Here is a 57671-nt window from a genome sequence, read left to right on the forward strand (position 1 = left end):
ATGCCTGCGCAGCCCTGATGGCATAGCACAGGACTTCAAATCCATGTAATCTGTGGCCCCGTGACTGCTCCTCCTGGAGTGGCCACGGGGTTTTTTCGTTCGACACAGGAGATCAGTCGCGTCATGCCCATCCTCTGGATCGCCGTCGGTATCATCTCCGGCATTGGCCTGTTGACCCTGTATTTCCACTTCTTGCCGCGTTCGCAGTCGGTAGCCTCCCAGGCCCCCTCGATTCTGACCACCCTGGGTATCTTCGGTACCTTTGTCGGTGTCGCCCTGGGCCTGTACGAATTCGACAGTACCGATATCGAAGACAGTGTGCCGGTGCTGCTGGATGGCCTGAAGTTCGCCTTCTGGACCTCCATTGCCGGGCTGAGTGGTGCCCTGAGCATCAAGATGCGCTACGCCTGGATCGATATGCGAACCAGTCGTGGCCGCGAAGGCGACAGCACCGTGGGTGCACTGATCGCTGCTGTCGAGCGCCTGGACGACAATGCCGAAAAGAATCTCGGCGAGCTGGTCAGACAGACGCAGCACAACAGCGAACAGCTGTCCCGCCACCAGGAAGAAATGGTAGAGGCCAATACCCGCGCCCTGTCGGCGGCGATCAAGGAAATCATCTCCGATTTCAATGACCGTATCGAGGTTCAGTACGGCGATAACTTCCGCCAGTTGAACGAGTCGGTCGGGCACATGCTGACCTGGCAGAAACAGCACGAAGAAAATGTGCGTCAGGTGGTGGCTGAACTCGAGAAGGCCTCCCGGCAGATGGTGGAGGCCACAGGCGCCTATGAAAAACTGATGCATCAGACCCAGTCCTTTTCCAGCGTGGCCGAGGGCATGGAATCATTGCTGACCGGCCTGAACCAGCAGAGCGAGCAACTGGCCCAGTATCTGGGCACCATGGCCAGTATGGTGCAGGAAGCACAGAAGGGCCTGCCTGATCTGGAGCAGCGCATCGGGGTGCTGACCACCGGGCTGGCCGATGCCATCGAACAGCAGAACAATCGCATGCAGCAGGTGGTGGACCAGACCGGTCGCCAGTGGCTGGACAGTTCCAACAAGCTGGCCACCGAACTGTCCGAAGGCGTGATTCAGGTGCAGCGGCAATTGGTGGAGCAGGCCGGGCGCGCCCTGACCCAGTCCGAACACCAGTTGCAGCAACTGGACGAGACCCTGCAGACGCAGCTGACCCAGTCCCTGCAGACGTTCGGTTTCCAGTTGACGGCCCTGTCGGAGAAATTCGTCAATGACTATACGCCGCTGACCGAGCGTCTGCAGACGCTGGTGAAGGCTGCCGAGCAGTCGAAACCGGTACCTGAAGGCGGTAGTGGGCAGCGGGGGAGCAGGCGCGGATGACGCCGCTTGAGCAGGAAAACGAAGAACACTGGCTCTCGGTCAGTGACCTGATGGCGGGGCTGATGATGGTGTTCCTGCTGATCGCCATCATCTTCATGATTCACGCCGAACGTGAACGACGGACTGTAACCGACGTCGCCGTGCTCTATGAGCGCCTGCGGCTCGATCTCTACAACGACCTGCTGACCGAATTCGAGCAGGACCTGGAAGCCTGGGGCGCCGAGCTGGATGAAGATCTGACCTTCCGCTTCAACCGGGAAGATCTGCTGTTCGACCGCGGGGAAACCGACCTGCAGCCGGGTTTTCAGACCATACTGGCTGACTTCTTCCCGCGCTATGTCGACATCATTCATCGGCCGCAGTATCGCGATGACATCAGCGAGGTCCGCATCGAGGGTCACACTTCCTCGGCCTGGGGTGACCGCTCCGAAGACGAAGCCTACATCCTGAACATGGAACTGTCGCAGGCGCGAACCCGAGAAGCGGCCTCCTTCCTGCTGGAGCTGGATGCCATCGACGAGGTCAAACCCTGGGTCAAGGCCAACCTGACAGCCAACGGGCTATCGTCCTCCCGGCTGGTGCTGGACGAGGACGGCCAGGAAGACGAGGCCCGCTCGCGGCGTGTCGAATTCCGCGTGGTGACGGATGCAGACCAGCGCATCGAAGATATACTGCAGACTGCGCGCTAACGGGGACACCTTGCATGGAACTGCCCGACTTTCTCGAGTTCGAACCCTTCAATACCCTGCGTGAGCGCATGGGTACGGACAAACTGGGCTATTTCGAGGTGTTTGATCCGGGCCGTCATCTGACTGGCGAGGAACGGGCCGCATTGCGTACCGACGGCGTACGGGTGACGCGCAGCCAGCTGATGATTCTGGGCGACCATACGCTGTCCTACAAGAACAGCCGCGTCGGCCTGGTGGTGGACCAGAAGCTGCATCTGACGCGCTGTAGGGACATTGCCGACATGACCGAAGGCGTCGTGATCAGCTCCGATATCGCGTGGCAGGCGCTTTGTGCTCAGACCGGGCAGACAATTCCTGTCTGCGCCGACTGCCTGCACCAGTTGCGTTATGAAGGCCTGGAGCTGGAAAAAGAGCGCAAACAGCACCACAACCGCAAGGTAATTGCCGAATTTACGCTGGCGCGCTATTTCGAAATTCACCCGGACTATCCGCTCTATGAGCAGACCCATGTGCGGCACCCGTTCTGACCGTAAACCATTGGAATAGAAGAAAAAATCCGGCAAACGTTTGACACCGTCGGAAAATGGATTACAATGCGCCTCACGTTTTCGGGGCAGTAAGAAGTCGCTTCGGGAATGCGGTGGGTGTGTAGCTCAGCTGGGAGAGCATCGCCCTTACAAGGCGAGGGTCAGCGGTTCGATCCCGTTCACACCCACCATTCGCGGACCGGTAGTTCAGTTGGTTAGAATGCCGGCCTGTCACGCCGGAGGTCGCGGGTTCGAGTCCCGTCCGGTCCGCCATCGTTCCTTCCTTCAGGGAGCGAAACATCCGGAAGCCAAGCGCTTCCTGCCTCGTGACAAGGCAACCTGGTGAACAGGCTGATTGCAGTCCGTATCACTCTTGGGTGTGTAGCTCAGCTGGGAGAGCATCGCCCTTACAAGGCGAGGGTCAGCGGTTCGATCCCGTTCACACCCACCATTTTGCGGACCGGTAGTTCAGCTGGTTAGAATGCCGGCCTGTCACGCCGGAGGTCGCGGGTTCGAGTCCCGTCCGGTCCGCCATCGCTTTCCCCCTCTCGTTTTTTCGATAGATCATTGTGATTCGGCTGCTCTGGCAGGCAACACCCTCCAAGCCTTCCAATTTCCGTAGCGAGGGGCGCGAGTCCCGATTTAGGGTCGGTCCTGCCAGCCCCGACAGGCCGCGAACCGTGGTACCTTGTTTCCGGCTGTCGCTGGTCCCCGTCGGGCGGGCCGCAAACTCGCTGCGCTCAGACAAGCGGCCCGCTGATCCTCCGGGCCCTGCGCGCCAGCCGGCGGCACCGCAGATGGTTCGCTTGCCTGCCGGGGACTTGGCAGGAAGCTCCGTCAATGCCACAAGCACAACCGAACCCCAGGGCCTTGTAGTGAGCGACGCGAGTCGCGATGGGCGGCGCAGCCGCCCTTTTTGTGGGCCTGTCGGCCCAATCGGCACTTGCGTGCCTCGCTACAGGAGTTGGGAGGCACGGTTGGAGTCGCCTGTCGGGAACGTTTTTGCATGAGCGAAGCGAGCCCGGAGGGTCAGGCCCAGGGACAGGCCTGGTATGAGTTTTTTGCGTGTCTCACAGGGCATGTACCCGAGCGTGGCGACGGGAATGTGGCAGCATATCTTGAGGGAGCGTCCGACCTGACCCACCGTCTGTGCATCCATTTCACAAATCAGCCCGAACCGCATCGTGCGACTACGGCCAGCCCGCAATCAGTGGTAGTCTGAACCCATTCAAACAACCGTTTAACTGCACATACTCAAGGCTTGCATCATGACAGACACTGCCTTCACCACCCTGTTTTCGCCGCTCGATCTCGGGCCCTTCTCGGTATCCAACCGCCTGATCATGGGGTCCATGCACACCGGCCTTGAAGAGTCGCCCAAGCACTTCGGTCGCCTGGCGGCTTTCTTTCGTCAGCGCGCCACAGGTGGTGCCGGCCTGATCATCACCGGCGGGGTAGCGCCTACTGACGCCGGCCGCGCCATGCCGGGCGGAGCAGCCATGCTGACCGAGGCCGATGCGGAACAGCATCGCATCATTCCGGAAGCCGTACACGAGGTGGGCGGTCGCATCTGCCTGCAATTGCTGCACACCGGGCGCTATGGCTTTCACCCGAATATCGTCAGCGCCACCGATGCCCAGGCACCGATTTCACCGTTTCCGCCCCGAGCCTTGAATGACGACGAGATTCAGGCCGAGATCGAAGGCTTTGCCCGCGCCGCGCAACTGGCCGAACAGGCCGGCTATGACGGCATCGAGATCATGGGGTCCGAAGGCTATTTCATCAACCAGTTCACCTCGCCGGCACTGAATCGGCGCACCGACGACTGGGGCGGCTCGGCAGAGAACCGTCAGCGCCTGGCGATCGAGATTGTGCGCGCCATCAAGGCCGCAGTCAGTGACCGCTTTCTGCTGATATTCCGCCTCTCGCTGCTCGATCTGGTGCCCAATGGCACGCCCTGGTCGGAGGTGGAGCAACTGGCCCACCGGCTGGTCGAAGAAGGCGTGCACGTGCTGAACAGCGGCATTGGCTGGCACGAGTCACGGGTGCCCACCATCGCCTCCATGGTGCCCGCAGCAGCCTTCCGTGAAGCCACGGCAAAGCTGCGTCAGACCGTCAGCGTGCCGGTGGCCGTAACCAACCGCATCAACCGCCCCGAACAGGCCGAGGACCTGCTGTCCGCTGGCACGGCAGACCTGGTCACCATGGCCCGGCCCTGGCTCGCCGATGCCGACTGGGGACGCAAGGCCGGCACCGGCAAGGCCGACGAGATCAATGTCTGCATCGGCTGCAACCAGGCCTGCCTGGACCATATCTTTCAGGGCAAGCCGGTCACCTGCCTGGTCAACCCCTATGCCCTGCAGGAAGATCGCTATTCCCGCCAGCCGGCGGTGCAGTCGCGTCGGGTGGCGGTGATTGGCGGTGGTGTCGGGGGGCTGTCTGCTGCCGTCGAACTGGCCGAGCGCGGGCACGAGGTGCATCTTTATGAGCGCGGCGCTCAGTTGGGCGGGCAGTTCCTGCTCGCAGCCCGCGTACCCGGCAAGGAAGACTACCGGTATACACTGCGCTACTACGAGCAGCGCCTGCAGCACCTGGGTGTCAGCGTGCATCTGAATGCCGAGGTGACCCCGGAGCAACTGCAGGCCGCCGGGCAGCATACCGTGGTGCTGGCCACCGGCGTGCGCCCCCGAGTGCCGGATCTGCCCGGTATCGACCATGGCATGGTGGTGCGCTATGACCAGCTGCTGCGCGGTGACCGCGCGCCCGGCACCCGCATTGCCGTGATGGGCGCCGGCGGCATCGGTTTCGATGTCGGTGAGTTCCTGCTGCACTGCGATGCCCCGGTGACCGCAACCGAAGCCTTCCTGAGCCACTGGGGCATTGATGCCAGTGGTGCAAACCCGGGTGGCCTGATTCACCCGCAGCCACAGCATGCCGCCCGCAAGATTACCCTGTGCCAGCGTTCGGACGAGAAACCCGGCAAGCGGCTGGGCAAGACCACCGGCTGGATTCACCGGCTGCAGCTGCGCACTGGTGGCGTGCAGCATCTGACCGGCATCCAGTATGAGCGCATTGACGATCAGGGCCTGTGGTACACCGATGCCAGGGGTGATTCGCGGTGTCTGGCCGTCGACCAGATTGTGCTCTGTACCGGCCAGGAATCCGAACTGACCCTGCAGGACGGTCTGCTCAGGGCCGGCCTGGAGGTGCACACCATTGGCGGGGCAGACAAGGCCGCAGAGCTGGATGCCAAGCGGGCCATCCGCCAGGGGCTTGAGGTGGCGGTTGCACTCTCGGCCTGATTGACGGAAACTGGACAGTCGCAGTGGTTGTACTGACGGGAGTTCATGTAACAGTGGCTGTACACGCCGAAGCGCTATTGATTTACCAGTCGGACAAGTCTGCCCGCGAGATGCTCTATAGCGAGTTTACCGCCCTGCTGGATGGCATGGTGACCGCTGAGCAGTTCGCCGGGCAGACGCTGGAGGCGGTCTACCTCCAGTTGGACGAGCAGTTGCAGATCAGAGCCCTGGTCTTTTTCCTGCTGCCGTTCAATCAGCAGGGGCAGGTGGCCGAGGAATGGAACCTGCCGCTGCGGGACATGGCCGCCCGCGGCCGGCCGGGGCCGACCCTGAAGGGCACTCCGACCCGGCTGCTGTGCCGCAGCCAGTGCCCGGAAAAGTGGCATGCCTGGCTCTGGGAACCGCATGAACGCTATGGCCGCGACCCCTTTGACGATATACTGCGCGTGCTGCGGCGCAATCGTCTGGGCCTGCTGCCGGCATCGGTTCCGGCGTCCCCGGAGGCACCGGCGGCGGAGCAGACGGAAGCAGCCGAAGTGCCGCTGATCACGGATGTCCAGGCCTCGACGAGCGGGCAGCGCCGCGCCCAGGAAGAGCTGGCTCGGCTGCGCACCCGCGAGCAACAGCTGCGGCACAAGGTCAGCACCTTGCAGGTGCAACTGAACAAGGCGACCCGACGCGCTGACGAGCTGGAAACCGCCAATCAGAAGCTGCGTGATCATATCCGCACGCTGAAGGCCCAGTTTGATCGTCTGCGCTCCCGGGTGACCTAGCCGAATGACCCTGTGTTCCTTGCCAGGTCACGCCGCGGCCAGGCGCCTTTCCTGATCAGACCAACCCATACCGGTTCACAGTCATAACGGAGGTCCGGTGCAGATTCACTGGTACCCGGGCCATATGCACAAGGCCCAGCGCAAGATTCGCGAGATCATGCCGCAGGTTGATGTCATGATCGAGATTGTGGATGCCCGCCTGCCGCAGTCCAGCACCAATACGCTGCTGGCCGAGATTCGGGGCGAGCGGCCCTGTCTGCGCATTCTCAACAAGGCCGACCTGGCCGACCCTGCGGTTACCAAGCAGTGGCGCCGGTTTCTGGCTGAGCAGCCCGGCATCACTCCCTATGTCTCCCACACTGGCCAGCGTCAGCGTCTGCAGGAGATTCCCGAACTGTGCCGGCAACTGGTGCCTCGGCGTGGCCTGCCGGGCAAGCCGGTAAGAGCGCTGATTGCGGGTATTCCCAATGTCGGCAAGTCGACGCTGATCAATCATCTGACAGGCAGGAAGGTCGCCAAAACCGGTAACGAGCCGGCGGTCACCAAACATCAGCAGAAAGTCAGCGCGGGCAAGTATTTCCAGTTGCTGGATACGCCGGGCATCATGCAGCCGTCGCCGGAATCCGTCATGGGCGGCTATCGGCTGGCGGCCAGTGGCGCCATACGGTCCACGGCGATGGAATATGAAGAGGTGGCCCTGTTCACCATCGACTATCTGCTGCAGCGCTATCCCGGTCTGCTGGCCAAACGGTTCCGGCTGGATGAAAGTTCGGATCACGCGCCGGATGTGCTGTCGGCGCTGGCTGAAATTCGGGGCTGCATTCGAGACGGCGGGCTGGATCTGCACCGGGCCAGCGAAATTCTGCTCAATGAGTGGCGCAGCGGCAAGCTGGGGCGCATCAGCCTGGAAGCACCAGAGCAGGAAACGCCGTATCGGTTGTTGCCGGATGACCCGGAGCCCGAACCCGAAGACCCCGAAGAAGGCAACGAGGCGCCTTAGCGCTCGGCGCTCAGCGCCTCATACAGCTGCTGCATGCGCCGCGGCGGCGGCCCATCCAGTTCCTGCTGGTAGAGGCTGCTCAGTTGCTGCCAGGCCCTGGTGAGCCCCTGCCAGCGTCCCTGCTGCGCCTCCAGGCGCAGAATCCCTTCCCACAGGGTGTCCACCAGCACCCGGTGCTTCAGCGCACCCCGGTAGATGCTGAGGGCCGTGTCCGGTTCGCTTGCTTCCAGCCGCCGGCCCAGCTCGGTGGCGACCTGCTCGAATGCACGGCTGACCGACTCCTGATAGATCTCCAGATCAATGGCTTCCAGACCGGACAGCTGCGGTATGCCCTGATACATGCTGTAGGCCATTTGCAGGGTATCAATGGGCTGCCGTTCGGGCCTGCGTGCCAGGTTCATGAAGGCCCAGGTGTCGATCCAGATCAGATCGGGGTTCAGGCGTACCTGACCGCCATCCAGCAACAGTATGCGCGCTTCACCCAGTTGATCGCGCAACCGATGGATGGTGACATGCAGGCTGTTCAGGGCGCGCTGCTCGGTACTGTCCGGCCACAGTGTGGTGGCCAGCCTGGCCTGTGGCAGGCCGTCCGGCCCGGCCATGATGAGCTCGGACAGCACGGCGCGGGCCCGTTTCTGGGCCAGACGGAAGCCCGGCTGACCATCCAGCTCGATATCGAAGCGACCGAGCACATGAATACGACAACGCCAGGGCCAGGCATGGCGCAGGGTGTCCTGGCTCGGGGGGATCAGGTCACGCGCCCGGATCAGCAGTCGTACATAGGCAGATTCAATGTCGTGGCGCAGCGCCAGAGCGCACATCTCGGACAGTTCACGCGCCCTGATCATGATGGGGAAGAACATCTGTTCCCGTGCCGCCGAGGGCAGCCAGCGCCGCAGATAGGGCAGGGCCCTGGCGGGCTGCTTGCGGGCCAGCGGAATGCGGGCCAGCGCCGGATACACCATGGAATCAATGAAGGCGCCCCGGGTCTGGCGATGAATGACACGCGCCTCGCGGGCCTGCCGCAAGGCCTCCGGCAACTGACCGGACTCGGCCAGCAAGCCGGCCAGAGTGGCCCGCAAACCGGCTGAGATGGATGCCGAACCGTGGTTGTCCATGGCTATTATGGCGCGGTGGGAATGGTCAATGGCTTCAGCCGTGCGTCCGTGCAGCCAGGCCTGTCCGGCCAGGAAGTGGGACTGAAAGGTATCGTAGAACGGGCGGTGGGCCTTGATCTCGGTACGCATGAACCAGCGCATCCAGTTGTCATAGGCGTCCCGGTCCTCGAAACAGAGCGCACAGTGCAGCGGCGGTACCGCGTTGTCCCAGGTGCAGATGCCGTGGCTGCGAATCAGCTCGCGGCCCTTTTCCGCCTCTTCCATGCAGCGGTCTCGGTCCGCTTCGAACATCAGCGCCCAAAGCGATGTGAAGGTGTACCACAGGCTGCGCGCCAGCGGCGATGCACGTTCCACCGCCTGTTGCTGATCGCGCATCAGTTGCATGACATGCGCAGCGCCGGCCCGGCGCCCGAACTGCCAGGTGTTCAGGTACATGAGCTGGCTGGCCATCATGACGCGCTCGGTATCGGGTACATCCGCCCCCGCCAGCGCGTTCAGGGTCTCCAACTCCCAGCGTTCCAGTTCCGGGTCCAGCGGACGCGCATAGCCATAGGCGGTCAGGACGCCGCGCAGTACCGGGTACCAGAGTTGGGGCGGCAGATATTGGCGAAACGCCTGCTCATGGGCGAGAAATTCGTCGATCCAGGGGTCGTATTGCGAGATATGGGCCCATTCCAGCCAGATGCTGTCGACAATGCCACTCCAGCATACGGCCATGTGCAGGTAGTCCTGCTGCTCACTCAGAGCCTGCCAGGCAGCAGCCAGAATCTGCCGGGCCGTGGCCGTGTCATTGAGTATCAGGCACATGCCGAACCACATGCTCAAGTGCGCATCCTGGTGGCGCAACTCCTCGGGCAGCGCCATCAGCCATCCGAACAGCTGGTCACCGCGCCCGGTCTGCAGCAGGATGCCGGCAACCTGGCGCAGACCATCGGCCAGGGCTTCCCAGGACTGACTGGCTATCATCAGCTCGGCACTGTCGGACCACTGGCTGGCGGCCCACAGGGCATCGGCCCAGCGCCGCGACATCTGCTGGCGTGCTTCGAAATCGTCCGTGTTCCGGGACTGCTGGTTCAGAAAATCGCGGAACAGATCATGAAAAACATAGTACACGCCCAGTTCTGCATCCTGTTCCTGGCGCAGGAAGGCATGCTGCGCATGCAGTTGCTGCAGCCTGTCGGCCGCACAGGACTCGCCGGTGAGTTCATGCAGCAGGGCTTCCGGAATCACCCGCGGGCAGGCGCAGAATCTGAGCAGCAACTGCTCCCGTTCACTCAGTGGACTGTAGACTTCGGCCATGAACCAGTCGTCCAGCGAACGCTGCAGCAATGCTTCGTTGACCGGCCCGGCCTGGCGCCGACAGTGTTCTACCAGCAACATCAGGCCGGCCGGCCAGCCTTTCAGACCGGTAACGGACCAGTCCCTGCCCTGAACCAGACTGCGGATATCGTCCGATTCCAGACCCTGCAACAGCAGCAGCTCGCTCGCCTCTTCCGGGCTCAGGGTCAGGAGGGCTTCATCGATCAGGGTCAGCTGTCCCTTGCCGCGCAGGCTGATCCAGGTGGGCGGGGGTTCCCGCCGGCTGGCGATGACAATCTGCACACCACCGCTGAGCAGTTCCCCGACGGTAGTGGCCATTACCCTGTGCAGTGGCGACTCTGCAGGGATGTGGTGCATGTCATCTATGAACAGAATCCAGTCGAGTCCGCTGCGCTCGGCGCCTGTTGACTGTGGCCCGACAGCGCTGCGCGGGTCGGCCTTGCGCAGCAGGGTCTGTGCAAACTGGACGACAAACACTTCCGGCGAGGCAGTGTATTCCGGGTTCAATACCGGCAGCGCCAGCGCGTCATCGCCCAGCAGATGCAGCACCTGCTGGCGCAGGGCATAGAAAAAGCCCCCGATACTCAGCCCCTGAGGCGGTACGGGTAACTGCAGCAGTTGCTTGCCGGATTCTGCCGCATAGCTGCGCGCAGTCGAAGTCTTGCCATAGCCGCCGGCGGCGGCGAGCCAGAGAATGGAGCTGTCGGCGTTGCGTGCGATCAGGTCAGTCAGATGTGGCCGTGCAAGCCACTGGCTTCCCTGTGAAACGGGCACCCCAGGTGCGCCACCGTCCATGACACTCCCCTTATTGTTGTTACTGCGTCTGCTATTCCTTTCGAACGAGTCATCCAAGCAGAAAAACAGACATGGGACAAGGTTCAATTTGCATAAATGTGAACCAGGTCAAACATCTGCGTGTGCGTTGACAGGCGCAGCCGGAATGTAAGTCGTCTGTAAGCGGTCAGGTGGAGCATGCGCCGGAGGTTGTTGGCGCCCGGGGGTAGTCAAGCGGGTCAGCGTGAACATTCAATAAGAGAGAATAACCCATGTTCAGATACAGTATCGGTGTATTGATGGCCGCTGCAGCGACGCTGCTGGTTGCCTGCAATGACAGCAGCAGTAGCAGCAGTGGGAATGGTTCGACCTCCATAAGCTGCGATGCCAATGTTTCGGTGACCGCCGGTGGCAATGGTGTGGGCTCTTCAGGATACGAGGGGCTGAGATACTTCAGGGCAGGCGATGAACTCTGTGCGCTTGACACTGGTGCTGGCACGTCATTCAGTGTTGCCACTAACTCAGAGTCCACCATGGATCTCGTTGTGACCGACTATGAGCGGGCCGGTGGCACACTCTCCTCTCCTGGTGTTGTGTTCGTGGCGGATGGGCATATCTGGTATGCAGATACAGCCTCTGCGGCCGGTAGTGTTTCTCCCCGCCAGGTGTCATCCGAGTCCGACTCGGGTGATATAGTTGAGATGGTGCTTGCCCCCGACTATCAGGATGCCAGCAAGGGGTCACTGGCCTACCACAAGCCAGGTGAAGGCTGGTTCGCTGTTGAGGTTGACCAGAACAGCTCAACGGATCCGGTGTCTTTCGGAGATGACCACATTCCGGTTGGACCCTATTATGATGGCGATCAACTGACGCACTGGATTGTGCGTGATAGCAGTGACAGCCGACTGATTCTGGTAGAAGTGCCTGACGTTGCAACCGAGACCGTTGAACTGGAAGAGAATGTAGGCTTCGTGAGCTACGTAGGTGCTGTTGCCAACAGTGATGCGCTGCTGGCAGTTGGTGATGATTTCATGTTCTTGCAAGAGGGTGGCACGGATCCCGAGTTGGTTGCAGCCACTGGTAACGGCGCGGATGCTGCCGGGGGTCTGATTGGACTTGGTTCCATTACATCAACGGCTCTGACCAAGGACACTTCCATCTTCCTTGGAGTGCAACATGATGACAATGCTGTATTGCTGGAAGCGGATGCCGTAGAAGGCACTGTGGAAGTTCTTTTTGAAGATGGGAATGCTGGCAAGTCATCGCCAGTTCTGGTTACTGCGAACGATGACTCAGTCATCATGGCGTGGAGTTTCAACCTGGGGCAGGAGGGCCATTCGGGCGTGGCCATCGTGCCGCAAGGCGGAGGCAATCTTCAGACTTTGCTGGTCAGTGATGACATTATTATCAATAGCCCTGTCCAGGGCAGGTCTGGTGATTGGGTCTACTTCAACGTCACCGATGTTTCTGATGAGGACAGCCCCGAGTACAGTGCGCGCTACTTCAATGTTACTGACACAGACGACATAACGACGCTGGACGACGCTGCCTGGACCGGATCAACGGTGAATGTCGACAGTTCCCGGACTCTCGACTATTCAGTGGATGCCACGGTTGATGCGGTGTTGCTGATTCAGAAGCAGCAAGGAGAGTCTGAGGACAAGGTGCTGGCCTATGATGCACTCGACCCGGAAGGCGGTGCTGTGGAGCTCGGTACGATACCGGGCCTGACCGGGCCGGTGGCGGCAATTGCTCCGATTCAGCAATTGCTTGGTCCTCCGACCGGGATGGGCCCTGGAAGATTGTATGTGCATGGACAAGGCACTGATCAGACGTTGCTCTATCTGGATACTCGTCACAGTGACTCCTTGGTTGAGTTGATAGAAGCCGACGTCGATGATGCTGTGATCAATGTGCAGGGCGGGTTCTGACTCTTTCAGGCTGGCCTTGATGAGATTCTTTGCGCGCAGTTGAGGCAATGGCAGGCAATCAGTTTGAAACCCTTGGGGTCTGGATCGGTGTCGGCAACGGCACCACTAGACCCCTTTTTTCCACCCCGGGTTCGATTGTCGGCAACCGCTCAGCCTGTTTAATTGTCGAGTGCAGTATAAAGACAACAACAACAAGCTGAAGGTAAACAACAATGCTGAACTTCAAACGAACACTCGGGCTGGCGGCCCTCTGTCTGGCTTCGGCCACGGTCTGGGCTGATCTGGCCGAAACCACCAATGCCATGGCCCCACTGGAGCTGCGCAACAGCAGTGAATGGAGTGCTTTCGAGTGGCAACTCGAAGAGGCTGCCGGCTATGGCCTGGATGGCGTCTCGGTGGATGTCTGGTGGGGCATGGTCGAAGGTGATGGTGATGGCCAGTATGACTGGTCCTACTATGATGCCATCTTCGACACCATCATTTCCCGGGGTCTGCAGATCATTCCCATCATGTCCTTCCACCAGTGCGGCGGCAATGTCGGGGACGATTGCGGCGAAGACGTGATCACCCGTGACGGCAACAGCTGGAAGCTGGGGCAGAGCGGCACCAACGAAATCCCCATTCCCTGGTGGATCTGGGAAGACATTCCGGCTCAGCACGCCGGTCTGAGTGACGCCGACATGCGCTACAAGAGTGAATTCGGCAACTACTCGGTGGAAACCGTATCCCTGTGGGCCGATGACTATGTACTGGACCAGTACGCCGACTTCATGGCGGCATTTCAGGACCGGTATGAGCATCTGGCCGACCACATCATCGAGCTCAACATCAGCATGGGCCCGGCCGGTGAATTGCGTTATCCGTCCTACAACCAGCATGATGACGGGCATGCCATTGCTTCTTACCCCGGGCGCGGCGCCCTGCAGGCTTACGGCCGCCTGGCCATTGAAGACTTCCAGGCCTGGGCGGAAGACAAGTACGGCAACCTGACCAGCCTCAACAATGCCTGGGGCACCAGCCTGAGCAGCTTCGATCAGGTCAACCCGCCGTCTGATGCGCAGTTCTTCTTTGATCAGCAGGATCACCTGTACAACCAGTACGGGCGTGATTTCATGCGCTGGTATCACGAATCACTGACCGCGCATGGTACCCGTATGCTGAACGCCGCCATGGATGGTTTCGATGGTGCCTTCAGTGATATCGAGCTGGGCATGAAAATCCCTGGCATCCACTGGCAGATCGGCAACCCAAGTGACAGCATGCGCCGCGTGCCGGAAATGGCCGCCGGGTTGATTCCGTCCGACATTGACATCTATTCGCCGGCTACCGGCCATGGCTACGAGAGCATGATCAGCACCACCCAGACCGGCAGTGACCCGAACCGCAATGTGGTGCTGCACTTCACGGCACTGGAAATGGGCAACCCGGACAGCTACCCGGACTACTCGCGGGCCGAAGACCTGGTGTTCTGGGTCGGCGAGGAAGGCGGCAACCAGGGCGTTGACCTGAAAGGTGAAAATGCACTGGCCGGGGGCGCCATGACTCACTTCGGCTGGGACCAGATCGAAAACGCCTTCACCCACAGCAGCTATAACGGCCTGACCATCCTGCGCCTGCAGAACGTCACCGAGAACAACATCGGCCGCAACCGCTATGCACAGTTCATTCAGAACTTCCATGCCGGCACCGGCAGTGACGGGGCGACGGTCAGCTTTACCTGCAACAATGGCAACACCTACTGGGGCCAGAGTGTCTATGCAGTAGGCGATGTTCCGGAATTGGGCAACTGGGACCCGGCCAACGGTGTTCTGCTGGATGCAACCAACTACCCGACCTGGACCGGCGCGGTCGGTGATCTGCCGGAAAACACCGGCATCGAGTGGAAATGCGTCAAACGGGAAGAAAATGATCCGAACGCGGGCGTTGAATGGCAGTCCGGCAGCAACAACCAGGTAACAACCGGCGGCGCAGGCTCGTCGGTCGGCAGCAGCGGCAGCTTCTGAGCTGTTGCACCTTGTGGCCGCTCTCGGGACGAGAGCGGCCACAGTTCCACACCTTGCAATCAGTCGGTATTGGCAGTACCCAGAGTCTGCCCCTGCAGGTAATGGGTGCCGATGTCCGCCGTCAGCCGGACCCGGTCAGCCTGATACAGCGTAATGATATCCGAGCCGCCAAACAGGAAGTACCCGAACTCCTGTCCCTTGTGGAGCCAGGCGCCTTCTTCCGGCGTCATGACCACGGAAGACACCTGCGCCATGCCGATGGGCAGTACCGCTACCAGACCCACGGGTGAATCCAGCACCAGCAGGCCACGCTGCTGCCGGAACTGGTATCCCGTGCCGTCAACTACCCCCAGTGACCCGTCCGGGTCTCTGGTGACATCCAGTACGGCCCGTCCGGAAATGTTGCGCAGCTCCTTGACGGTGCCGGCTACCGGCACATGAAAGCGATGATAGTCGTTCACGTTCAGGAAGCTGTGCGTGAATGTACCACCCCTGAATGCATCCCGATAAGGGCTGCCATCCAGCAGGTCCAGCACTGAGTGCTTGATGCCCTTGGCCGTGATGGTGGAGTGCTCGGTAATCTCCCAACTGCCCTGGTAAACACTGTCAGCCGGAGATACCACCACGCTGTCGTCACAGAGGCTCGTGATGGGCCGCTTGCCCGGCCTGATCTGGCGGGCAAAGAACTGGTTGAAGGTACGCCAGCCGCTGGGTGCGACAACATAGTCTTCAATATGAAAACTGGGGTCGGCATAGAGCGTATCCAGCTTCTGGGCCGAAGCCGGTGTATCCAGAAAGTTGCCCCAGTCTCGGGCAAAGCGGACCACCCAGCGCTGAAAGGGGTCGCTGTCCTTCAGTATTGTCGAGTGATCAATCAGGTAGTAGAACTCCATGATGGAGGCGAGCAGATTTCGCGCCGTCGGTATCAGGGTCACCATGTTGTCAAGAAAGCTGTAATAGGCCTCCAGAGTGGGTGCATCCGGCCGGTCGGCAATCTTCAGGGATTCCTTCAGCCCCTCGGTGAGATCGGGATGGAGCTCGAGAAGGGAGATCAGTTCTTCTACAATGGGTTGGTGCTGAGCCATGTCAGTTCTCCTTGCTAAGGCACGCGTTTGATGGCGAGGCGGGGTTCTGCCAACTGCAATCCCGGCAGTTGAATTCGCTGGTCTCAGAGCCGCTCAGACAGAATGTGCAGGCGCTCTATGATCTCCGAGTTGTGTTCCAGGGTGGTGGCCATTTCCTCCGCAGACGAGGCCAGGGCGGTGGCCCGACTGCCGTTGTCGTCCACGTATTCCGTAACGCGCTGCAGGAACTGATTGAACTCGCCCAGAATGCCATTGATATCTTTGGCTGACTTGGAAGTCCGGTGGGACATATTGCGTATTTCTTCTGCCACGACGGAAAAACCGCGCCCGTGCTCACCCGAACGGGCAGCTTCTATGGCGGCGTTGATGCCCAGCAGATTGGTCTGGGCGGAGAGGCCCTGGATGACTTCCAGAATGCTGTTGGTCTTGTTCAGGTGCTCGGTAATCTGCTGCGTGAACGTCATCAGTTCATGCTGAGAGGCGCTCAGGTCGCTGGCCAGGGAGGCCAGAGCTTCCGACCCCTGGGTGATCTGGCCAAAGGAGTCCCTGATGCGGGTGGCTATGTCCTGCAGCTCAGCCTGGGTCGTCAGATCAATGCCGATATCCAGCGTGCCGACAGTGGCCCCGCTGTCGTCCTTGATGGGCACCACAATGCTGCGCATGGGCACGCCATAGGCTTCCGCCGACAACTCGGTACTGTGGACCTTGCCGGTACGCATGACCTCGGGGTTGACGTCCTCCGCCGATACCGGATCACCGGGTGACAGCTCTGGGTCGACATTTTTTCCGGGTGAGATGGCCAGAAAATGTGAGCCATCACTGACGGCAACGGCGCAGTCCAGCGGGAACAGTTGCTGAATGAAGGGGATGCTGACCGCAACTGCACGCAGCAGCTCTTCACGGGTCATCGACTGCCCGCTGAAATAATCGACCGGCAGTCCAGTGTTGCTGTGGGGTAGAGTCATGATCCGACGTCCTGAATTCCTTGATCATTGGGTCCCTGATGCCTGAGTAAAGACCACTTCAGGCCAGCCGTCAAATTTTATATGCGCGGGCTGTCGATATTTTGTCGTTCAGGCGGAGTCGGCCAGTTGCTGCAGGGCTTCACCGTCTATCCGATATCCGATCCACTCCTTCATGGGCCTGGCACCCAGAGACTCGTAGAAGGCGATAGAGGGTTCGTTCCAGTCCAGCACGCTCCATTCAAAGCGTCGGCAGTCGTTGCTCAGCGCATGCTGGGCCAGGTATTTCAGCAGTGCCTTGCCGGCGCCGTGGCCACGGTACTCCGGGTCTACAAAGAGATCTTCCAGATAGATACCGCGCTTGCCGGTCCAGGTGGAGAAATTGTAGAAGTAGACCGCGAAACCGATGGGCTGGCCGTCCAGCTCGCAGATCAGGCCGTGGGTGGTGGCGCCTTCACCAAACAGGGCAAGGCGGATATCCTTTTCGGTGGCCTCCACCTGATGTTCGGCATTCTCGTACGCAGCCAGCGCGTGCACAAAGGCCAGAATCCGGGTTACATCGTTGGGACGGGCGGGGCGAATCTTCAGGTTGGTCATGACAGTCTCTTTTGGGGGTCTTCAGTCCGTTGTCAGTCAAAGGCTCTCAGGGTGAAATCGGCCACCAGTATGGTCAGCAGAGTGGACAGCAGCGTGCCGATCAGTACGTACTCGGCGAAGGGGCGTTCGTCCATCTGCCGAAAGCGGGCAAAGCCCTTGGCGGCAATGATCAGGGCGATGATGTTGTAGTTCTGGGACACCACCAGCACCAGATAGATGATCCAGCGTTCCAGAATGCCGATCACCCGGCCGGCCTTGTATTCGTCGGCATCCAGTTCGTTACTGGTAGACGGTTTGTCGCCCGGCGCGTGCGCGGCGTGCTGCAGCTTGGGTTCCAGATTGAAATACTGGAATACACAGCGAATCAGGTAATTGGCTTCCTGAGCCAGCAGCAGGCCCCCCATCAGCAGGCCCAGGTACTTGCCCAGCAGATCGGGCAGGGCGGTGATGAACTCGCGCGGCTGCAGGCCGACCAGGGTGTCGGCAAGCAGTGTCAGCACCACCAGCACGATAACCGAGTCAACCAGACTGGCCAACCGGGTGGCGTTCAGCCAAGAGGCTGGCAACCAGCGCTCGGCCAGCCAGTAGATCAGCACCAGCAGGGCCACCAGCACGACCCAGCCCAGGGTGAACTGGTAGACCAGCAGCGCCGAGGCGGCCATCAGACCACTCAGTATGAGTACCCGCTGCCGGCTGGCCGGCTGATCGGGCAACCCCCAGCGAATCAACAACAGCAGATTGAAAAAAATCAGTGCCGCCATCTGTGTCTGCAGACTCCTGTCCGGTTAGGTGCGGTTCAATGCTTGGTACAGCAGGCTGTCGACCAGCTGCAGCAACTCCATGATCAGTTCCAGATCACCATCGCGTATATTCCGGTACACCGCCTGCACACTGAGGTCCAGATCGGCCGCAATGGTGCCGGGTGACTGTTCTGACAGCAAACGATACAGTATTTCAAAGCGGTTCGCCCGCCATTTGCGGGTCAGGCTGTCGATGGCATCCAGCAGGGCCGTAGCCCAGCGCTGATCCGCCTCTTTCAGGCCGCCAATGGCCCATTGTCGGTCATTGTCTTTCAGGCGTTCAATGCCGGCGCGCGCCGCATAGAAGGCCGCGCCGTCCATGCCCAGCGCCTGCTTCTTGTTGATCGGTGTGGCCAGCGCGCCGACACCCAGTGAGAACCGCACCCGCATGGGCAGCAGGGTCGCCTGAATGCGCAACAATTCGGGCCAGAGCCCATCCAGTCCGGAGCGCACGGCCTGAAACTCATCGCCCAGCGTCAGGGTATAGGGTGACACCAGGGTATCAGGGGCCGCTGTATTCAGGCTGTCCAGGCACTGGCTCAGCTGGCGCTGCAGGCCGGCCCGGTCCTCTGCGGTGCGGGAGCGGACCAGATCGCCGATCAGGACCAGATAGTGTGGTTGGGCCATATTAAACCACTATGGTTTACTTTTATTTTCTAAACCATAGTGGTTTATTTTTTAAAAGTAAACCTTTTTGGTTTAATCAGGCTTTCAGCAGCGGTTTCAATGGTGCCTCCGGGTCGGCCAGCACTTCCGGGTTCGGCTTGATGCCCCGATTGATCAGCCGTTCGCACACCTTGATGTCACGGGCAATCGCATTGCCTTCGGCAACACCGGCAGCACCGGCCAGAGAGCCGTCACTGCGCAGACTGAACAGCAGCCGGCCGCGTTCGCCCAGATCCCGCGTAATGGTTTCGCTGCCCTGGTCCGTCATGCCCACAATCTGCAGGCCAAGATCAAACTGATCGGACCAGAACCAGGGTGCCTTTTCGTATGATTCGCTTTCCCCCAGCATGTTGCGGGCGGCCACCTCGGCCTGTTCCTGTGCGCAGCGCCAGGATTCCAGCCGGATGCGCAGGTCATCATAGAGCGGGTGCGGGAAGGAGCAGCAATCACCGGCGGCAAAGATATCCGGGTCTTCGGTGCGCATGCCGCCGTCGACTGCCACGCCGTTCTCGATGCGCAGGCCGGCCGATTCGGCCAGGCCGGTGTTGGGGGCGGCGCCGACGCCGGCAATAATCATGTCGGCCTGAATGGTCTGGCCGTTGGACAGGGTCAGCATGCGCCGGTCATGCCGGGTGTTGACGTCGGTAATTCGGGTCGACAGGTGGATGTTGACCCCGCGGGCCTCGTGCTCGGCCCGGATCTTTTGTGCAATGACCCCCGGCACAGCGCGTTTCATCAGTTCATCCTGCAGCTCCAGCACATGCACCTCGGCACCGCGCTGGCGCAGCGAAGCCGCCACTTCAAGGCCGATGAAGCCACCGCCAATAATCACCGCATGCAGGCCTTCGCGAATGCGCTCGCGGATGCGGTCCGAATCTTCGGCTGAGCGCAGCAGCAGAATGGACGGGTCCGGCACCTTGGGAATGCGGATACGCCGCGCGCTGGCGCCCATGGCCAGCAGCAGCTTGTCGTAATGCAGGGTTTCACCGCTACGGGTCATCAGGGCCTTCGCATCGCGCTTGATGGCTTCAACGGTCACGCCTGGCCGGAAGTCGATGTCCAGTTCGTCCAGACGGCCGCTGCCGCCGATATCCGTCAGGCTGTCATGCGCACCGGTCAGGTAGGCCTTGGACAGGGGCGGGCGTTCATAGGGCGTATGGGGCTCTTCGCCCAGAAGGGTGATGGGGCCCGTCCACCCCTGGTCACGCAGGGTTACTGCTGCCCGCACACCGGCTTCGCCGGCTCCGATAATGACCATGCCTGCACTCATTGATAGGGTCCTCTAGTCTGATAGGTCTGTCAGGTCTCGTTATGGGGCCTATTGTCGCCTCTCGCACGACTGGATGCCACCAGTCATCAAAACAAAAAAGGGGGGCATGCGCCCCCAATACCCTCAGTCAGTCAGGGTATCTGTTCTCCGTCAGGTATCTGACGAGAGACAAACCAGGTCGGATCCTGTCTTTGCCGCAGCAACACAGGGATGATTTCCCGATACGCAGCCAGCAGGCTGGGGTAGGGCGGTGGGCATTGACCCTTTATCTGTTCATGCAGCTGTGGCAACTGGTGAAAGGGCACCATCGGAAACATGTGGTGTTCCAGATGGTACTGCATGTTCATGTACAGGAAACCGAAGACCGGGTTGAACCTGACGGTTCGACAGTTCAGTCGATGATCCAGAACATTTTCCGGTAACCCGGCATGCTGGGTCAGGTTGAAGACATGAGCCAGAGGTCCCCCGTAGAAGCGCGGCAGCATGACCAGCAGCAGTGGCAGCAGGGTGCTCCAGTAGAGACTGGCGCCGAGCACCAGCAACCAGAGCGCCACGTAGATTCGGCTGGCGCGATACATGCGGGGCAGTTCCTGCGCCGGGACGATCTCTCTGGTTTCGGCACTGACACTGCCAGCGGCATGACGCAGAATGCGCATCATTTCCTTTGGTCCCGAGTGCAGGTAGAACAGCTCAAGTGCCAGTGCCGCCAGGCTGGGCGGGCGCGTGGCCGTGATCTCACGGTCTCGGCCCTGAATCAGCGTATCCGTGTGGTGACGGGCATGGCTCCAGCGCCAGTAAATGGCTTCGTGATGGCACATGAAGCCGGTCAGATGCATAAAAGTGGTATTGAGCCAGCGGGTCCGGAACGGTGTGCCGTGCCACATCTCGTGAATAATGTGGTCACTGGCACAGTACAGCACGCCATACAGCATGAATGCCGGCAAAGCCCACCAGGTACCCCAACTGTAGATGGCCAGGACGCCAGTGCCGATCAGCAGGACCAGCCAGAGCCCCAGGTGGCGCAGCGCCGGGCCATTGCGGCGCTGCATCAGTTGCTTCATCGTCTTGCGGTCGATATCACACCGGTGCCAGTTGGCCGAGGCCAGGCCTCGGCGGACCGCCTCTTCGCTCTGCGGCCCGGTCAGGCTGTAGTCGTACTCCTGTCGGGCCTGTTGCTTCAGCGTGGTGCTCATGGCAGAGCCTCCGGCCACCCGTCAGGCGGCGTCAGTGCAATTGCGACCACCGTCACGGATGATCTGTTCCAGGTCGTCGGCGCTCATTTCATCCTTGCGCACATCAGCTACCTTGGCCCCGTTTTCCATGATCACCACCCGGTCGGCCAGGCGATGCACCTGATAGACATCATGGGTAATATAGATGACCAGCAACCCTTGCTCTTTCAGCTGTTGGGCCAGTTCATTCACATGCTCGCGCTCGCGCACCGAGAGGTGGTTGGTGGGCTCGTCCATGATGATGACTCTGTTCTTGAAGGCTACGGCCCGACCGATCTTGACCGACTGGCGCTCACCGCCAGACAGCGTAGCCACTTCATCATCCACCGAGACGTTGTCGCGCAGCCCAAAGGTATGCACAACATCATTGCTGGCCTTGCGCATGGCCTTGAAATCAAGGAAGGGTATGCCGAGAATCCGCTTCACCGGCTCCCGCCCGAGAAAGAAGTTGCGCGCAATGCTGAGGTTGTCACAGAGTCCGACGGACTGCTGGATGGTCTCGATACCAAACTCGATAGCCTGCTTGGGATGAAACTTCTCCACCTTCCGGCCCGCGAAACAAACCTCGCCGGAGGTCGGTGCATACACGCCCGACATCACGTTGATCAGGGTCGTCTTGCCGGCACCGTTGTCACCGACCAGGCCAATCAGCTCACCGCCATACAGTTTCAGATCGATGTTTTTCAACGCATGAAAACTGCCGAAACTCAGGTTGAGATTGCGCACCTCGATCAGAGGCGTCTTGTTGTTGTCCATGATCCTGTCCTCTTTTGAATCTGTTTTAGCGCAGTCGCAGCGCCCATTGCCGTACTCGGGCATCCAGCAGCGCAGCACAGATAACGAAGGTCGCCATCACCACCAGATAGAGTTGCGGTGTGGTGCCGGTAATGACCAGATAGCTCTGAATACTGGCCAGAATGAAGGCACCGGCTATGGTGCCGATGATGCTCATGCGGCCGCCGGCCAGGGCACAGCCTCCGACCACGCAGGCTGCAATGGCCTCCAGCTCCATCAGACGACCCGTGGTGCCATCGGCATAACCCACCTTGTTGGCTTCCAGAATGCCCGCAAAGGCTGCGCACAGGCCCACCACAATGAAAGCGGTCAGCTTGACGCGGCGTACGCGGACGCCTCTTGAAGTGGCGCTTTTGGCATCTCCACCCACGGCCAGCAGTCGGTTGCCGAACGGCATGGTGAACATCACCAGATGCAGAACCACCATGAACGCCAGCATCCAGAGCACCGAGTTGTTGAAACCGAAGAAGGTGCCACTGCCAAAGGCCAGATAACCGTCCATGGCCAGTCGTTCTGCCAGGGGAATGCGCAGGGCGCCATCCTGTACCAGCATGTAGGCGATGCCGCGGAAAATGAACAGTGAACTGAGCGTGATGATCAGCGAGGGGATGCCCAGATAGGCCACCAGATAGCCATTGAAGGCGCCGATCATGAAACCGACCAGCAGCGCCGTGCCGACCGCAGCAAACACCCCGAATTCCGGGGCCAGGGCCAGAAAGGTCATGGCGCCCATCGCAAAGATGGAGCCGACTGAAATGTCGATTTCGCCGGCACAGATGACCAGCGATTGCCCGATGGCGATGATGGCCAGAACGGCAGTCACATGGGTGACAGATACCATATTGGCATGATTGAGAAACACGCCGTTGGTGGTCACTGCAAACACCAGCGTCAGCACCAGTGCCACCAGCACGGCAATGGTTTCCCGATAATGCACCAGACCCCGCATGAGGCTCCGGCGGGTGCGTATGACCACGGAGTCCGCAGGCCCGTGAGTAGTGGTTGTGGCAGTCATGGAGTCTTCTCCTCTATTCTGCGGCCGGTTGCTTGCCATAAATCCACACCCCCAACAGTCGGTTGAAGACCACCACACTGATCAGCAGTACACCCACAAAGGTAATGAACCAGCTGGACGGCGCACCCATACCCACCAGTTGGTAGCGCACGGAGACAATGATCAGGGCGCCGAGGATGGCCCCCAGCACGGTGCCGCGACCACCCCGCAGCGAGCAGCCACCAACGATAGCCGCCGCAATGGCTTCCAGCTCGAACTGGTAGCCCATGGACACATAGGTCTGGGGACGGTCGGCGATGGTCAGAATGCCGGCGAAGGCTGCCAGCACGGAGCAGGCTACAAAGGCCCAGGTCTTGATCAGGTCATTGCGCACCCCGCGGGACAGGGCACTGGGGGCGTCACCGCCGACTGCATAAAGCTGGTTGCCAAAGGCACTTCGAGTCAGCAGCAGATGGAAGATCAGCGCCACCAGCAGAAAAATCCACACTGAATTGGGTATGCCCATGGCCTGACCGCCCAGCAACTGATTGAACCAGTGCTGGCGCGCTTCAGTGGCGAATCGAGGCACGCCAGCGCCGGTCATCAGATAGATGGCGCCCCGGTAAAAGAACAGACCGCACAGGGTGACAATAACGGCGGACAGTTTGCCGCGCAGGATCAGGGCCGCATTGATCAACCCGATCAGTGCAGCGCCCATCAGCACGGCTGTTGCAGCACCAATGACGCCCAACTGAGGCTCGAACAAAATGTAGGAAATGCCACCAATGCCGTACACCGAGCCTACCGACAGGTCGACCTCTTTCACGATCAGTACCAGCGTCTGGCCCAGTGCAACGAGGCCGAGAATGGCACTGAAATGCAGGACATTGCGCATGGTGAACGCGTTGAAAAAGCCATCGTAGTCCAGGGTGGCAAAACCGAGGAACAGCACGGTGGCTATCAGTATGGCACCGAAATCCGGTCGTTTGATGACCTTCTCCCAGTGCAGTTTAGCGGTATCCATAGAATCTACCCCAGGACAGTCAAGGAGAACCGGGGCCAGCGCACAGGGTATGCACGCCAGCCCTCAAGGTCTTACCAGGTAATCATTTCCTCGTAACCGCTGTCGCCAAAGACCTGGCGCAATACCTGCTCCCACTGGTCGACGTTGGAGGCATCGATTATTGACGGTCCGGTCAGGATGTCGGAAGCCGGCTCGAAACCATAGTGCACCTTCCAGAACAGCCAGTTCATGGTCTCGTAGCCCTGCAGCCAGAAGCCCTGAGAGGTGGACGCGAGCATGTTGCCGAGCTGCACGCCGGATACATGCTGAGAGGAAGCATCCGTGGTGACAATATAAACGTCATCGCGGCCCAGTTCCTCGGTCACGCCGTGAATGACCGGACCCTGATCCCCGGCCGGACCGAAGATATAGTTGATGTCATCGTTGCGTGCGAGGAAGGAACCCAGGATGTTGCGTGCCTGCGCCGGATCCCAGGCCGTGGTCAGCACCTCGGTATCGATCCCTGCCTCTGCCATGCCGTCAATCATGCCCTGGCAGCGTGCCACCAGACCGGAATGACCGGCATCGGGGTTGTTGCACAGGACGCGGTTCGGCATGTCGATCTCCCCGGCCTCGGCACGGCGCAGAATGTACTCCGCCATATGCAAACCATCCAGATAGAGGTCGGTACCGACATAGGTCACATAGGGGATCTTTTCATCAGCATCGCGCAGATCCGGGGTGTTGAACGCCACCACCGGAATGCCGGCATCGATGGCCCGCTGAATGGCCCCCTCCAGTGCTGGCGCATCCGTGATGGCGACCGCCAGACCGTCAGGGTTGGTCGCGATGGCCTGCTCGATCAACTGAATATAGCGCTGGGTGCTCACTTCGCTGGTAGCGATGTATTCCGTCTTCACTTCCGGGAAGCGCCGTTCGAACTCCGCAAGCGAAGCATCGAACCAGCGGGCATTGATGTCGTTGGCGCCAATATGAGACACCATGACCAGTCGGTACTGGGCGTCTGCTGCGGCACTGCCTGCCAGCAGCCCTGCACTCAGGGTGATGCCAGCGCAGAATTGCGCCATCTTTTTGGCCAGGTTTTTCATGATTTCTCTCCTGTCTGTGGTTGTTTTTATCGAGACATGGTGATGCGCTTTGGCAGCGCTTTTTTCCGGCTTCAGGCGGTTCCCGCCAGTTGTTGGTCCAGAAACTGAATGCTTTGCCGGACAAGCGACTCGTGATCGTCTGCATCCTGGACACTGCGCGCAAAGGGCTCGAAGGAGAAGTAGCCGCGATAACCCGCACGCAGCAACTCGTTCATCTGGCCGCAGTTGTCCATGATGTCGTCGCGCCCGACCATGATGCGATGGCTGTCCTGCAGCTCAGCGCGTGGTGTGGTGCGGGCACTGACACCCGATATGTGTACAAGCTCGGTCATCCGGGGATAGACCTGCGTTTCATCAGCCACATGGTGATGAAAGCTGTCCTGCAGCAGGCCGAAGGTCTGCCAGGCGTCCAGAGTATCGATCGCCTTAACGGCACTTTGCTTGCTGCGCAGAGACGAGATGGAAAAGCCCAGAGGCTCGATCAGGCCCTTGATGCCGGCGTCAGCCAGCAGGGGTTCAAGCCGGTTCAGTGACTCCAGAAGACGCTGGCGGCCGGTCTCGGAATCGACTTGATAGGAAGCCAGGTTGACCGGACACATCACCAGATAGTCACCACCGCAGATGACGACCTGTTCAATCATTGCCCGGGCTTCCCGGTCGCGGTCGTCGGTCCAGTAGTTGAACTGCTGCAGCGCATTGATGCTGAGTATTCTGATACCGTGGTCATCGGCGGCCTGCCGGGCCTGGCGCGCATCGGCGGCAGTCCTGATGCTGTGTTCGCCAATGTCATTGCGCAGTTCAACGGCATCAATGCCCACCCGGCTGGCAAGGCTGCAGAAGGCCCTGGTGTCCAGTCTGGGGGCCAGAATATGATTCAACGCATACTGGGGCTTGGGTGCAGTCACGATTCGATCTCTCCAGAGTGTTGTTCTTGTAGTTGATCTGGATCAATGGTTAGGAATCGTGATGATTCATGTCAAACAATGGATCACAACTTTGATGTAGTTCTATCAAAAAACATCATAATTGGGATCAGAATACCGCAGCTTGAAAGTTTTACCGCATGAATTGTTCAGCGGCTCCTATACACTTTCCGATATGTAGAGATCGGCATTCAGCGGCACCTCGGTCATACCCACCCGGTTGGGGTTGCCCAGAGCATCAATCATGGCCTCAATGGTCTTTGCAGACAGCCGTTCGATGGGAGTGGCGGTGACCATGTCAATGGTGCCGTCGAGCAGCGCTTCCCGTGTGGTGGGGGTGAGCTCGTTGCACACAACGATCAGGTTCTCGCCTGTCCGTTCATCCCGCAGGGCCTGAATCAGGCCCTCCACACCGCCGCCGGCGCTGAAAATGCCGACCAGGTCGGGGTTGCTGGTCACCATATCCATGGCCGCCTCATAGGCCAGCTTGCTGTCGTCCAGATCAATGATGGACTCCATGACGGTGAACCGGGGTGTGTACTCGCGCAGGTAACTGCGAAAGCTGATCTCCGACATTTCCTGGCCCAGATACCGATGAGTGCCCAGCATGATACCGACCTGACCGGGTCGCCGGCTCAGGCGGGATATGGCCCAGGCGGCAGTGCGCCCGCGCTTGCGGTTGTCGACCCCGAGAAACCCGGCGCGACCGGGTGCAACGACATCCGAGAGCAGGCAGAAAACAGGTATGCCACGGGCAGAAATCTCGTCGATGGCGGCGCTGACCTGGGTGTGATTGACTGCCACTATGGCGATGGCATCTGCCGTCTCCGCCGCTGCATGGAGCCGCTCTGCCAGTACGCCCGGCACAATATCGGCAACAAACTCCACCGTGGCCTCGCCATTGATATCAGCATGGCCGGCAGTTGCCTGTTCCATGGCTTTGCCCAGTTGCTGATAGAAGTAGTCTTCGCCTTTCTGCAGAATGAAGTGGAATCGATAGTGCGGCATGGATTCCCGCATACGCTGGCGGATCAGACCGGCTGCATGGTAGCCGATGCGCTCTGCGGCCAGCAGGACGCGCTGCGCTGTATTTTCCCGAACTCGATGGCGGTTGTTCAGAACCCGGTCAACGGTAGCCACGCTGACGCCGGACTCGCGAGCCAGATCCTTGATGGTAGGGCGGCGACTCATGGCGGTATTCCTCTTTTTCAGTCAGTCAGAAAGACCAGATTATCTCAAAAACATCATTATTTCATGAATTAAAATGATGTAAAATGATAGGTTATGTCATTCTTGCTTGTGCTGCGTTGTGGGGGCGTTCTAAAGTCTGGCTCAACAATAATCCAACAAGATGCATCATGAAGGAGGTTCTCCGCATGGCCTCGAAGATCCCAGCCCGTGATTACAGCCTGATCGGCGACACTTCACGTCGGGCACGTGAACAGGGTCTGGTCACCGCCCAATGGTACCAGACCGAGATTCCACGCAAGACGCTGAAGCAGCTCATGAAGCGGCGTGACGGACCGGCCATTCGAGATACTCTGGGTTGGTTTGCGCTGCTTGCGGTGACAGGGGGGCTGGTTGTTGCGCTCTGGGGCAGTTGGTGGGTTGTGCCCGTTTTGCTGGTGTATGGCGTGTTCTATGGCTCAGCCTCCGATTCCCGCTGGCATGAGTGTGGCCACGGTACCGCCTTCAAGACACGCTGGCTGAATGACTGGCTGTATCAACTGGCCTGTTTCATGATCATGCGCGAGCCGACCCCATGGCGCTGGAGTCATGCCCGTCATCATACCGACACCATCATCGTCGGCCGGGACCCCGAGATAGCGGCGCCGAGGCCCACCAGTCTGGCGCACCATATACTGGCCTTCTTCACTTTGCCGCAGACCTGGACCACGCTCAAATCGGTGGCCAGGCACAGCCTGGGCCAACTGAGCGTCGACGAGGCGGATTACATCCCCGAGATGGAACAACCTCGAGTGTACCGCACAGCACGGGTCTGGCTGCTGCTTCACGGCCTGATTATCGCCACTGCTGTGCTGCTGCAGTCCTGGTTGCCGGTCATGCTGGCCGGAGTATTGCCGACGCTCTACGGCGGCTGGCTGTCCTATATTTTCGGGCTGACCCAGCATGCCGGCCTGGCCGAGAATGTGCTGGACCATCGCCAGAACTCCCGCACGGTGCGCATGAATCCGGTGTTCCGGTTTATCTACTGGAACATGAACTATCACATTGAGCATCATATGTATCCGATGGTGCCCTACCATGCCTTGCCGCAGTTGCATCAAGCGCTGAAGCATGACATGCCACCGGTCTATCCCAGCACCTGGGCGGCCTACCGCGAGATTATTCCGGCGCTGTGGCGACAGAGAACAGACCCGGACTACTTTGTCAGGCGTCCCGTGCCTGCAACGGGAAAAACACCCGATGCTGCCGCTCCGGCGGCGGCCTGACTGCCCATAAAGCAACCGCAAGCAAAACAACAACAGGAGAGTGGACCATGAGCGAGTGGATCAAAGTCTGTGCTCTGGACGATATCGATGCCGAGGACGTCATCCGGTTTGACCACGGGGATCGAACCTTTGCCGTTTACCGCAGTGAAGACGATGAAGTGTACGCCACCGACGGGCTCTGTACGCATGAACAGGTCCATCTGGCGGATGGCCTGGTCATGGACGAGATCATCGAGTGTCCCAAGCACAATGGCCGTTTCGACTACACGACAGGCGAAGCCAAGGGCGCTCCGGTCTGCGTCAATCTGAATAGCTATCCCGCCCGGGTGGAAGACGGCACCGTCTTCATTCAACTGTGACCGGGACCTGATATGAGCCTGCTGGTATTTCAGTCGCTCTGGGCCATGGAAAACAGCAACCCGGAGGGCACCACGCCGCCTCGTGACGAGGCGCTGGCACGCATACGAACGGCCGGCTTTGCCGGGGTGACTGATCACCTCTGGCAACGGGAGCATGCCCGCGCCCTGTCCCGGGAGGCCGCCGCAGAAGGGCTGCTGATCGAAGGACAGTGCTTCCCGGCCACAATCGATGATCTGCAGCCAACGCTGGAGCATGCCGCCGAGTCGGGGCAGTGCAGGCACATCACCATTCAGGCCGACTTTCGAACCCGGGATCTGCAGCAAGCGACGGCCATACTGGAAGGCTGGCAGCGTCTGGCCGAGCAGGCGCCCTGCCCGGTGCTGCTGGAGACACATCGCAACCGCATTACCGATGATCTGTTCTTTACGCTGGATCTGCTGCGCGAACTGCCCGATCTCCGTCTGGTGGGGGACCTGTCGCACTATGTGGCCGGGCACGAGATCGCCTTGGCCTGGCCCGACACCCCCGGCGTGGACCTGTCCATCGAGCAGCTGCAGCAGGTGATGCAGCACTGTCACGCCTGGCATGGCCGCGTGGCCAGCTGCGAGCAGGTGCAGATTCCGATCAGTTTTGCGCAGCATCGGCCATGGCTGGAGGCGTTTCGTCAGCTCTGGCAGTACGGGTTTGCCGTCTGGCGAGCCCGGGCCGCACCCGGGGAGGACATGGTGTTCACCTGTGAGCTGGGCACGGTTCCCTATGCGATCACTGGCCCGGACGGGCTCGACATCACCGACCGCTGGGCCGAGTCACTGCAGTTGAAGGCCCTGGCTGAGGAAATCTGGTCAGTAGCCTGACCAGATCGGGCCGCTTACCTGAGCAATTCATCGATGGCATCCCATACGCCAGGCGTGGCGGCTATGGTTGGCCCGGGGCGCCCCAGGTCCGCACCCTGGCTGCGCTCCAGAGTGCGCCCTCCGGCTTCCTGCACCAGCAGTTCACCGGCCCAGCTGTCCCAGGGGTGTATCAGCGGCTCGTACATGCCCAGCAGGCGACCGGAGGCCACGTAGGCCAGGCCAAGCGCACAGGAACCGATGCGGCTGTACATGCCGCCGCTCGCTACCAATTGCTCGATCAGGCGGGCTGAATTGCCGGCACCCAGTTGCACGGAACTGCCCACCGAAATCAGGCCGTCCTGCAGAGACTGTGACGGCGCAACGCTTATGGCCCTGTTGTTGAGCCAGGCACCGCTGCCGGCCTGCGCGTGATAGAGCTCCCTGGCTACCGGATCGTAGATGATGGACAGCAGCACCGTACTGCCCTGTGACAGCGCAATCACGATGCACCACTGCGGGATACCTTTCAGAAAGCAGGTGGTGCCATCAATGGGGTCAATGACCCAGAGCAGTTGCTGATCCTGCACCTCGTCCTGACCATACTCCTCACCGACCACAGCATCCTCCGGGAAACTGTCACGCAGCTGACTGCGGATAAACTGCTCCACCTCCTGATCCGCCCGTGACACCCAGTCCTGGCTGCCCTTGGTCTGGATGTCGAGCTCGTGCTCACGGTCCGCGCCGCGATTGAAATAGCCGAGCGCTATCTGCCCTGCCTCCCGCACAATGGTCTTGCCTCGTTCGAGTCGAGCAACGAGTGCAGCAGCGGCAGTGTTCGAGCCGGGTGTCAGCGCGTGATTCATGATGTCATCACCTTTGCCAGCAAATGATCAATCTGTTGATTGAGCGTGTCGAGGTCGCCGCTGTTGATGATGCGTTCATCCGCAGCCTCGATCAGGGCCGCGTTCTGCTGAAAGTTCTGGCCGTCGGCACCACGGGCACGCTCATCGGCAGCCATGAACTCGTCCAGGGTCCGCGGGTCGCCGTGGCGGCCACGGGATTGCACCCGCTCGAACCGCACTTCATCCGGTGTCATCAGCGCCAGCAGAACGAAACGGGCATTGGCCTCGGCGGCCACCTGACGCAACAGCTGCAGTTCGGCCAGATTGCGCAGGCCATCGATAACGGTGCGCGGGTGGTTGAAGGGGCTGAGTGTGGTCAGCATGCGACGGGCGAAATAGTCGTCGCCTTCTTCCTCCTGCCTGCGGCGTCCGTAGTCCTGAACCTGGGCCCGACTGGGGGAGTCAATGACCGATTCTGCTTCATCACGCAGAAAGCCGGACACCGAGCAGGGCCTGAATCCTCGTGCGCGTATCAGCCCGGTGGTGGTGGTTTTGCCTGCGCCGGACTCGCCGCAGATGGCGATAGCGATGTGACTCTGCGCCTGTTCATTCATGGTGCGCCTCTCCCGTTGTCTTGTTTTTCGCCGTCTGTTGACAAGCCGGCTGTGTTGAGAATAGATTATTGCAAGCGCTTGCAAATCAAGTCAAGTCCTGATTGAATGGAATTGAGTCAGCCGGAAGACAGCAGGCAGAACATTGCAAGTGCTGTGAACGGATACACGAAAACAACAGACCGTGAGTGCCAAAGCCGGAGCCAATCCGGACAATGACACCCAATATATAAAAACAAGAGATTCCGTGTGCGAGTGCCGTACCGGAATCAGGAGGTAACCATGAAAACCAGACAGACTGCCTTGGCCATAACGCTGGCTGGCGTCCTCGCGGGCGTCACATCGCTGGCCCTGGCCGATACCTTTGTTGTGGCAGTGCCACAGGAGCCGCAGGACTTGGCCGCGCAAGGCATCTACAAGGAAATCAACGCCCCCGGGCTGCGCAACGTGATCGAACCGCTGATCATGATGGATGCTGACAGTGGCGACTATGTGCCCGTGCTGGCGCAGGACTGGGAAGTGATCGACGACACCTCGCTGCGCCTGCATCTGCGTGAGGGTGTGGTATTCCATGACGGCACACCGATGGATGCGGAAGCCGTGGCGACCTCCATTGAATTTGTATGGGATCAGGAAAACGCCTTTACCATCCAGGAATATGCCGGTCCCGGCCGCATTTCAGCCGAAGTCGAAGATGATCTGACCGTGGTGGTGCATTCCTCCGAGCCCGATCCAATGCTGGATTTCCGCATGTCCCTGACCGGCATTACGTCGCAGGACCAGATCGAGAACAATCCGTCGGCTCACTTTACGCAACCACTGGGCACCGGCCCCTATGCATTCGAAGACTGGGACCAGGGCTCCAGCTGGAGTGCGGTGCGCAATGATGACTGGTGGGGCCGGGCCGCCGATGACGTCTACGGTCAGAACATTCCCGACTACGACCGGGTCAGGTTCGAGTTCCGTACCGAATCCTCGAGCCGCATGGCCATGATCATGGCTGGCGAGGCGGATATTGTGGTCAGCCCGCAGTCTTCCGACTGCGAGCGGGCGGAGCGGCTGGATGGCTTTTCCTGTGTGACCGGGCCGTCCAGCCAGTATATCTATGGTCGTCTCGACTACTCGCTGTTTGCCGATGAACGACTGGAAGACCCGCGTATCCGGGCCGCCATCTTTCACGCTCTGAGCTATGAAGGTCTGGCCGATATCCTGGGTCTCGCCTCGGTCCCGCAGGGCCAGTTGGGCACGCCGGACATGACCGGCTTCAATGACGCACTGGAACAGTATGCTTCGGATCCGCAGCGCTCCATGGAACTGGTCCAGCAGGCCCAGGCCGATGGTGTCAATCTGAACGGTCTGCGTGTCGAGGTCATGGGCCGCGACGATACGCCGCGCATTGGTGAACTGGTCGAGGCCATTGGTGCCATGATCGAGGCGGTCGGTATTCCCACCCGGCAGAATGTGCAGACGCCGGCTGTGGCCAACCCGCGTTTCCGCATCTCCGAATACAAGGCCGAGGCTCCGCGGGCCATGATGCAGGTCCATGTGAAGGAGAACCCGGCCCCGGATTTCGGTCTCAACCTGCACTCCAACTATGCCTGCCCGGATCTGGATGACCCCTCGGGTGTATCCCGTTCATCCGTGTTCTGCGATGAGGAATTCGATGAACGTCTGCATGAAGCACTGACGCTGATCGGTGAAGAGCGTCACGAGGCCATGCAAGAGCTCAACGCCTTTCTGCACGAACGTTACGTCATCATTCCATTGGCGCTGCTGGACCGTGCCTACCTGGTACGTGATGGCCTGGACCTGACCTTCGGTCCGGACGGGCGTTTCCTGCTGGCCAATGTCACTCAGTCTGACTGAGTGAACTCATGGCGGCGGGGCCCGGCCCCGTCGCTACCACTTGGGGAGAAATACCATGCCTTACCTGGTGCGACGAGCCGGTCACTCCGCCATCATGCTGCTGGTGGTGGTGTCATTCGTTTTTTTCGCCGGCCGCATGATCGGTGATCCGGCCATTGTCATGCTGGGCGCCAGTGCCTCGGATACTGCACTGGAGCAACTGCGCAACAATCTGGGGCTCAATGACCCCTTGCTGATGCAGTATTTCCGTTATGTCGGCGGTCTGGTGCAGGGCGACCTGGGCGTCAGCTTTCGTTATGGCTTTGCCCAGATGCCGGCCGAACGCTTTATGGACGGTGGCGGTACGCCCGTGATGGGGCTGGTACTGGCCCGCCTGCCGCAGACGCTGTATCTGGCCGCTGTGGCGCTGGGCGGCGCGCTGGCCCTGGCCTTGGTCATGGGCTGCCTGGCGGCGATGTACCCGCGGTCCTGGATCGACCATCTGGTTAACGTGCTGTCTCTGGCGTCTGTATCCGTCGTTCAGTTCTGGCTCGGCCTGGTGCTGATCGTGCTGTTTGCGGTGCATCTGGGCTGGCTGCCCACGGGCGGCTACGGGTCCTGGTATCACGTCATTCTGCCGGCCCTGGCCCTTGGCGCGCGACCCCTGGGCCGTGTGGCTCAGGTCACCCGCAGCGCCATGCTGGACGAAATGGCGCGACCCTATGTCGCGGCAGCGCGAGCCAAGGGGCTGCCGGAGCATCGCATAGTGTCTGTACACGCGCTGAAGAACGCCGGCATACCGGTGGTGACCATCACCGGCGATGAATTGGTGCAACTGGTCACCGGTGCCATCCTGGTGGAAACCGTATTCGGCTGGCCAGGCATCGGGCACCTGCTGGTGGAGGCGCTGAACAATCGCGACCTGCCGGTGCTGCAGGGGGCCATTCTGGCGGTGGCGACCCTGGTCATTGTTGTCAATCTGCTGGTGGATATCACCTATACCTACCTGAACCCGAAAGTCAGCCTGAGCTCGCGGGAGAACTGAGATGACACAGAAACTACTGGCCAAAACCGAGCCCGACCCCTCAGTTGTACCGACTCAGAATGCAAATGTGGAAGGCCTCTATGATGAAGAGCGGGCACCGAAACTGACCTGGAAGATCTATCTGCGCGCTCTGTTCAGCGACCGGGTAACACTGATCGCGGCATTGTTCCTGATCATCATGGCGGTGAGCGCTCTGGGCGCACAGTTTCTGGCGCCGTTCGATCCGAATCAGATCGATATCATGAACCGTTTCATGCCACCGCTGAGTATGACCGATGCCGGGCAGTTCCACCTGCTGGGTACCGACCAGTTGGGGCGGGACGTGCTGAGCCGTCTGATGCATGGTGCCCAGGTCTCCATCTCCATCGGATTTCTGGGTGCCATCTGCTCCGGCCTGCTGGGCATCACCCTGGGTATCATCGCCGGCTACAAGCGCGGCTTGTTTGAAGACATTGTCATGCGCCTGGTGGACGGCATGCAGTCATTGCCGTCACTGCTGATTGCCCTGTTCGTGCTGTTCATTATCGGCGGCGGCTACTTCAACCTGGTGCTGGTGTTCACCTTCCTGCAGTGGACGGTGTTCTGCCGCATGGCGCGGTCACTGACGCTGAACCTTCGCGACAGCAATTTCATCAGTGCAGCCCGGGTGCTGGGCTGTACTGATGCACGCATCATGCTGCGCCATATTCTGCCCAACATGGTGGCGCCCCTGATGGTACTGTTCACGCTCGAAGTGGCCATTCTGATCCTGTCCGAAGCTTCACTGTCCTTCCTGGGCTTTGGCGTACAACCGCCCAATGCATCCTGGGGCCGCATGATTGCCAGCGGCCGTGATCACATCAATACGGCCTGGTGGCTGGTGACGCTGCCCGGACTGGCCATTTTCCTCACCGCGCTGGCACTGAACCTGCTGGCGGGCTGGTGCCGGGCCGTCAGTGATCCGGTGCACAGCAGTCGCTGGCTGACGCCAAAGCGCAAGCAGAACAAGCAGGAGGGCTGATTGATGAACGCCATGACTGAAGCAAGAACCCGGGTGACCGGGGACAGGGTGGACGTATCCGCAGCCCCGATCATGTCGGTAGAGGGCCTGTCGGTGGGGTTTGATACCCCGCACGGCCCGGTGCAGGCGGTGGACAATGTGTCCTGGTCCATCCGCAAAGGGGAGACCCTGGGTATTATTGGAGAAAGCGGGTCCGGCAAGAGTGTGGGCCTGGAAACCATCATGGGCCTGATCACCTCGCCGCCGGCCAGAATTTCCGGCCAGGTGCTGCTGGACGGCCAGGATATTCTCAGCATGCCGCAGCGCCAGCGCCGGCAGTTGCGCGGGGATCGCATGGCCATGATCTTTCAGGATGCCCTGGCCGCACTGAATCCCTCCCTGACCATCGGTACCCAGATCAGCGAGGTGTATCGCATTCGCCGGGGTGCCAGTCGTCAGGCAGCGCTGGACAAGGCGGTGGAACTGATGGATCAGGTCAAGATTCCGTCTGCCAGGAGCCGCCTGAAGGCTTATCCGCACGAGTTCTCCGGCGGCATGTGCCAGCGCGTGATGATTGCCATGGCGCTGGCCATGGACCCGGAGATCCTGATCGCCGATGAACCGACCACGGCGCTGGATGTTACCGTTCAGCGGCAGATCATGGACCTGCTGCAGGAGGTGCGTCGCGAACGCGGCATGTCACTGATTCTGGTCACGCATGATCTCGGCGTGGTGGCCGAATGTGCCGACCGGGCGGTGGTCATGTATTCCGGGCGCATGGCGGAAACCGCAACCATGCGCGACCTGTTCCGAACCCCCAGTCATCCCTACACGCGGGCTCTGCTGCAGGCCATGCCAAGGGTCGATGCCCGCCTGGAGCGCCTGCAGGCCATCCCCGGCACACCGCCCACCCTGAGCCATATTCCGTCAGGCTGTGCATTCCGGCCGCGCTGTACCTTTGCGCAGCCCCGCTGTGCCGAGGAGAAACCGGAGCTGCGGATGCTGGCCGCGGAACACAGCGCGGCCTGCCATTTTGCCGAGGCCATTCGAGAGGAAACTTCCCATGACTGAACAGCAACAGGCAGTTGCCTCCGGGCAGCGTGAAGTGGTTTTGCGCGCCGAACAACTGGGCAAGGTGTTCGGCAAGACAGTCCGCCAGGGCTGGCGCCGGGTCGATCAGGGCGTGCGAGCCGTCAACGACGTGAACTTTGAACTGCATCGGGGCGAAACCCTGGGCCTGGTCGGCGAATCCGGTTGTGGCAAATCGACACTGGCCCGCCTGCTGGTGCGGCTGATGGACCCCACAGAGGGTCGAGTCGAGGTGCTGGGCCAGAACCTGCTGGAGCTGAAGCGCGAAGACCTGCGGCAGGCCAGGCGCCGGATTCAGATGATCTTTCAGGACCCGTACTCCTCGCTGAACCCGCGCATGACGGTCGGCGAGATTATCGGAGAGCCCTGGCAGGTGTTCCCCGACATAGTGCCACCGGCACAGCGCGAGGCTCGCATCGGCGAACTGCTGCAGCAGGTTGGCCTGAACAAATCGGATGCCGACCGCTACCCGCACCAGTTCTCCGGCGGTCAGCGGCAGCGCATCGGCATCGCCCGGGCACTGGCTGTAGAGCCGGAAGTCATCATCTGCGATGAACCGGTGTCGGCACTGGATGTGTCGGTACAGGCCCAGGTCATCAATCTGCTGATGGACATTCAGCGGGATACCGGCGTGTCCTACGTATTCATCGCACATGATCTGTCGGTGGTGCGGCAGATTTCCGATCGCATCATGGTGATGTATCTGGGCGAAATAGTGGAAGGCGGTGCGGTGGACGCGGTTTACGAATCACCGCAGCATCCCTATACCACCGCACTGCTGTCCTCCATCCCGGTGCACGACCCGGAGCAGCAGTCACGACAAGTGCTCAAACTGCCGGGCGAGGTGCCCAGCCCCATGAACCCACCTTCGGGATGCAAGTTTCACACGCGCTGCCCCTATGCGACCGAGATCTGCAGTCAGGAAGTGCCGGCGGTCACCGGTGATCTGGCCGTGCGCGGGGTGCGCTGCCATCACGCCAGTACTTTGAACTTCGACCCCTACATCGAACATATTACCGGCCGTGTTGCCAGCGGCTGACAGTCTTTCGTCCTGGGTTGGATGAATGAGCCCTTCCGGCCGGGTAACCCCGGCCGGCTTTTTTACCGGATGCAGACAAGCTGCCGGCGAGGTTACTCAGAGAGTGGCGCGTTCCACCAGAGAGCAGGGGAACAGCAGTTTGCGCAGCGGCAGATCATCGCCTTCACTGATGCGCTGGCCGAGGATGTCCACTGTTTGCTTGACCATGTCCTGCAGCGGCTGGCGGATCGTGGTCAACTGATAACTGTCGGCAGTGGCCAACTCTATATCGTCGAAACCCATGATGCCGAGATCGCCCGGAATGCTCAGGCCCAGCCGATAGCGGGCCACATCCATGGTACCAAAGGCCAGCAGATCATTGGCACAGAACACGCCATCCAGATTCGGGTGGCTGGTCAGCAGAGATTCTGCAGCAGCCCGTCCGGCGTCATAGGTATATGCACTGGCATTGATGGTGCCCAGCAGAGTCAGACCCGACTCCTCCAGAGCTTGACGAAAGCCCTTCTCACGAAAGTAGGCCGTTGAGGTGGCCGCCGGGCCGCCAATGTAACCGAGCTGGCGGTAGCCGCGTTCAATGAAGGCCCGCGCCGCCAGGCGACCGCCAGCTTCATTGTCGGCACAGACCACATTGACGCGAGTGCGCCGGGGCTGGCGGGCAAACGCCACCAGGGGAATGCCCTGGCGGCTGCACTGATCCACCAGTGGCTGTGACATGGCCGCCGCTGCGATGACCATGCCGTCCACACCGTATTGCATGACCTGCCGGGCCGACTCCACCACATCGTCACCGCGCGAGACATTGAACACCAGCGCACGCAGACCCCGGCTCTGCAGGTGAGTGGTAAACAGATCCAGTGCCGTCAGGTACAGGGGGTTGTGGAAATTGGCCAGAATGATACCGACCAGAGCCGTGCGCTGTGTCATCAGACTGCGCGCCATGACATTGGGTCGGTAGTCCAGCTTCTCGGCGGCCGACAATACCTTTTCGCGCATTCTGGCCGATACGCTGGCGCCCGGCGTGAAAACCCGGGATACCGCCGAGATCGACACCCCGGCCTCCCGGGCCACATCGCTGGCGGTGACACGTTGCGCGCGGGCATTCTTTTCGATCTCGGTCATGCGTGCGTCCTGCTGTGTCGAGCGCTGCCGGCCTGATGGAGACTCTGCTGCATTGGCCGGCAGCAATAATTTGCAAACCTTTGCAAATTATTGCTGCTAAGTCCTCGGACGTCAAATGCCGCGCAGTTCTCCCATGATGTCCCAGACATTGGGTGCCGCAGCAATGGCCGGTCCGGGGCGCCCCAGGTCCGCACCCTGGCTGCGCTCCAGGGTGCGCCCTCCGGCTTCCTGCACCAGCAGTTCACCGGCCCAGCTGTCCCAGGGGTGCACGAGTGGTTCGTACATGCCCAGCAGGCGACCGGAGGCCACATAGGCGAGGCAAAGAGCGCAGGAGCCCAGACGACAGTACATGACGCCATCATTGACCAGGCGCTCTATCATGCGGGCCGATGTGGCACCGCCCAGCTTGACTGAGCTGCTCACGGCAACCAGACCTGAACTCAGGTCGGCAGTCGGGTCCACCTGAATGGGGTGACCGTTCAATGTGGCACCCTGGCCTCTGATGGCCGCAAAAAGTTCTCCACTGACCGGTTCGAAGACAACGGCCAGCAGCGTTTCACTGCCAATGGCCAGGCCTATCACCACTGCCCACTGAGGAATTCCCTTGAGAAAGAAAGTGGTCCCGTCTATGGGGTCCACCAGCCACATCAGCTGGTCATCTTCCAGGCTATTCAGGCCGTATTCTTCACCCAGAATGGTGTCTTCCGGGTAGTGGGACTGAAGTTGCCTGCGAATGAACCGTTCAACCTCAAGATCTGCCTGGGTGACCCAGTCCTGAGCGCCCTTGGTCTGAATATCGAGAGTGGCACCCTTGTTGAAATAGTTCAGCGCCAGCTCACCGGCTGCGCGCGCAATGTTGGAAGCCTGGACCAGTCTGGCCTGCAACGCCTGGTCAGACAGTCTCTGCATCTGACCGGTTGCTGTGGTTGTGCCCTCTTGTTTCATGAATGGTATCTCCTGGATGGGTTGTCGGCAGCTCAGGGCCGTCGCCAGTGCGACAGTATCTGTTGACGGGCTCTCTCGGTGGAGTAGAACCGGAGGTCATAGTTGATGACGTCCAGCAGAGACCAGTCCTGATAGACGTCTGATCTCTCCGTTGCCTGATTGGAAAACATCTGGTGGGTTACCTCATTGACCAGGGCATTCTGCGCCGCTGCGGTGAGGCTGTACTCAACGAGACGCTCTACCAGTTCGGTATTTCTGGCGTCTCGGGTCATGCTGATGGCGGCTATCTCATAGCCTGTGCCTTCACAGGGCGGCGTGATGCTGATCTGATCCTGACCATCAAGAGCACGATAGACATCGTGTGCAAAACCGATTGTTATTGCGCGCTCCCCGGCCAGAACGCGTTCAACCGGGTCGAAACCACTGGTGGACCGGCCCTCCACATTCAGGCTGATCTCCTGAATCAATCTTGTGGCTTCGGCTTCCTCATAGAGGTGCATGATGGTGGCCAGGGCAGTGAATGAAGTGCCGGATGTGCTCGGGTCAGCGATCAGCAACTGGCCGCGGTATCGAGGGTCACCGAGGTCCGACCAGCAACTGACGGGTTGCAGCGAACTGGGCGCCAGCGCAGCGCGGTTGGTGATCAGTACCAGAGTTCCGGTATACAGCCCGACGGACTGATAATCTGACAGCTCCCAGAAGTAGTGCGACCAGCGCAGCTGTTCATGCAGATTGGCGGGTTCGATGGGTTGCAACAGGCCGGATTGTGCCGCCTGCAGGTGCGCGTCCCCGGTACCGCCCCACCAGAGATCAAATGACTGCTCGCCTGGGTCCGTATAGAGCGCTTGCAGCACCTCGCCGGAGCTCATGCGGGTCATGTCGACCGAGATGTCGAAGGTGGCTGAAAAGTCTTCTGCCAGCCATTCGCAGACCGCAACAAAGGGGCTGCAGGCAATGCGCACATCAGGCCCTTCGCCATACAGCAGAGAGGATGAAAGCCACAACAGGCCACCGCCGATTACAGATTCAATGCGCATTGAAGATCATCTCCACTCTGGTGCCCTTGTTGACAGTGCTCTGAATGGTCAGCGTGCCGCCGCTTTGTCGGGTAAACCCATACACCATGCTCAGGCCAAGCCCCTGGCCCTTGGGGTGGCCATTGGCAGAAAAGGAATAGAAGGGCTCGAAAACCCGCTTCAGTGCTGCTTTGGGTATGCCACGGCCGTCGTCTTCAACGGCTATGGTGACCTGCTGGTTCTCATGCCCTCTCACCTCGATCAGAATGGTGCCGGTGTCGTCGATTGCATTGCGGGCGTTGAGGCACAGGTTGATCAGGCTGCTTTCGAGCAGATTGGGGTCCACCTTCAGGAACAGCTCTTCCTCACAAAGATTGAGCCGGATATCGATATGGTCACCACAGGTCAGGATGATGATTTCCTCCAGACCCCTGATCAGCTCGTTGACCGAGATGATCTCGGGGCGCAGTTGCTTGCGCCGAGCAAACATCAGCAGCCGGTCAATCATCTGGATGCTTTTCTCTGCCGCATACAGAGCCTTGTCGAGGGTCCTGCTGCGGCTGTTCAACTGATCTTCGCGCAGCAGATTCAGACTGCCGATCACCACGCTGACCATGTTGCTGATATCGTGTGCTACCTCGCCCGACAGCATGCCAAGTGAGTCGAGCCGGCTCTGTTCGTTCATCTGCCCCAGTGCCCGTTGTCGAATATAGGCCGAGTACAACCAGAAGATGACTGCGAGCGTGACCAGCAGGAAGAAGGTCAGGACGACAGGGCTGAACCAGTAGTGGTCCTGCAGGCTGATCTGATCCGCACGCAGGTCGGCTGCGGTGCGGGTGGCTTCATCGCTCATCGAGCGCAACTGGCGGTCAATCTGCTCCTGATTGACGATCAGGTCTTCCACGGTTTTCAGAATACCGCTGTCTGCGAAGGCGACTCTGGTCCACTGATCGGGAGCACTGGACTGTGCATAGAGGGTTCTGATTTCGCGTTCGATCTCGGCGGTCTTGAGCAGGTTCTGAGTACCCAGTGCCTCGGTAAGCAGAAGCGCAATGCGTTCATCATGACTGTTCTGCAGCAGCATGTTCTGCATGTTGATTTCCAGAATGCTTCTGGAGGCGAGCAGGTCATTCTTTTGCTGTACCAGTCGCTCAACGCCGGTGATGCCAGCCATCAGAGCCGCAGCACTGCTCTCGTAACTGTTCTGGCCGCCACTGAGTTGCCGCAGTTGGCTGGTGGCAGCCTCGAGCTCAACCTTGAAGTTCGACAGCTGCACGGCAGCGAGATACTCGGACCGAATCAGTCCGATAGCATCCATCTTTTCCCTGATCTGCAGCAGAGCGTTACTGATATTGAGCGCATTGACTGTATATTCGGCGGCCTGCAGTTCTCCTATCCGTCTCTGATGAGCCTCGATACTTATCAATGCAATCACTATGACTGTCATGAAAAGACCTATCTTCAAGGTCTGAACGGCAGGTTTCCACCGTTCTATATTCACTTTTCCTAGTCCAGGCAAAATACATACCCTTTGTTTCTGCGTGTTTGCAGATATTTTGGCATTGACGGTCTGGGCTCTATCTTTCGACGCAGCCTGAGTACCAGTACATCTATATTTCTGAGCAAATGGTTGCTTGATTCCATGTCCAGTTTTTCTACAATTTCTTCCCGGCTCAATACATTGTTTGATTCAGTTACAAACAATTCCAGCAGGCGATATTCAGTATTGGTCAGCTCTACCGGTCCGGTTTCATTGTCCACCAGCAGGCGCTTTTCGGCATTGAGATGGAACTGACCGAATGCAAGGTACCGACCAGCAGGCCTTGCCGCATCATCGCCGGATGAATCATGGTCGGTCTGGTGGCGCCGCAAGACAGCGCGAATGCGCGCCAGCATCAAACGCGGGTTGACCGGCTTTTCAATGTAGTCGTCCAGGACACTCTCCAGGCCGACTATCTTCTCGATATCGTCCGTGATGGCAGACACCATGATGGCGGGAACTGCAAAGCGCTGCGTCAGATCCCGAGCCAACTCCAAACCGCTTTCGGACTCCAGCCGGAGATCGACCAGAAGAAGGTCAATACAGTTGTCCTGAAGGATAGTCAGGGCCATGGCTCCATGTTCTGCTGTATATATAGTGAATTCATAATCAGACAGGTATCCGCTGATAAAATCAAGGGTATCTCTGTCATCATCAATCACCAAAATTTTCTTTTTGTCCATTGTTAGTCTCATTTGTTATTTTTTTAACAGAAGTAACTTCATGGGTTTTGGTGTTACTAATGTTTCATATATTTCAGTTTATGTTTCATGCTGGGCACTCCGATAATATATTAGAACAATTCTAACATATATTTTATTGCGCCGTCAGTCGTTGTTGGCATTATCAGTGTTGCCCCCAATTGCTATGGGGTCAATACAAAAATAAGGAGAGCGTAATGCTTAACAGAGTATGCAAATGTGCTATATCCGCACTGGTTGTGAGTTCAATGCTGGCAACGTCCGCAATGGCTGACCGGTTGACTGTCTACATTGCCTTCCAGGAGGACCATGCCGTAGAAGCAGTCAGACAGTTCACGCGTGACACCGGTATCAATGTCAACATGGTGCGCATGAGTGCGGGTGAGATTCTGGCGCGAATCCGTGCCGAATCGAACAATCCGCAGGCCGATGTCTGGTATGGCGGCCCGGCAGATACTTTTGTTGCCGCCGGCAATGAGGGCTTGCTGGCGCCTTATCAGTCGCCCAATGCCGACGTTATTGATGACACCTTCAAGGATGCAGATCACCTCTGGACCGGGGTTTATGTCGGTGCGCTCGGCTTTGCCAGCAACCGGGATTTTCTGGCCGCCAATGACATCGAAGCACCACGTACCTGGGAAGACCTGTTGGACCCGGTATTCGAAAATGAAGTGTTGATGGCCCACCCCGGTTCCTCCGGCACGGCCTATACCGCGCTGTACACAACCCTGCTCGTGAACGGCGGTGAAGATGAAGGCTTTGAATACCTGAAGCGACTGCATCCGCAGGTTCAGCAGTATACGACCAGCGGCTCGGCTCCAGGCCGAATGGTCGGCATGAGTGAAGCCGGTGTGGCTGTTCTGTTCGCTCATGACATCATCAAGTTTCAGGAAGAAGGGTTCAGCAACCTTGAACTGACCATTCCTGAAGATGGCACCGGGTTCGAAATCGGTGCGGTGGCGAAGATCAACGGCGCTCCCAACCCGGATGCCGCCCAGGCATTCATTGACTGGACGCTGACTGTCGAGGCGCAGGAACTGGGTCAATCCATCGGGTCCTATCAGAACCTCACCAACCCCAATGCACAGGAACCACCACAGGCGGTGCAGCTGGATGACATCAATCTTCTCGATTACGACGCCTTCGAGGCCGGCGCCCAGCGCAATCGCCTGCTGCAGCGTTGGGGAGATGAAGTCTACAACTGAGCCTCTGTTCAACTGAGGCAGGTTCAGGCAACCCCGGTTGCCTGGCAGCTTGCGACAAGCTGCCTGGGGGCGGTAGCGCCTACCGCCCTTGTGATTCATTTTCAGGGTTTAATGCCATGCGTGAAACTATTGTATCCGGACTGCAGAGAGTCTATCGGGAACCTCTGCTGTACCTGACCATTTTACTGGTCGTCGCCTCCCTGGCGGTCTTCATCGCCTATCCGCTGCTGATGATCACCAAGGCCAGTTTTTTCAATATCCATGATGGGTTTGATCTGACCTCCTATCGGCGCATCCTGGCTGGCGGGAGTCTGTTGACGTCACTGACCAACTCCTTCCAGTTGGCCTTGATTGCTGCCACATTGTCGACGGTGATCGCCTATCTGTTTGCCTATGTTTTCGCTTATATGGATGTGCCGTTCAAGAAGCTGTTCAACGGCATAGCCATACTGCCGGTGATATCCCCCCCCTTTGTGATTGCCCTGTCCGCAATTCTGCTGTTTGGGCGCCAGGGTTTTATCACGCGTGAATTGCTGGGTATCACCAATGCGAATATCTATGGGCTGCAAGGTCTGATACTCGTGCAGACCCTGTCGTTTTTCCCCATCGCCTTTCTGGTGCTGGCGGGGCTGCTGAAGTCAATCAGCCCGGCGATCGAAGAGGCCAGTGAAAACCTCGGTGCCTCGCGGCTGCAGACCTTTTTCAAGGTCACGCTGCCGTTGTCGATGTCCGGCATCGCCAATGCGTTCATGCTGGTCTTTATCCAGTCACTGGCCGACTTCGGAAACCCGATTACCATTGGTGGCGGCTACAGCACCGTTGCCAAGGAGATCTATCTGCAGGCAGTGGGCAGCTATGACATCCAGGCGGGTGCAGCGCTTGCCGTGCTGCTGCTGACCATTACTGCGGTCGTCTACGCGATCCAGAAGTACTGGGTCGGCAACCGCTCATATGTCACGGTCACGGGCAAGCCGGGGGCCGGGCGCAGAATGATCAATTCCGGCTGGCCGAGAACCGTGCTGTTCGGGTTCTGTCTCTTCCTGTCATTTACCGTGGTTCTGTTCTACATCCTGGTGCCTGTCGGCTCATTCATACAGCTGTGGGGTATCAACTACAGTTTCACTCTGGACCATTACCGCGTGGTGTTCTCTCTGGGGCAGAAAGCCATCAGGGACACGCTGTTTCTGGCCACCATTGCCACATTCATTGCCGGCTTCATGGGGATGATTATCGCGTTCCTGTTGGTGCGCAAGAACTTCCTGGGCAAGCGGTTTGTGGAAATGGTCAGCATGCTGTCGATTGCAATACCCGGCACCGTACTCGGTATTGCCTATATCATTTCCTTCAACCAGGCCCCCTTGGCGATAACCGGAACGGCCATGATCATCGTGGCGGCGTTTGTGGTCAGAGCCATACCCGTCGGTATTCGCTCGGGCATTACGTCCCTGCAGCAAATTGATCCATCCATCGAGGAAGCGGCCACCAATCTCGGGGCCAGTCAATCGAAGGTGTTCTTTGGCATTGTCCTGCCGCTGATCAAGCCGGCGTTCTTCAGCGGGCTGGTGTACAGCTTTGTGAAGAGCATGACCGCCATGAGCGCCGTCATCTTCCTGGTGTCGGCGCGCTACAACGTCATCACTGCGTCCATTCTCTCGCAGGTTGAATCCGGCCGTATTGGTGTGGCCAGCGCCTATTGCACGTTGCTGATACTGATCATGATCGCGGCCATGCTGTTCCTGCATCTGGTCGTGTCGCGGATGGGGTCCTACTCCCAGCCGTCGAAAGCCATTCGAACAGTCACGGCACAACCTGAACCTCAGACAGTAAAGGTGTGAGTTATGAAATCCAGAACAGTTACATTGAATAATGTGTGCAAGTCGTTTGTCGATGACTCCGGCAGCGCCTTTCAGGCCGTGACTGATGTCAACCTGCATATCGAGGCCGGAGAGTTCGTGACCCTGCTGGGGCCCTCCGGCTGCGGCAAGACCACCACTCTGCGCATGGTCGCCGGTTTCGAGAGCATCAGCACCGGAGATATCTACTTCGGTGATGACAATGTACGAAACCTCCAGCCCAACAAGCGCGACTGCACCATGGTGTTCCAGTCCTATGCACTGTTTCCCCATATGTCCGTCTATGACAATGTGGCCTACGGGTTGCGGCTGAAGAAAATGCCGGCGACTGCGATCAGGGAAAAGGTCAACCAGACGTTCGATATCATGAACCTGGGTGCCTATCAGGACCGCATGCCGGGTCAATTGTCCGGGGGTCAGCAACAACGGGTTGCGCTTGCGCGCGCGCTCGTCATGGAGCCCTCCGTGTTGCTCTTTGATGAGCCCCTGTCCAATCTGGACGCCAAGCTGCGGCTCACCATGCGTGACGAAATTCGCCGTATTCAGAAAGCGGTTGGCATCACTGCCATCTATGTCACTCATGATCAGAGCGAAGCCATGAGCATGAGTGACAAGGTCGTGGTCATGAACAAGGGTCGCATTGAACAGGTGGGCACTCCGACAGAGGTCTATCAGCGACCGGCAACACGCTTCGTGGCTGATTTCATCGGTGTTGCCAACTTTCTGCAAGCCGAGGTGGCCGATACCGACAGCGAGAGTGTCCAGCTGAGACTGGGTGAGGCGCTGGTGAAAATGCCGTCGGACGGCTCGTTTGAATCGGGTCGCCAGGTCACGCTGGTGGCCAGACCCGAGGCCATTGGTCTGACTCGACCCACAGCCGCAGGCAGTGGCAACCTGCTGCCCGGGCTGGTTCAGCGTTCTGCATTCATGGGTCAGGTGCAGGATTACTGGGTTGATATCGGTGACAATGAAATACAGGTGACGGTCAGCAACCCCAGAGCACATGAACCGTTCCAGCCCGGTGACAAGGTCCTGGTGGATCTGCATGGTGACAGTCTGCACTGGGTGCAGGGATAAACCGGGGATAAACAAAGGAGAAATGAACATGTTATCCGGCATGCACGCCAGCAAGACGCAGCCAGGGCAGCGTCCGACCACACATATTGTCTTTGATATGGGCGGGGTACTGGTCGATATACAGTGGCAACAGAAGATCGGGGAGATACTGGGTCAGGACATCCCCTTTGATCAGATGCACCAGCTATGGGGCAACTCCAGAGCGGCCGAAGACTTTGAAACAGGGCAGATCAATTTCGCCACCTTCTCGGAGCAGTTTCGCCGGGAGTTTGCGCTGAACCTGGATCATGCCGAGTTCGAGCGCCTCTATGCAGAAGTCATCCGTGATGAATTTCCCGGCACTGGCCAGCTGCTTGACCATCTGGGGCAGCACTTCGAGCTGGGTCTGCTGAGCAATATCAACCCCTATCACTGGGCCATGGTTGAGCAGCGACCCTTTCTGGCGCAAATACCCCATGTCCATACCAGTCTGACGCTGGGATACATGAAGCCGGACCCGAGGATATACCGCGCCCTGTTGCACAGCATGCAGGCAGAGCCTGAGCAGGTACTGTTCTTTGATGACGGCCTGATCAATGTTGAAGCAGCGCGCGCTGAGGGCATGGATGCTGAACAGGTTTTCGGGCCTGATGACATTGAACAGGCGCTGCGTGATCGAGGCCTGTGGCCATGAGCAAGCGAACAGGGTAACTGAGCCCGCCTTTCCGGCCAGGTCCTGCCTGGCCGGCTTTTTTCCGTCGAATGTCTTGTCAGGCACACCTTGCTGCCGTGCTTTGTTATAGTCTGCGTTCTCCCTTTTACCGTCACCGCACAGGAAGTACCCATGATCCAGGAACCGCTGTTTTACCTTGCCGCCTTCTTTGCCGTCATGATCGCCGGCATCTCCAAGGGGGGCTTCGGTGGCGGGGTAGGGGTGATGGCGGTACCGCTGATGGCGCTGGTCATACCGCCGTTTCAGGCCGCGGCCATCATGCTGCCCATTCTGTGCATCATGGATCTGGCCGGCCTGAAGGCGTTCTGGAAGAAGTGGGACAACCGCAATATCCTGATCATGATCCCGGGCTCGGTACTGGGCATCCTGATCGCCTTTCTGACCTATCGCTGGGTCAGTGATGATCACCTGCGTATCCTTATCGGCCTGATCGCAGTCGTGTTCGCGCTGAACTATTATCTGAACCGGGGTGCTGCGGACGCTGAGCCGAAGTCCGCCAACTGGGCCAAGGGGACCTTCTGGTCCACGGTCGCCGGTTTCACCAGCTTTTCCGCCCATGCCGGCGGCCCGCCGATGAACATGTACCTGCTGCCGCAGCGGTTGGACAAGACCCTGTTTGTGGGCACCACCGTGGTGTTCTTCACCGTGGTCAATTACGTCAAGCTGGTGCCCTATGCACTGCTGGGTCAGTTCGATACCACCAACCTGATGACGGCCCTGGTACTGGCGCCGCTGGCCATCTTCGGGGTCTACAGCGGTTACTGGCTGCACAAGCGCATCTCCATCATTCTGTTCTACCGCATCTGCTACGTCTTCCTGCTGATTACCGGCAGCCGACTGCTGTATCAGGGTATAACCAACCTCTGGTTCTGACCGCTGGTGTGTGGGCCGGGTTCGCGGCCTGCAGATGAGGTGACCAGAGCCGCCATTACCTCTATAGTGATCGCGAATACAGTGACCGTGAAAAAACTCGGGGTTCAACCATGTCAGACAATTCCGGCAAGGAGCAGATTGTCATCATCGGCGGTGGTGCCGGCGGACTGGAATTGGCGACTCGCCTGGGGCGAAAGCTGGGGCGCAGGGACAAGGCCAATATACTGCTCATCGATCGCAACAACACGCATCTGTGGAAGCCGCTGCTGCATGAAGTGGCAGCCGGTTCACTGGATGCAGGTGTCGATGAAATCAACTATCGGGGTCATGCCCGACGCAACGGCTTTCACTTTACCCGGGGCAAGGTATGCGGCCTGGATCGAGAGCAGCGCGAGGTCATACTGGCGCCGCTGCATGACAGTGAAGGGGAGGTCATGCTGGATGAGCGTCGCATCCGTTATGACCAGTTGATCTTTGCACTCGGCAGTGTCACCGACGATTTCGGCATTCCCGGCATCAGCGAGCACTGCATGATGCTTGATGCGCCGGCCCAGGCCGAACGCTTTCATCAGCGTCTGCTGGATGCCTTTCTGCGCCTGGACCGCGACCGCGCCGCCGGCAAGGATGCACACCTCAACCTGGTGATCGTGGGTGCCGGCGCCACCGGCGTCGAACTGTCGGCAGAGCTCTACAATGCGGCCAGTATTATCCATGATTATGATCTGGGTAATGTGTTACCCAGCCATATATCAATATCACTGGTTGAAGCCGGGCCGCGCATTCTGCCCGCCTTGCCGGAGCGTCTGAGCGCCACTGTTGTTCACGAGTTGCGCCAACTGGGCGTCAACGTGCGTACCGATACCAGGATAGCGTGCGGTCATGACGGGGCGCTCGAAACCGACCAGGGGGAGATGATCAAGGGCAACCTGATGGTCTGGGCCGCCGGCATTCGGGCGCCGGGTTTTCTGCAGGAACTGGCTGGGCTGGAAAGCAGAAAGAACAATCAGCTGATAGTCAGAGATACCCTGCAAAGCACCCGTGACGATCGTATCTGGGCCCTGGGTGACTGCTGCGCCTGTGCCCAGCCCGATGGCAGTTGGGTACCGCCCCGGGCCCAGTCGGCGCACCAGATGGCCAGCCATATCTACAGCAACCTGCGGCGGCAGCGCAAGCAGCAGCCCCTGAAACCCTACCGCTACAAGGACCACGGCTCACTGGTCAGCCTGAGTCGCTTCAGCACCGTTGGCTCGCTGATGGGCAACCTGACCCGCGGCAGCATGATGATCGAGGGCAAGCTGGCGCGCCTGGTCTACATCAGTCTGTACCGGCAGCACCAGATGGCGCTGCATGGCTTGGCCGGCGCCATCCTGATCACGGTGATTGACCGTTTGAACAATGCGATCAAGCCGCGATTGAAGCTGCACTAACTGTGCTGTTTCTGCGCGCGCGCAGGGTCTGAAGTCTGGAGACCGGGCGCTCCGCCCGCCGGCAGGCTGGGTGGTGTCACCACCTGGATGGGTGAAGCGGCCGGCAGGCTATCGAGAACCTCCGGCCGCATCAGGCGGCGCGCCACCAGCAACCGCAGGCAGGCATGGCGCATATCGGCCCGCAGGTCATGGTCGATAACCGCCTGCAACCGCTCCTGTCGCAGCAGCACTCGGTTGTCTGCATCCAGATCATGCCCGACCAGCAGCCGCAGGGACCGCCGCGCATCGGCAAACGCCTCCAGAATAGCGCCGTTGGCACCGCCCACGTTGTACACCGCCGCCAGGTCGGGCTGTTGCTGCAGAACACGGGTGGTTGCGGCCAGGGTCTCGGCATGCAGGCCGTAGCCGCCGACAATATCAACCACTTCCAGGCCCGGTCGGCGCGCCCGCAGGCCGGTTCGAAAACCCATTTCCCGCTCCTCTTCACCGCGAAACAGCAGGCTGCCGATATTCACTGCCACCACCGGCGTCTCCGCCGGCAGCCACTGATCAAACAGATAAGCCGCCGTCTGGCCGGCGGCGCGGTTGTCCATGCCGATGTAATGCAACCGGCGGCTGGCCGGCAGATCGGTCACCAGCGTCAGCACCGGAGTGCCCTCGGCACAGATCTGATTGACGGTTTCTGTCACCCCGGGTTCATCGGGTGCCTTGAGCACAATGCCATGAGTGCCGCGCCGGTGGCAGCGCAGGATGACGTCAATCAGAGCCTGGGTCTCGATTTGCTCGAAGAAATGAAACCGGGGACTGATGCGAAAGGGCGCCAGACTGAGCAATTCCCCGGTGAGAGCCTGACGCACCTGCCGACTGAAACGCTGCGGGGCCGCCATGATCAGATCCAGGTGCAGGGTCTGACCTGCGGCCAGGCCGTGCTCATCCAGCACTTCGAGTTCGTGCAGAGCCTGCCGGATGCGCTGTTGTGTCTGTTGGTGTACCTGGCCACGGCCGTGCAGGGCACGGTCAACCGTGGCCCGCGATACCCCGGCCTGGGCAGCAATGCGTTTCAGTGAAAAGCGCCGGATCAGGTCGCGCGCCCTGATCCCGTCAGAATCTGGCATGTGAGGTCTTTTTGAGTTGAATTTGTGTACTCATGAGTTGATCGGAAGCATAGCATGGGTGTCATAACAACACGACGGGCCGACTCCCGCTGCCTGACAGGAGACAACGCATGACCTTCCCGCACCGCCATCAGCTTGATCTGGACACCTTCGCCGCCTGCTGCCAACAAGGGGTCGATCTGGCACGTTTTCCACACGCCGAGAGGGCGGAGCAGGGCATCCTCGTCTATGCGGGCGAGCTGTTTGCCGAGCACAGTCCGGTTGAGCGGTCGGCCCTGCTGGCAGAGCTGAATCTGGCCCTGAGCGACGGCCCGGGCGTGCTGGTGATTCAGGGCGCCTTTGCGGACACCGGGATCATCGATGCACACAGCGCAACGCTGCAGGAACTGATGGCCAGAGAGGCCAAAACCCGCATCGCGGGAGACCACTTTGCCGCTGCCGGGGCCAATACCCGGCTCTGGAATGCGGTGCAGAAAGCGGCTCTGGCCGATCCGGATTCGTTCATGGCCTATTACAGCAACCCGGCCATGCATGCGGTGTCCGAGGCCTGGCTGGGGCCAGGCTATCAGATCACTGCTCAGGTCAATGTGGTACATCCGGGCGGTGCAGGCCAGCAGCCGCATCGGGACTACCACCTCGGCTTCATGACCGATGAGCAGGCCGAACGCTACCCGCTGCCGGTGCACCGACTGTCGTCGCTGCTGACCCTGCAGGGTGCGGTCGCACACTCGGACATGTCGGTGGCATCCGGGCCCACCCGGCTTTTGCCGTTTTCTCATCAGTACGAACTGGGTTATCTGGCCTGGCGTGATTCGGCGTTCAAGGCCTTTTTTGAAGACCAGGCGGTGCAATTGCCGCTGCAGAAAGGGGATCAGGTCTGGTTCAACCCGGCCCTGTTTCATGCCGCCGGCACCAACCGCACCCGGGACGTACAGCGCATGGCCAACCTGTTGCAGGTCTCGTCTGCCTTCGGACGCGCCATGGAGACCGTCGATCGCAGCGCCATCAGTCGCGCCGTGTTTCCCCGCCTGCGTGACGCCCATGCCAGCGGAGAACTGAGCAAACAGGCAGTACTGCGGGTGGTGGCGACCGCCGCCGAAGGCTATCCATTTCCGACCAGTCTGGATACTGACCCGCCCGTAGATGGGCTGGCGCCCGCCTCCGAACAGGATGTGTTGCTGCAGGCGGTGCTTGAGGGGTGGTCCACAGAACAATGTGACCGGGCTCTGACCGAGCGACTCTCGGCGCGGGCCGGCCCCGGGGAGGACTAGCGCATCGGCACCCAGACGCCGCCTTCGGCTACCGAGCGCAGGGCGGTCTCGATGAAGTGCATGCCGTCGGCGCCATCTTCCACCGTCGGGAAGGCGTTGTCGGCAGACAGTGACGTCTGGCCCGTTTCCCGAGCCACCACGGCCTCGGCCAGATCGTGGTACAGGCTGGCAAAGGCCTCCTGATAGCCCTCGGGATGTCCGATCACCACCCGGCTAACCCGTCGGGCCGCCTCACTCAGGCCGGGGCCACCCTTGACCAGCACCTGACAGGGCTGATCCAGCGGGCGGTAGATCAGCTCGTTCGGCTGCTGCTGATGCCATTCCAGGCCGCCTTCGGTGCCGAAAATACGGAACTTCAGGCCATGTTCCGCCCCGGCAGCCGCCTGCGTCACCCAGATCATGCCGCGTGCACCGTTGTCATAGCGCGTCATCACGGTGGCATAGTCATGGGCCTGGCGTCCGGGTGCCGTGGCGCACACTTCTGCTGTCAGTGCGCTGGGCTGCATGCCGCTGACAAATTGCGCCAAGTGCCAGGCGTGGGTGCCTATTTCGCCCAGAATCAGTGAAGAACCGCTCACTGCCGGGTCGAAATGCCAGTCGGTGGCCCGGGTTTCTGCTTCCGACACCCGGGCCAGATGACCCTGTAAGTACTCGCACTGCACCATGCGGAGTTCGCCCAGTACACCGTCGGCAATCATGCGTCGGGCCTGGCGTACCATCGGAAACCCGGTGTAGGCATAGGCTACGCAGAACAGCCGATCAGCCTGTCGGGCTGCCTGTACCAGGTCATCGGCTTCCGCTGCGGTGAGTGTCAGCGGCTTCTCGCACATGACATGAAAGCCGCGCGCCAGAGCCTGACGGGCCAGCGCGTGATGGCTGTTGTTGGGTGTCATGATGGCAATCACATCCGGTCGGTCCGGCCGTCCTGCTTCGGCATCAATCAACTCGGCGCCACTGGCATAGCCCCGTTCGATGTGCAGATCAATCGCCGCCTGACGGGATCGCTCCGGGTCGGAGGAGAAGGCGCCCGCCACCACCTGAAAGTGACCGTCGAGCGTGGCGCCCCCGCGATGAATGCTGCCAATGAAGGAGCCCGGTCCACCGCCAATCACGGCCAGGCGCAACGGGCGTCCGAGAGCAGAAGTCAGAGTGGTCATTTTTGCAGCATCCATTCATGCGCCGGATCATTGTTGAAGATCCAGGTGCGCTCCGGGCCGGCCATGGTGTTCAGGTAGTAGAGGTCGTAGCCGTGCGGTGCCCCGACCGGATGATAACCTCTGGGCACCATGACGACACCGCGATCTTCCACGGTGATGGTTTCGTCCAGGCTGCGGTCATCGGTATAGACGCGCTGGAAGGCAAAGCCCTGCGACGGATTCATGCGGTGATAATAGGTCTCTTCCAACTGCGTTTCCTGCGGCTTGGCATCGGTATCATGCTTGTGCGGCGGGTAGCTGGACCAGTTGCCGTTGGGCGTGAACACCTCGACCACCAGCAGCTTCTCGGCCGGAATATCATTGAACAGGATATTGCACACCTTGCGCGCATTGGTGCCCTCGCCGCGGGTGATGTACTCCAGATCGTCCGGGCGAATCAGGCGGGCCGGGTACTTGCCCTCTGCCGGCGCTCTGGATACCGCCAGTTCAAGATCTGTGTTGGCTTTCACGGTATAGCTGTCGTGCGGCGGCACATAGACCGCATAGGGTGGCTGCTGCTCGAAAATGGTCGTGCGCTCGCCGATGTCAGTCCAGGCTTCCTTCTGCGTGGCCACATCAGCCTTGCCGGTCATGATGACCAGACAGACTTCGGTGCCCTCCGTGGGTTGCTCGAGCGTCTGCCCGGCCTTGAGGGTATAGACCTCGAAGCCGACATAGTTCCACTGGGCAGACTGCGGTGTGATTCGCTGAATGCAGCCCAGTTCATCCGGTGTCCGGGGGCGTGATAACAGATGTGACATAATGAAGCCTCCTCTTGCAGTGTGACGGCCCGGCCGTTTACAGATTCGGGACCCGGTTACAGCCGGACTGCCCGACCGCTCTGTAACGATTCTACTGCGGCCTCGGCCAGCAGCAGGGCCATCAGGCCGTCGTTTTCGTTGGCCAGCACCGGCTCGGTGCCGTTCACGGCGGCGATGAAGTTGTTCAGTTCGTGGCGATAGGCCTCGGCGTAGCGTTCCAGGAAGAAATGCTGCGGTTTGGCACCGGTGGCACCGTCGTGGTTGGTGACCACTACCGAGTTCTCCAGTTGATTGTTGGCCTGCGCCATGCCCTCGGAGCCCAGCACCTCGATACGCTGGTCATAGCCATAGACAGCACGGCGGCTGTTGGTGATCTGGCACAGCTTGCCGCTGGCCGTTTTCAGCGTGACCATGGCGGTATCCACATCACCCTGCTGGCCGATCTCGGGGTCAATCAGGCAACTGGCAGCGGCATAGACTTCAACCGGTTCTTCGCCCAGCAGCCAGCGGGCCATGTCCAGATCATGAATCATCATGTCCCGGAACAGACCGCCGGAGGACTGCACATATTTTGCCGGCGGCGGTGACGGGTCACGGCTGGTAATGTTCACCATCTCCAGGTTGCCCAACTGACCGTCTTCGAGCTGCTTTTTCAGGTAGCTGAAGTTGGGGTCGTAGCGGCGGTTGAAACCGACCAGGCAGGTCACCCCGGTGCGCTTCACCGTCTCGATGCAGGCGCGGGTGCGCTCGACATCCAGATCAATCGGCTTTTCGCAGAAAATGGCCTTGCCATACTCGGCGGCCTGTTCAATCAGGTCGGCGTGGGTATCGGTAGAACTGGCAATGATGACGGCATTGATCTCGGGGTCGGCCAGGGCTTCTTCCACGGTGGTCACCCGGGCGCCATATTGCCGGGCCAGTTTCTCTGCGGCTTCGGCAAAGACATCCACCACACAGGTCAGTTGCGCATTGGGGTTGGCTGCCACATTGGCAGCATGGATGGCGCCGATACGACCGGCACCAAACAGGCAAATATTCAGCATGTCAGTTCTCCAAAAAGTCTGCTTCAGGCCGGGTTGCCGTCCATGGAGCGGTTCTTGTCCACTCGGTAGGCCAGGCCGATTGACAGTGACTGCGCCAGACACAGTGTCGGCGTCAGCGAGCGGAAGCCGTGGACCTCCGAGTCCGGCAGCGTGAACACCACACTGGCCAGTTTGGCCAGCGGGCTCAGCCTGCTGTCGGTAATCACGATGATCGGCACGCCCCGCTCATGGGCAATGCGCACCGCCTCATCTGTTTCGCTGGCATAGGGCCGGAAACTGATCGCCAGTACGGCATCATTTTTCTGAATGGTGCCTGCCTGTTCCTTGTGCATGGCCCCCACGTTGTCGATCAGGTAGGCCCGGCGCTCGATATGGCGCAGCGCATAAGCAAAATAGGCCGCCGGTACAAAGGACCGGCGCACGCCGATAATCTGGGTCGCCTCTGCATTGGCCAGAATATCGATGGCTTCGTTCAGCACCTCGGCCGGGATATGGCTTTGCAGGGACTGCAGGGCCAGGGTATCCGCATGGATGAACTCCCCCAGCAACTGGTCCGGCGACTGTGAGCCCGGGTCACCCAGGGTTTCCCGGGCAATGCGAATTCGTTCGGTGTAGCTGGGCGACTCGCGCAGCAGGTTCTGCTGAAACAGGGTCTGCATTTCGCTGAAGCCGCTGTAGCCGAAAGCATTGGCAAAGCGCACCAGAGTCGACGGGTGTACCCCGGCATCCTGGGCGATCACGGTGACGGTGCCAAAGGCAATGTCCCCCGGGTGATCAATCAGGTAGCGGGCCACCTGGCGCAGACGCTTGCTGAGCTCTGAATAGCGCTCGGTAATGGCGTTCTGCAGGTCGCTCAGGGTCTGTGGTGCCTGCATGCTCTCGGTCATCTGATTCTCGTCGCGTTCCATGTCGGTCTCTCTGTCTGTGCACGAGACCAAAATGGAATGAATTTTCCAGAATTGCAACTGGCGGGTGGAAAACCCACCCGCCAGTGCCTGTTGCCGGTTCAGCGAATCTCGCCGGCCAGCTCTTCTACCAGTTCAATGTTGTCGGCCGTAATGAACCCGGGACCGGAGTTCATGTGGTTGCTCGGAATGATGCCGTAGCGGCTGTACAGCGACAGCATGATCACCGGCATGTAGCCCTGCAGGTAGGGTTGCTGGTCGATGGCGAAATCGATGGTGCCGCTCTTGATGGCCTCACTGATTTCACCGCTCAGATCAAAGGTCGCGAAGTACAGCTCACCGGCGCGACGGGTGCTTTCCAGTGCCCGAATGGTCGGGTGCGCGGAGCTGGGGCCCAGCGTCAGGACCGCATCGAGATCCGGGTTCTGGCGCAGATAGGCCTCTACCCGGCGCTGCACTTCGGTCGGGTCATCACCGGAGTCGATCATTTCCAGATCCACACCCAGCGCATCGGCAAAGCCCTGGCAGCGCTCAACAGAAGCCGGGTTCGTGATGTAGTGGTTGACGCAGACATAGCTGCTGACACCCGCTTCACGGGCCCTCTGACCTGCCCCGTAGCCGGCATCGTACTCGGGCTGGCCGATATGCAGCAGCGCGCCCAGGGCTTCACTCTGTTCATGGGTGCCCGAGTTGATGGTGATCACCGGAATGCCGCGGCGGGTGGCACTTTCGATGGGGCCTTGCAGCACATCAAAATCCGCGATTGAAACGATAATGCCATCCGGGTTGGACGCCACCGCCTGCTCGATGATGCGGGCCATGTCGGCCAGATCACCGGTGGTCGGGTTGCGATATTCGACGCGCGCATTGACCGCTTCGCCGGCTTCCCGCACCGCATTGCGGATGGTGTTCCACCACGAATCCGAGTCCGGCGCATGGCTGATCAGCACAAAGCGCTCCTGCGCCACGGCGGTAGCCGGGACCATGGCCGCAGCCAGGGCAATCAGGCCGGCTGACAGAAGGTAACTGAGGGTCTTTCTTGTGTTTTTCATGGTTCGCCTCTCCTGGTCGGGCTGTGACCGGCACTCTGGTAACGGCTTTTGCCGTAACAGCATGTGGCCACTGGCGATACAGCCTGTCGCCCGCTCTGGGTTGTTGAAATTATTTTTCTCTTTTTTATCACTATGGAACAAAAATTCCATAAGCATCACAAAGATGTCTCTGCAGAGACAGGTTGTCAAGTGATCAGGCGCAAAAAATAAAATAATATTTCTATCGTGTTTGACAAATGGAAAATTTATTCTATTCTAGGTTCGTCCGTTGCAAAAAGCACAACTACGCAACGGGAAAGCCGAAAATCAGAGCGCAGAAAGCGCCAAACAACAGACAACAATATTGCTGAGGGCTCAGTCATGTCAGTCAATCATGCACAGCAATCAGATGCAGAGGCCACCAACGCGGACGAACGGGTTCGTGAGGTGTCCATCCTGAATCGATTGCTCAGCCGACCCGAACTGGGGTCGGTTTCCGGGGCCGTACTGGTCTTTCTGTTTTTCATCATCGTGGCCGGAGACTCCGGCATGT

The 57671-nt window shown here is 59.7% G+C and carries 52 protein-coding genes and 4 tRNA genes (2 of these 56 running past the window's edge); 29 read left to right on the top strand and 27 right to left on the bottom strand.

Translation table 11 applies throughout. From position 1 onward, the window contains the following. The 11 genes from E4656_RS01660 to ylqF form a co-directional block, all read left to right on the top strand. On the top strand, nt 1 holds a 1-nt sliver of the coding sequence (locus E4656_RS01660; RefSeq protein ID WP_135480599.1) for a sodium ion-translocating decarboxylase subunit beta. It extends 1166 nt beyond the left edge of the window; a 1-nt sliver of its 1167-nt coding sequence is all that appears in the window; its start codon lies off the left edge, out of view; the stop codon is cut by the window's left edge — 1 of its three bases falls inside, at nt 1. A 122-nt stretch (nt 2-123) separates the two neighbouring features. After that, complete coding sequence (locus E4656_RS01665) at nt 124-1359, top strand: hypothetical protein (protein WP_135480601.1); 1236 nt, start codon at nt 124-126, stop codon at nt 1357-1359. After that, on the top strand, nt 1356-2048 hold the full coding sequence (locus E4656_RS01670; RefSeq protein ID WP_135480603.1) for an OmpA/MotB family protein: 693 nt from the start codon (nt 1356-1358) through the stop codon (nt 2046-2048). Before E4656_RS01665 ends, E4656_RS01670 begins: the two co-directional genes overlap by 4 nt. A gap of 14 nt (nt 2049-2062) precedes the next feature. Continuing rightward, on the top strand, nt 2063-2575 hold the full coding sequence (locus E4656_RS01675) for a hypothetical protein (protein ID WP_135480605.1): 513 nt from the start codon (nt 2063-2065) through the stop codon (nt 2573-2575). A 115-nt stretch (nt 2576-2690) separates the two neighbouring features. Then, nucleotides 2691-2766: transfer RNA gene (locus E4656_RS01680), tRNA-Val, on the top strand. Between the two features lie 5 nt (nt 2767-2771). Beyond that, a tRNA-Asp gene (locus E4656_RS01685) sits at nt 2772-2848 on the top strand. 102 nt (nt 2849-2950) lie between these two features. Beyond that, nucleotides 2951-3026 (top strand) — tRNA-Val (locus E4656_RS01690). A gap of 6 nt (nt 3027-3032) precedes the next feature. Next, nucleotides 3033-3109, top strand: a tRNA-Asp gene (locus E4656_RS01695). Between the two features lie 734 nt (nt 3110-3843). After that, nucleotides 3844-5877, top strand: coding sequence for an NADPH-dependent 2,4-dienoyl-CoA reductase (locus E4656_RS01700; protein ID WP_135480607.1), 2034 nt, complete (start codon nt 3844-3846; stop codon nt 5875-5877). Nucleotides 5878-5930: 53 nt separating this feature from the next. Next, nucleotides 5931-6650 (top strand): coiled-coil domain-containing protein, encoded by a 720-nt coding sequence (locus E4656_RS01705; RefSeq protein ID WP_135480609.1) that lies wholly within the window; start codon nt 5931-5933, stop codon nt 6648-6650. Between the two features lie 97 nt (nt 6651-6747). After that, nucleotides 6748-7650, top strand: coding sequence for a ribosome biogenesis GTPase YlqF (gene ylqF, locus E4656_RS01710; protein WP_240753878.1), 903 nt, complete (start codon nt 6748-6750; stop codon nt 7648-7650). On the opposite strand, the gene E4656_RS01715 is transcribed toward ylqF, so the two are convergent. Next, a complete protein-coding gene (locus E4656_RS01715) occupies nt 7647-10883 on the bottom strand; it encodes an AfsR/SARP family transcriptional regulator (protein ID WP_135480610.1) in 3237 nt (1078 codons plus the stop codon). The genes ylqF and E4656_RS01715 overlap by 4 nt on opposite strands. A 251-nt stretch (nt 10884-11134) precedes the next feature. Between E4656_RS01715 and E4656_RS01720 the strand changes: the two genes are divergently transcribed. Then, nucleotides 11135-12793: a hypothetical protein gene (locus E4656_RS01720; RefSeq protein WP_135480612.1), complete on the top strand. Its 1659-nt coding sequence runs from the start codon at nt 11135-11137 to the stop codon at nt 12791-12793. Between the two features lie 212 nt (nt 12794-13005). After that, the gene (locus E4656_RS01725) at nt 13006-14796 is read left to right on the top strand and encodes a family 14 glycosylhydrolase (protein WP_135480614.1); all 1791 of its coding nucleotides are present in this window, start codon (nt 13006-13008) and stop codon (nt 14794-14796) included. A gap of 59 nt (nt 14797-14855) precedes the next feature. Here E4656_RS01725 and E4656_RS01730 read toward each other — a convergent pair whose 3' ends face one another. From E4656_RS01730 to E4656_RS01790, 13 genes are all read right to left on the bottom strand, one after another. Continuing rightward, nucleotides 14856-15881 carry a phosphatidylserine decarboxylase gene (locus E4656_RS01730; protein ID WP_135480616.1) on the bottom strand — a complete coding sequence of 342 codons (1026 nt, stop codon included), beginning with the start codon at nt 15879-15881 and terminating at the stop codon, nt 14856-14858. An 83-nt stretch (nt 15882-15964) separates the two neighbouring features. Then, nucleotides 15965-16846, bottom strand: coding sequence for a methyl-accepting chemotaxis protein (locus tag E4656_RS20585; RefSeq protein ID WP_135480618.1), 882 nt, complete (start codon nt 16844-16846; stop codon nt 15965-15967). Nucleotides 16847-16954: 108 nt separating this feature from the next. Further along, nucleotides 16955-17440: a GNAT family N-acetyltransferase gene (locus E4656_RS01740; protein WP_135480620.1), complete on the bottom strand. Its 486-nt coding sequence runs from the start codon at nt 17438-17440 to the stop codon at nt 16955-16957. A gap of 32 nt (nt 17441-17472) precedes the next feature. Beyond that, nucleotides 17473-18201 carry a hypothetical protein gene (locus tag E4656_RS20330; protein ID WP_205849069.1) on the bottom strand — a complete coding sequence of 243 codons (729 nt, stop codon included), beginning with the start codon at nt 18199-18201 and terminating at the stop codon, nt 17473-17475. Nucleotides 18202-18225: 24 nt separating this feature from the next. After that, a complete protein-coding gene (locus tag E4656_RS01750; RefSeq protein ID WP_135480622.1) occupies nt 18226-18867 on the bottom strand; it encodes a SatD family protein in 642 nt (213 codons plus the stop codon). Nucleotides 18868-18943: 76 nt separating this feature from the next. Continuing rightward, nucleotides 18944-20176 carry an NAD(P)/FAD-dependent oxidoreductase gene (locus E4656_RS01755; protein WP_135480623.1) on the bottom strand — a complete coding sequence of 411 codons (1233 nt, stop codon included), beginning with the start codon at nt 20174-20176 and terminating at the stop codon, nt 18944-18946. 131 nt (nt 20177-20307) lie between these two features. After that, a complete protein-coding gene (locus E4656_RS01760; protein ID WP_135480625.1) occupies nt 20308-21369 on the bottom strand; it encodes a fatty acid desaturase in 1062 nt (353 codons plus the stop codon). A gap of 21 nt (nt 21370-21390) precedes the next feature. Next, nucleotides 21391-22164, bottom strand: a complete 774-nt coding sequence (locus E4656_RS01765; protein ID WP_135480627.1) for an ATP-binding cassette domain-containing protein — start codon at nt 22162-22164, stop codon at nt 21391-21393. A gap of 25 nt (nt 22165-22189) precedes the next feature. Further along, on the bottom strand, nt 22190-23218 hold the full coding sequence (locus E4656_RS01770; RefSeq protein ID WP_205849070.1) for an ABC transporter permease: 1029 nt from the start codon (nt 23216-23218) through the stop codon (nt 22190-22192). Nucleotides 23219-23231: 13 nt separating this feature from the next. Next, entirely contained in the window at nt 23232-24221 is a 990-nt protein-coding gene (locus E4656_RS01775; RefSeq protein ID WP_135480629.1) for an ABC transporter permease, read from the bottom strand. Between the two features lie 71 nt (nt 24222-24292). Next, nucleotides 24293-25309: a substrate-binding domain-containing protein gene (locus tag E4656_RS01780; RefSeq protein WP_205849071.1), complete on the bottom strand. Its 1017-nt coding sequence runs from the start codon at nt 25307-25309 to the stop codon at nt 24293-24295. Nucleotides 25310-25380: 71 nt separating this feature from the next. Beyond that, complete coding sequence (locus tag E4656_RS01785) at nt 25381-26214, bottom strand: TIM barrel protein (protein WP_167855888.1); 834 nt, start codon at nt 26212-26214, stop codon at nt 25381-25383. Nucleotides 26215-26391: 177 nt separating this feature from the next. Then, complete coding sequence (locus E4656_RS01790) at nt 26392-27423, bottom strand: LacI family DNA-binding transcriptional regulator (RefSeq protein ID WP_135480632.1); 1032 nt, start codon at nt 27421-27423, stop codon at nt 26392-26394. Nucleotides 27424-27608: 185 nt separating this feature from the next. On the opposite strand from E4656_RS01790, the gene E4656_RS01795 reads away from it, so the two are divergent. Genes E4656_RS01795 through E4656_RS01805 form a run of 3 tightly spaced genes read left to right on the top strand, consistent with a single transcriptional unit; the run spans nt 27609 to nt 29899 of the window. Beyond that, nucleotides 27609-28685, top strand: coding sequence for a fatty acid desaturase family protein (locus tag E4656_RS01795; RefSeq protein ID WP_135480634.1), 1077 nt, complete (start codon nt 27609-27611; stop codon nt 28683-28685). A gap of 47 nt (nt 28686-28732) precedes the next feature. Then, entirely contained in the window at nt 28733-29044 is a 312-nt protein-coding gene (locus E4656_RS01800; RefSeq protein ID WP_135480636.1) for a MocE family 2Fe-2S type ferredoxin, read from the top strand. A gap of 12 nt (nt 29045-29056) precedes the next feature. Next, nucleotides 29057-29899 carry a sugar phosphate isomerase/epimerase gene (locus tag E4656_RS01805; RefSeq protein ID WP_135480638.1) on the top strand — a complete coding sequence of 281 codons (843 nt, stop codon included), beginning with the start codon at nt 29057-29059 and terminating at the stop codon, nt 29897-29899. 14 nt (nt 29900-29913) lie between these two features. On the opposite strand, the gene E4656_RS01810 is transcribed toward E4656_RS01805, so the two are convergent. Next, nucleotides 29914-30741, bottom strand: a complete 828-nt coding sequence (locus E4656_RS01810) for an inositol monophosphatase family protein (RefSeq protein WP_135480640.1) — start codon at nt 30739-30741, stop codon at nt 29914-29916. Beyond that, nucleotides 30738-31334 carry an AAA family ATPase gene (locus E4656_RS01815; RefSeq protein WP_135480642.1) on the bottom strand — a complete coding sequence of 199 codons (597 nt, stop codon included), beginning with the start codon at nt 31332-31334 and terminating at the stop codon, nt 30738-30740. Before E4656_RS01815 ends, E4656_RS01810 begins: the two co-directional genes overlap by 4 nt. A gap of 279 nt (nt 31335-31613) precedes the next feature. On the opposite strand from E4656_RS01815, the gene E4656_RS01820 reads away from it, so the two are divergent. From E4656_RS01820 to E4656_RS01840, 5 genes are read left to right on the top strand one after another with little or no spacing between them, the layout of a single operon-like run. Continuing rightward, nucleotides 31614-33197, top strand: coding sequence for an ABC transporter substrate-binding protein (locus E4656_RS01820; protein WP_135480643.1), 1584 nt, complete (start codon nt 31614-31616; stop codon nt 33195-33197). Between the two features lie 55 nt (nt 33198-33252). Continuing rightward, complete coding sequence (locus E4656_RS01825; protein ID WP_135480645.1) at nt 33253-34221, top strand: ABC transporter permease; 969 nt, start codon at nt 33253-33255, stop codon at nt 34219-34221. Nucleotide 34222: 1 nt separating this feature from the next. After that, nucleotides 34223-35221 carry an ABC transporter permease gene (locus E4656_RS01830; RefSeq protein ID WP_135480647.1) on the top strand — a complete coding sequence of 333 codons (999 nt, stop codon included), beginning with the start codon at nt 34223-34225 and terminating at the stop codon, nt 35219-35221. 3 nt (nt 35222-35224) lie between these two features. Further along, nucleotides 35225-36271 (top strand): ABC transporter ATP-binding protein, encoded by a 1047-nt coding sequence (locus E4656_RS01835; RefSeq protein WP_135480649.1) that lies wholly within the window; start codon nt 35225-35227, stop codon nt 36269-36271. Further along, complete coding sequence (locus E4656_RS01840; RefSeq protein WP_135480651.1) at nt 36264-37328, top strand: ABC transporter ATP-binding protein; 1065 nt, start codon at nt 36264-36266, stop codon at nt 37326-37328. Before E4656_RS01835 ends, E4656_RS01840 begins: the two co-directional genes overlap by 8 nt. A 96-nt stretch (nt 37329-37424) precedes the next feature. Here E4656_RS01840 and E4656_RS01845 read toward each other — a convergent pair whose 3' ends face one another. From E4656_RS01845 to E4656_RS01865, 5 genes are all read right to left on the bottom strand, one after another. Beyond that, nucleotides 37425-38447: a LacI family DNA-binding transcriptional regulator gene (locus tag E4656_RS01845; RefSeq protein WP_135480653.1), complete on the bottom strand. Its 1023-nt coding sequence runs from the start codon at nt 38445-38447 to the stop codon at nt 37425-37427. 111 nt (nt 38448-38558) lie between these two features. Next, on the bottom strand, nt 38559-39392 hold the full coding sequence (locus tag E4656_RS01850; RefSeq protein ID WP_135480655.1) for an inositol monophosphatase family protein: 834 nt from the start codon (nt 39390-39392) through the stop codon (nt 38559-38561). Between the two features lie 32 nt (nt 39393-39424). Next, on the bottom strand, nt 39425-40429 hold the full coding sequence (locus E4656_RS01855) for an extracellular solute-binding protein (RefSeq protein ID WP_135480657.1): 1005 nt from the start codon (nt 40427-40429) through the stop codon (nt 39425-39427). Continuing rightward, the gene (locus tag E4656_RS01860) at nt 40419-41855 is read right to left on the bottom strand and encodes a sensor histidine kinase (protein ID WP_135480658.1); all 1437 of its coding nucleotides are present in this window, start codon (nt 41853-41855) and stop codon (nt 40419-40421) included. The genes E4656_RS01855 and E4656_RS01860 overlap by 11 nt, the downstream gene beginning before the upstream one ends. A 59-nt stretch (nt 41856-41914) precedes the next feature. Further along, nucleotides 41915-42631, bottom strand: coding sequence for a response regulator transcription factor (locus E4656_RS01865; protein ID WP_167855889.1), 717 nt, complete (start codon nt 42629-42631; stop codon nt 41915-41917). Between the two features lie 284 nt (nt 42632-42915). Between E4656_RS01865 and E4656_RS01870 the strand changes: the two genes are divergently transcribed. The 6 genes from E4656_RS01870 (at nt 42916) to E4656_RS01895 (ending at nt 49796) form a co-directional block, all read left to right on the top strand. After that, on the top strand, nt 42916-43854 hold the full coding sequence (locus tag E4656_RS01870; RefSeq protein ID WP_205849072.1) for an ABC transporter substrate-binding protein: 939 nt from the start codon (nt 42916-42918) through the stop codon (nt 43852-43854). A 116-nt stretch (nt 43855-43970) separates the two neighbouring features. Then, nucleotides 43971-45689, top strand: a complete 1719-nt coding sequence (locus E4656_RS01875) for an ABC transporter permease (protein ID WP_135480663.1) — start codon at nt 43971-43973, stop codon at nt 45687-45689. 3 nt (nt 45690-45692) lie between these two features. Continuing rightward, nucleotides 45693-46784 carry an ABC transporter ATP-binding protein gene (locus E4656_RS01880; protein WP_135480665.1) on the top strand — a complete coding sequence of 364 codons (1092 nt, stop codon included), beginning with the start codon at nt 45693-45695 and terminating at the stop codon, nt 46782-46784. 28 nt (nt 46785-46812) lie between these two features. Continuing rightward, a complete protein-coding gene (locus E4656_RS01885) occupies nt 46813-47457 on the top strand; it encodes an HAD family hydrolase (protein ID WP_167855890.1) in 645 nt (214 codons plus the stop codon). Between the two features lie 150 nt (nt 47458-47607). Then, nucleotides 47608-48369 (top strand): sulfite exporter TauE/SafE family protein, encoded by a 762-nt coding sequence (locus E4656_RS01890; protein WP_135480669.1) that lies wholly within the window; start codon nt 47608-47610, stop codon nt 48367-48369. 110 nt (nt 48370-48479) lie between these two features. After that, complete coding sequence (locus tag E4656_RS01895; RefSeq protein WP_135480670.1) at nt 48480-49796, top strand: NAD(P)/FAD-dependent oxidoreductase; 1317 nt, start codon at nt 48480-48482, stop codon at nt 49794-49796. On the opposite strand, the gene E4656_RS01900 is transcribed toward E4656_RS01895, so the two are convergent. Beyond that, the gene (locus E4656_RS01900) at nt 49793-50911 is read right to left on the bottom strand and encodes a LacI family DNA-binding transcriptional regulator (protein ID WP_135480672.1); all 1119 of its coding nucleotides are present in this window, start codon (nt 50909-50911) and stop codon (nt 49793-49795) included. The two genes, E4656_RS01895 and E4656_RS01900, sit on opposite strands and share 4 nt — an antisense overlap. Nucleotides 50912-51021: 110 nt before the next feature. On the opposite strand from E4656_RS01900, the gene E4656_RS01905 reads away from it, so the two are divergent. Continuing rightward, nucleotides 51022-52182, top strand: a complete 1161-nt coding sequence (locus tag E4656_RS01905) for a phytanoyl-CoA dioxygenase family protein (RefSeq protein ID WP_135480674.1) — start codon at nt 51022-51024, stop codon at nt 52180-52182. Here the strand turns inward: E4656_RS01905 and E4656_RS01910 are convergent. From E4656_RS01910 to E4656_RS01930, 5 genes are all read right to left on the bottom strand, one after another. Beyond that, nucleotides 52179-53339 carry a Gfo/Idh/MocA family protein gene (locus E4656_RS01910; RefSeq protein ID WP_135480676.1) on the bottom strand — a complete coding sequence of 387 codons (1161 nt, stop codon included), beginning with the start codon at nt 53337-53339 and terminating at the stop codon, nt 52179-52181. The two genes, E4656_RS01905 and E4656_RS01910, sit on opposite strands and share 4 nt — an antisense overlap. Then, nucleotides 53336-54139: a 5-deoxy-glucuronate isomerase gene (gene iolB / locus E4656_RS01915; protein ID WP_135480678.1), complete on the bottom strand. Its 804-nt coding sequence runs from the start codon at nt 54137-54139 to the stop codon at nt 53336-53338. Before iolB ends, E4656_RS01910 begins: the two co-directional genes overlap by 4 nt. Nucleotides 54140-54195: 56 nt before the next feature. Next, nucleotides 54196-55182, bottom strand: a complete 987-nt coding sequence (iolG, locus tag E4656_RS01920) for an inositol 2-dehydrogenase (RefSeq protein WP_135480680.1) — start codon at nt 55180-55182, stop codon at nt 54196-54198. Between the two features lie 23 nt (nt 55183-55205). After that, nucleotides 55206-56090 carry a MurR/RpiR family transcriptional regulator gene (locus E4656_RS01925; protein ID WP_240753879.1) on the bottom strand — a complete coding sequence of 295 codons (885 nt, stop codon included), beginning with the start codon at nt 56088-56090 and terminating at the stop codon, nt 55206-55208. A 98-nt stretch (nt 56091-56188) separates the two neighbouring features. Next, nucleotides 56189-57139, bottom strand: a complete 951-nt coding sequence (locus E4656_RS01930) for a sugar ABC transporter substrate-binding protein (RefSeq protein ID WP_135480681.1) — start codon at nt 57137-57139, stop codon at nt 56189-56191. Nucleotides 57140-57499: 360 nt separating this feature from the next. On the opposite strand from E4656_RS01930, the gene E4656_RS01935 reads away from it, so the two are divergent. Further along, nucleotides 57500-57671: the start of an ABC transporter permease gene (locus E4656_RS01935; protein ID WP_135480683.1), read on the top strand. 959 nt of this gene lie beyond the right edge of the window; only the first 172 of its 1131 coding nucleotides appear in the window; the start codon lies at nt 57500-57502; its stop codon lies beyond the right edge, outside the window.

Origin of the sequence: Natronospirillum operosum (assembly GCF_004768465.1) — a bacterium.
GTDB classification, from domain to species: domain Bacteria; phylum Pseudomonadota; class Gammaproteobacteria; order Pseudomonadales; family Natronospirillaceae; genus Natronospirillum; species Natronospirillum operosum.

Excerpts from the sequence above, each read along its gene's own strand:
- E4656_RS01665 (WP_135480601.1), top strand. The coding sequence starts at position 124 with ATGCCCATCCTCTGGATCGCCGTCGGTATCATCTCCGGCATTGGCCTG.
- E4656_RS01670 (WP_135480603.1), top strand. The coding sequence starts at position 1,356 with ATGACGCCGCTTGAGCAGGAAAACGAAGAACACTGGCTCTCGGTCAGT.
- E4656_RS01675 (WP_135480605.1), top strand. The coding sequence starts at position 2,063 with ATGGAACTGCCCGACTTTCTCGAGTTCGAACCCTTCAATACCCTGCGT.
- E4656_RS01700 (WP_135480607.1), top strand. The coding sequence starts at position 3,844 with ATGACAGACACTGCCTTCACCACCCTGTTTTCGCCGCTCGATCTCGGG.
- E4656_RS01715 (WP_135480610.1), bottom strand. The coding sequence starts at position 10,883 with ATGGACGGTGGCGCACCTGGGGTGCCCGTTTCACAGGGAAGCCAGTGG.
- E4656_RS01720 (WP_135480612.1), top strand. The coding sequence starts at position 11,135 with ATGTTCAGATACAGTATCGGTGTATTGATGGCCGCTGCAGCGACGCTG.
- E4656_RS01725 (WP_135480614.1), top strand. The coding sequence starts at position 13,006 with ATGCTGAACTTCAAACGAACACTCGGGCTGGCGGCCCTCTGTCTGGCT.
- E4656_RS01730 (WP_135480616.1), bottom strand. The coding sequence starts at position 15,881 with ATGGCTCAGCACCAACCCATTGTAGAAGAACTGATCTCCCTTCTCGAG.
- E4656_RS20585 (WP_135480618.1), bottom strand. The coding sequence starts at position 16,846 with ATGACTCTACCCCACAGCAACACTGGACTGCCGGTCGATTATTTCAGC.
- E4656_RS01740 (WP_135480620.1), bottom strand. The coding sequence starts at position 17,440 with ATGACCAACCTGAAGATTCGCCCCGCCCGTCCCAACGATGTAACCCGG.
- E4656_RS20330 (WP_205849069.1), bottom strand. The coding sequence starts at position 18,201 with ATGGCGGCACTGATTTTTTTCAATCTGCTGTTGTTGATTCGCTGGGGG.
- E4656_RS01750 (WP_135480622.1), bottom strand. The coding sequence starts at position 18,867 with ATGGCCCAACCACACTATCTGGTCCTGATCGGCGATCTGGTCCGCTCC.
- E4656_RS01755 (WP_135480623.1), bottom strand. The coding sequence starts at position 20,176 with ATGAGTGCAGGCATGGTCATTATCGGAGCCGGCGAAGCCGGTGTGCGG.
- E4656_RS01760 (WP_135480625.1), bottom strand. The coding sequence starts at position 21,369 with ATGAGCACCACGCTGAAGCAACAGGCCCGACAGGAGTACGACTACAGC.
- E4656_RS01765 (WP_135480627.1), bottom strand. The coding sequence starts at position 22,164 with ATGGACAACAACAAGACGCCTCTGATCGAGGTGCGCAATCTCAACCTG.
- E4656_RS01770 (WP_205849070.1), bottom strand. The coding sequence starts at position 23,218 with ATGACTGCCACAACCACTACTCACGGGCCTGCGGACTCCGTGGTCATA.
- E4656_RS01775 (WP_135480629.1), bottom strand. The coding sequence starts at position 24,221 with ATGGATACCGCTAAACTGCACTGGGAGAAGGTCATCAAACGACCGGAT.
- E4656_RS01780 (WP_205849071.1), bottom strand. The coding sequence starts at position 25,309 with ATGAAAAACCTGGCCAAAAAGATGGCGCAATTCTGCGCTGGCATCACC.
- E4656_RS01790 (WP_135480632.1), bottom strand. The coding sequence starts at position 27,423 with ATGAGTCGCCGCCCTACCATCAAGGATCTGGCTCGCGAGTCCGGCGTC.
- E4656_RS01795 (WP_135480634.1), top strand. The coding sequence starts at position 27,609 with ATGGCCTCGAAGATCCCAGCCCGTGATTACAGCCTGATCGGCGACACT.
- E4656_RS01800 (WP_135480636.1), top strand. The coding sequence starts at position 28,733 with ATGAGCGAGTGGATCAAAGTCTGTGCTCTGGACGATATCGATGCCGAG.
- E4656_RS01805 (WP_135480638.1), top strand. The coding sequence starts at position 29,057 with ATGAGCCTGCTGGTATTTCAGTCGCTCTGGGCCATGGAAAACAGCAAC.
- E4656_RS01810 (WP_135480640.1), bottom strand. The coding sequence starts at position 30,741 with ATGAATCACGCGCTGACACCCGGCTCGAACACTGCCGCTGCTGCACTC.
- E4656_RS01815 (WP_135480642.1), bottom strand. The coding sequence starts at position 31,334 with ATGAATGAACAGGCGCAGAGTCACATCGCTATCGCCATCTGCGGCGAG.
- E4656_RS01820 (WP_135480643.1), top strand. The coding sequence starts at position 31,614 with ATGAAAACCAGACAGACTGCCTTGGCCATAACGCTGGCTGGCGTCCTC.
- E4656_RS01825 (WP_135480645.1), top strand. The coding sequence starts at position 33,253 with ATGCCTTACCTGGTGCGACGAGCCGGTCACTCCGCCATCATGCTGCTG.
- E4656_RS01830 (WP_135480647.1), top strand. The coding sequence starts at position 34,223 with ATGACACAGAAACTACTGGCCAAAACCGAGCCCGACCCCTCAGTTGTA.
- E4656_RS01835 (WP_135480649.1), top strand. The coding sequence starts at position 35,225 with ATGAACGCCATGACTGAAGCAAGAACCCGGGTGACCGGGGACAGGGTG.
- E4656_RS01840 (WP_135480651.1), top strand. The coding sequence starts at position 36,264 with ATGACTGAACAGCAACAGGCAGTTGCCTCCGGGCAGCGTGAAGTGGTT.
- E4656_RS01845 (WP_135480653.1), bottom strand. The coding sequence starts at position 38,447 with ATGACCGAGATCGAAAAGAATGCCCGCGCGCAACGTGTCACCGCCAGC.
- E4656_RS01850 (WP_135480655.1), bottom strand. The coding sequence starts at position 39,392 with ATGAAACAAGAGGGCACAACCACAGCAACCGGTCAGATGCAGAGACTG.
- E4656_RS01855 (WP_135480657.1), bottom strand. The coding sequence starts at position 40,429 with ATGCGCATTGAATCTGTAATCGGCGGTGGCCTGTTGTGGCTTTCATCC.
- E4656_RS01860 (WP_135480658.1), bottom strand. The coding sequence starts at position 41,855 with ATGACAGTCATAGTGATTGCATTGATAAGTATCGAGGCTCATCAGAGA.
- E4656_RS01865 (WP_167855889.1), bottom strand. The coding sequence starts at position 42,631 with ATGGACAAAAAGAAAATTTTGGTGATTGATGATGACAGAGATACCCTT.
- E4656_RS01870 (WP_205849072.1), top strand. The coding sequence starts at position 42,916 with ATGGCTGACCGGTTGACTGTCTACATTGCCTTCCAGGAGGACCATGCC.
- E4656_RS01875 (WP_135480663.1), top strand. The coding sequence starts at position 43,971 with ATGCGTGAAACTATTGTATCCGGACTGCAGAGAGTCTATCGGGAACCT.
- E4656_RS01880 (WP_135480665.1), top strand. The coding sequence starts at position 45,693 with ATGAAATCCAGAACAGTTACATTGAATAATGTGTGCAAGTCGTTTGTC.
- E4656_RS01885 (WP_167855890.1), top strand. The coding sequence starts at position 46,813 with ATGTTATCCGGCATGCACGCCAGCAAGACGCAGCCAGGGCAGCGTCCG.
- E4656_RS01890 (WP_135480669.1), top strand. The coding sequence starts at position 47,608 with ATGATCCAGGAACCGCTGTTTTACCTTGCCGCCTTCTTTGCCGTCATG.
- E4656_RS01895 (WP_135480670.1), top strand. The coding sequence starts at position 48,480 with ATGTCAGACAATTCCGGCAAGGAGCAGATTGTCATCATCGGCGGTGGT.
- E4656_RS01900 (WP_135480672.1), bottom strand. The coding sequence starts at position 50,911 with ATGCCAGATTCTGACGGGATCAGGGCGCGCGACCTGATCCGGCGCTTT.
- E4656_RS01905 (WP_135480674.1), top strand. The coding sequence starts at position 51,022 with ATGACCTTCCCGCACCGCCATCAGCTTGATCTGGACACCTTCGCCGCC.
- E4656_RS01910 (WP_135480676.1), bottom strand. The coding sequence starts at position 53,339 with ATGACCACTCTGACTTCTGCTCTCGGACGCCCGTTGCGCCTGGCCGTG.
- iolB (WP_135480678.1), bottom strand. The coding sequence starts at position 54,139 with ATGTCACATCTGTTATCACGCCCCCGGACACCGGATGAACTGGGCTGC.
- iolG (WP_135480680.1), bottom strand. The coding sequence starts at position 55,182 with ATGCTGAATATTTGCCTGTTTGGTGCCGGTCGTATCGGCGCCATCCAT.
- E4656_RS01925 (WP_240753879.1), bottom strand. The coding sequence starts at position 56,090 with ATGGAACGCGACGAGAATCAGATGACCGAGAGCATGCAGGCACCACAG.
- E4656_RS01930 (WP_135480681.1), bottom strand. The coding sequence starts at position 57,139 with ATGAAAAACACAAGAAAGACCCTCAGTTACCTTCTGTCAGCCGGCCTG.